Below are 57671 nucleotides of genomic sequence, written 5' to 3' on the forward strand. Positions count from 1 at the left end.
ACGGAAGTTAAGCTCTCCAGCGCCGATGGTACTTGGGCACGAGCCCTGGGAGAGTAGGTCGTTGCTAGGCGTAGAGCGCTTTGGCTTCTTGGCTAAAGCGCTTTTTAATCCTCATTTTTGTTTTGTTTTGTTCGAGAACTTCAGTTGAAGCTTGTTCTCGATTTTGTTAAGATAAAACTTGTTCAATTGTGAACGAAAACGCAGGTTAAAGTGAGTAATCGCGCTGGTGATACACCGGTGAGGAAAGTCCACACTCGCCCGGGCTGTGATGCCCGGAGTTCGGATGCCTGACCAATTCATAAGTCAGGGCAGTCTGGTTTCGACTGGACTGACGGCGGTGAAAGGAGCTACGTCCTTCGGGATATGCTCCGAATAGCCTGAAAGTGCCACAGTGACGAAGTCTCCTTGGAAACGAGGAGAGTGGAACGAGGTAAACCCCATCTGCGAGAAACCCAAATTATGGTAGGGGAACTGCCCGGAAGGAATCCGAACGGAAGGGCGGATCGCGAACCGCGATAGATAGATGATTACACTCAAGTGCGAGGTTGGCGGCCGTTTGCAGCACAAGAGAACAGAATGTGGCTTATAGCTTTACCTGCATGCCAAACTATGTTAAAACTCGCGTCTAGTCGATGACTAGACGTTTTTTCATTTACACTTGTCAGATTCTATTCGCTTTGTTACTATTATTAAAATCCTGAATAGAAAGAAAACACGGTGTAGCACAGATTATCGAACTTGGGAGAGGGCGAAACTATGAGAAGTGATATGATCAAAAAAGGATTTGATAAGGCACCGCATCGAAGCCTTTTAAAAGCAACCGGATTGAAAGACGAGGACTTTGACAAGCCATTTATTGCGATATGCAATTCCTTTGTGGAAATCATTCCGGGACACGTGCATTTAAATGAATTTGGCAGACTCGTAAAAGAAGCTGTTCGTGCGGCTGGAATGGTTCCGTTTGAATTTAATACAATCGGCGTGGATGATGGCATTGCGATGGGGCACATTGGCATGCGGTATTCACTTCCGAGCCGTGAATTAATCGCGGATTCGGTGGAAACGGTTGTGAATGCCCACTGGTTTGACGGTATGATCTGCATTCCAAACTGCGACAAAATTACACCAGGTATGATGATGGCTGCTATGCGGATCAACATTCCGACCGTGTTTATCTCTGGTGGACCTATGGCTGCCGGGAAAACCAGCAAAGGCCAAGTGGTGGACCTCAGCTCGGTCTTTGAAGGTGTAGGAGCGTATCAGGCAGGCAAAATTACCGCAGAGGATCTGAAGGATATTGAGGATAACGGATGTCCTTCTTGCGGTTCTTGTTCCGGCATGTTTACCGCCAACTCTATGAATTGCCTGTGTGAAGTGCTGGGAATCGCACTTCCCGGAAACGGCTCCATTCTGGCGACGGATCCGGCTCGTAAAGAGCTGATTGCTCGTGCGGCTGAAAGTCTTAAACTTTTGATTGAAAAGGATATCAAACCGCGTGATATTGTCACTCTCGAAGCAATCGACGATGCGTTTGCCCTGGACATGGCAATGGGCGGTTCCACAAATACCGTTCTGCACACCTTGGCAATTGCCCGGGAAGCCGGAATTGAATATCCGATGTCCCGAATTGATGAAGTTTCTCGCCGTGTTCCTCATATTTGTAAAGTTAGTCCCGCATCAAACTGGCACATGGAAGATATTCACCGGGCTGGCGGAATCAGTGCGATCTTGAAGGAACTGAGCAAAAAAGAGGGAGCACTCCATCTGGACCGCATCACGGTTACTGGTACAACTCTCGGTGACAATATTGCCGATGCGGATATTCAAGACCCTGAAGTCATCATGACGGTGGAAAATCCGCACAGTCATCAGGGCGGCCTGCGTGTGCTGACGGGTAATCTAGCGCCGGACGGAGCTATTATAAAAAGCGGTGCGACTGAAGTAAAGCGTCATGAAGGGCCTTGTATCATTTTCAATTCGCAGGAAGAAGCATTGGAAGGGATTATGTCCGGCCAGGTAAAAGAAGGTTCCGTGGTTGTGATTCGCTACGAAGGACCGAAAGGCGGACCGGGCATGCCAGAAATGCTGGCGCCCACTTCCGCGATTGCAGGTATGGGACTTGGTTCCAGTGTGGCACTGCTCACGGATGGCCGTTTCTCAGGTGCCAGCCGTGGAATCAGCGTGGGTCATATCTCGCCGGAAGCGGCGGCAGGCGGACCTATAGCGCTGCTGCGAGACGGAGACGTTGTAGTGATTGATGTAGATGAACGGATTATCGAAGTCAAACTCAGTGACGAAGAGCTTGCGAAAAGACGTGCTGAGTGGGTGGAACCGGAACCGAAAGTGAAAACCGGATGGTTGGCGCGCTATTCCAAGCTGGTCACATCGGCCAATACAGGTGCGGTTCTCAAGGTCTAGTCTGGGCGAACACACATTTTTCCCGGAAAGCAGGCAAAAGCCTCCATCCGCACATACCGTGTATAGTGAAGCAACTACCCAAAGTTCAAGCCCACACAGAATCATGTTCTATCAAACATGGACTCCCCCAATAAAGTTTTGGTGGGGGAGTGCCTTGCTTACCTTCACTTTCCTGGGGTATCGAAGGAGGTATACGCTTGTTTCCTGTTTATCGTCAGGTGCAGCCGCAAACTTTTGGCCAATACCCTTATCCCTATCCGTTTCCGCCTTTCCCGCCGTTTCCACCTTTTCCGGGAGGCAGATTGGAACAACGGGTGGATCGTTTGGAGCGTCAAGTAGCCAGGTTGGAGGCGGAAGTGGATCAAAAGAATCGGGAAATTCAAGAACTGGAACGTCGCGTACGCCGTTTGGAACAACGGCCTTATTAGAACTTGTATGTTCAACTGGACCAGGAAAAAACGTACTCGGTTACGTGCGGATCTCGCATATTCTGAGTACGTTTTTTTAGATTTCATGCCGGCTCATTTGCTCTTTCAGATACTCAGCCGTTCTGGCTGCGAGAGCCATCACCGTATTGGTTGGGTTTCCCCCGCCGGAGGTCACAAACAGACTTGCACTGCAGATAAACAGATTGGGAATGTCGTGCGTCTGACCGAAGGAATTGGTAACCGAAGAAGAAGGATCGTTCCCCATCCTGCACCCACCCATTAAATGTGCTGTGTCGTCCGTAATGAATTCAGGCTTTCCGCCGGCTGCCACCAGAATTTCCTGCATTTTTCCCACGGCGTGAGCAATCAGCTTTTTGTCGTTTTCCCCGTAGGAAAAAGATATTTCAGGAATGGGGATTCCGTATTCATCTTTCTCATCCGAAAGTGTAACGCGGTTGTCCGGGTTGGGGAGCACTTCTCCAACTAATGTAACCCGACCGTAGAAATTGTAATCCAACATGACTTTACGGAGTTTCTCTCCCCACAAATTTGTGCTTTTCGCAATTCCTTTCGCCATTTCCATCGGCCGGGAGCCGTGGGCATGGAGAGTATATCCTCTAGCAAATCCACGTTCCCGGTCCGTCTCGTAAAATTCCTGCGTTGTGGCGAGGACCGGAGTTCCTTTGTATAACCGGATTTCCTGTTCGAATTTCGCGTACACATCGTGGCTGCTATGGGGCATGATGGCTTTACCGACCCAACCGCTGCTGTTCGCGAGCCCATCCGGAAATTGTGCGTTGGCAGAGTGTAACAACAGACGCGGTGTTTCGACGACAAAGTTTGCGAGCATCACAACACGAGCGTTTTGTTCATACGTTTTCCCTTCATGAACAAACGTGACTCCCGTTACCCGACCGTGTGAATCAGTTAGGATTTGTGTGACCATGCAGTCCGTAAGCACTTCTGCACCGTTTTGAATGGCTTTGGGAATGTGGTGAATCAATGTGCTGAATTTTGCGTTAGGCATACATCCCTGGTTGCAGAACCCACGGTTAATACAAGGCGGGCGACCGTCAAATGGAGCCGAGTTGATTGCAAGCGGAGCCACCACGCTGCGGATCCCCAATTTTTCACAGCCGATTCTGAACATCTCGGCATTTGCACTGATTGGTTCTCGCTCCGGAAATGGGTACGGTCCTTGAAATGGTCCCCACGGAAAATGCTTAGGGCCTGACACGGCGATTTCTTTTTCAATTTTGTCATAATAAGGAGCCAGATCTTCGTAAGTGATCGGCCAGTCTTCTCCCACACCGTCTGCCGTCTTCGTCCGAAAATCACTTTCGTGAAACCTTAAAAACACACCTGTAAAATGAGTGGTGCCGCCTCCAACGCCCTTGCCCGAATTGTTGTGTCCCATCTGCAGCGGATCGTTTCCCGTAACAATTCGCGTGTCCTGCCAGCCAAGTTGCAGCATGGATAGTTCATCGCTGGCAAAATCGGTTTGCGGATTCCAGAAAGGCCCGGCTTCTATGACCACAACTTTCAGACCCGCCTTGCTCAATTCGTGAGCTAAGACGCCGCCTGCGGCACCGGCGCCCACAATACAGACATCCGCATTGTCCTTATACTTCCTATGGTTCAGATCACTGAAACGATGTCCCTGCATATGGTCTGCATTGTGATGGATCGGATCGTGACTATGCATCCCTTCTCTTCGCCTCCCAAGGGTCTGTAAGACCCATTTCAGACCGCACATACCCTCGCGGATATGCAGGACCCGCATATCCGATTTCAGACCATATGGACGGGTGTGAGTAATATGCAGAGACAGACTCGGTTAAGAGTTTTGAAAATAAGTCCTGGGCAGGAATCTGAACTCCGTCCGCATTAAGTTGGAGAGTTCCCCGCATGAGCTGGTCAACAATCATGTGCTGGATGTGATCCTCCAAGCCGGAAAACAGGGCTCCGTAATCGGAAGTGCAGTACTGATCAAGAGCACGAAGTCCTTCCCGGATGAGCACTGAGTGCTTTGGAATCCCTTTTTTACGCTGCGACTCCCCTATGTCGGAAGACAGTTTGTTATCGAAATGGTGCACAACATAATACAAAATGGTATCTCTCGTGTCATGCAGCAGAACCGAACACAATTGATAAAGGGTTTCGGCCTCTTGCTGGCTTAAGGTTTTATAATTGCCAAGCTCCAGTCGCTTTTCGACGATTTCCCGCGTGTGCGGATCCCAATGTTCTTTTTGATCCATTACGTCAAAGTCAGGATAATGTGTGTGAAAAGGATTCATTCCGTCACCCCCAAAGCAAAGCGATCAGTCCCAGAATGCTGATTGCGCTTACCATAGCAGGCATCACCAGCGGAGGGCCAATCATAAAATTTCGCAGCTCATATCCGCCTACCCGCTCACCGACACCCCGCACATGCATATAAGACCCAAACATTCCTGCTGCCACTCCGACGATCAACAAAACAACCAACAGATACCGGAGCCAGGCAACGTTATACATACTGAGATAAAGCAGCAGCACCCCGAACGCCGGAGTGGCCAGAACGGGAATCCACATCGACCAATGGCGAAAATTCTGCCGGTAATGAAAGAGTGTCACTTGGACAAAAATCATCAAAAAAGCGGCCCCGACAAACATAATCAAAATGCGTTCAATCGGCCATCCGATCCAATTCACTAAATCACGCCTCCTGATTTTTCTTCATAGTGTACCCTTCCGGTTGCCAGAAATTCTCTTTTTAGTCAGGGGGGTTTCCGGTCATACTAGCTTTTGATTCCACCAAGAAGGAGAGATGACACATGACGGTCGTATCGTTGAAACCGGAGCTCCGCACCAACGGGGGCGAGACAGTCAGCATTTATTGCGACGGCGACTGGGCGGGCGATGTGTATTTGGTGTATCGGGAAGGAGATCTATTGACAGGAACGGTACAAATTGACACCGGAAAAGTCAGCGAACGAAATTTCGACTACGTGATGGACGAAGTGCGAACCTATATCAGTCATCTCTCAGCGGCCTTGAATATCACCACTTCTTCTGTGGTGATGATGCACGGAGACATTGAGCAAATTCTCGAGATGGATCCGTTGGATACACCGGTGGAGAATGATGAGTGGTTGGACGGAACTTATGAAAACGACTTCTACACAGATGGCGATAATGATGAGATGGAGATGGAGGAAGAGGCTGATCCGGAGGATTATCATCTGAGCGTCATGTCGGACGAAGGTGATCATGTAAAATATCGCCTACACGATGATTTTGATAATGTGATCGGCATGGTTTCAGTTGACGAAATTGGGGATTCGGTCTCCGGCCGGGTCGACTTCTGGGTCGAGCCTGACAAAGATGAGCCGGCAGAGGTAGCTGAAATGCTGTTTGAGACTTTTAAAGACGAAGACGTGAATCAAATCTCGTTTACGATGAACTATGAAGATCAGCATATTGCGGATATGTATCTGGAACGCCATGATTTCGAATAAATAGGCTGGATTTTTCCACCCCCCTGTTGAATTCCGGGGGGATCTTTGCGTTAATAGAGGTAAGACAACTTGGGGAGGAATCCAAATATGAAAATCGGGTTTATCGGGGCAGGCACCATGGGTGTCCCTATGATTCGCAACTTGCAGAAGGCCGATTTTGACGTGGCTGTGTATGTGCGGCGCGCTGGGGTTCGTGAGCAAATGTTAAATGCAGGATGCCAAGTGGCTGATACATACAGGGAATTAGCTTCCACTTGTGACGCTGTGCTGCTTTGCGTACCGAATGATGCTATTGTCGAGGAGGTTGTGGCGGGTGAAAACGGGCTTTTGTCTTCTGCAAAAAAAGGTCTGGTCATCATCGATCACAGCACCGTATCTCCGTATACAAGCCGTAAAATGTACGATCTGGCAAAAACGATGGATGTGGGATACCTCGATGCACCACTCTCCGGAGGGCCAATGGGGGCTGAAGCCGCCACGTTAACGATTATGGTCGGAGGAGACAATGATACATATGAGGCGATGCTGCCAGTATTGCGGGCAATGGGTGAGAATATCCGTCTTATGGGGGCATCGGGAGCAGGCAATATTGCGAAATTAATTAATCAGCTCATAATCGGGGTCACCCAATCCGCGATTTCGGAAGGGTTTGTATTGGGCAGCAAAATGGGCGTCAACCCACGGGCTCTTTATGACATAATTTCTACATCTACGGGAAACAGTTACGCGCTGCATCGAACGGTTCCGGAATGCATTTTGAAAAGGGATTTTTCCCCGAAGTTTACGATCGATTTGCTGCATAAAGATCTGATGCTTGCAAACGATATGGGGCGGCAGGAAGGAGTCCGGTTATTGGCTGCGAACCTGGCGGAACAGATTTTTCAAGAGGCCCGAAATGCCGGTCATGGCCCGAAGGACATCTCTGCATTGCTTCTTCCGTTGGAAGATTTGGCGAAGGCAGAAGTAAAAGATTAACGACAAAAGTTGACGAAAAATAACAGCTTGTCTATAATGAACCCAAAGACAACCTAATAATGACGCACACGACCAAGGTTTCTTAAAACTAGGTGAGTAAGAAACCTGGTCGCTACCGGCTTCCGGTTGTGCGAACAAAAGTCTTCCCGTTTAAACGGATGTGTTGTTCTCCCATTCCCGTTCCCTGGAGAATCAGCGCACCTGTTTTCTCGGTGAAGGCTTTTTGTTTTGCGAATTCTTAAAGCGTAACTGGATCTCTGGGTCAGCAAATTTTGGCGGCTTGAATAAATTTTCTATTGCCAAGGATCGGAACCTGTTATATACTGTCTCCTAATTAAAGACTTATGTCTTTCGTAGAGAGACAACATATGGGGAGTTGGAGACATGAAGCAACAGGTTAAAATTGGGATGCTTGGCTTAGGTACGGTGGGTTCCGGTGTAGTCCAGGTGTTTCGGGAAAATGGAGAAGAATTGGAGAAACGGACAGGGCTCCCGATCCATATCAAGTCGATCGTGGTGCGGGACCTTGAAAAGGAACGACTGGTGGACGTTCCCACTGAACTGTTAACGACCGATGCTCAGGCAGTGGTGAACGATCCTGACATTGATATTATCGTAGAAGTAATGGGTGGAATCGAAGGAACAAAGGATCTTTTGCTGACTGCGTTCCGAAACCGAAAGAGTGTAGTAACCGCAAACAAAGATTTGATAGCGGAACACGGCGATGAGTTAACGTTTGCCGCAACTGAAAACGGATGTGATTTCCTGTATGAGGCAAGCGTAGGCGGCGGGATTCCGATTATTCGTCCTCTTCGCAAGGATTTGGCAGGGAACAGGATCAATGAAGTGATGGGAATTGTAAATGGTACGACCAATTTTATTCTTACCCGGATGAGCCAACTGGGAGTTTCATTCGAAGATGCGTTGAAAGAAGCCCAGGAGCTTGGATATGCGGAAGCGAATCCGGCCTCCGATGTGGAGGGGTGGGACGCAGGACGAAAGATTGCGATTGTCGCCTCACTGGCTTTTAACTCAAGGGTGAATTTTCCGGATGTCGATGTGGAAGGCATCACTTCCATTACCTCGACAGATATTGAACACGCAAAGCAATTGGGGTACGCAATCAAATTAATTGGTTCTGCCCAAGAAAAAGACACGGGTAAAATTTCCGCACAGGTTTTTCCGGCACTTGTTCCTCTGGCGCACCCTCTTGCTTCTGTGAACGGTGCGTATAATGCGATTTTTGTTCGCGGAAATGCGATTGGAGAGGCCATGTTCCTTGGACTTGGAGCGGGACAGCTGCCGACCGCCAGCGCCGTAGTTGGTGACATTGTGGAAGCAGTGCGGAATTTCCATGCAGGCACACGCGGCAAATTTCTGGTAGACTGTTATGCTAAAAAAGAGGTACAGTCTGCATTAGAGAATCATCATCAGTTTTACCTGCGTTTAGAGGTCGCCGACAAAGCGGGTGTTCTAGCCGCAATTGCCGGAACCATGGGCGAACACGGAGTAAGCATTGAAACCATGTTCCAAAAATGGGCTTACAATCAAACGGCAGAAATTGTCGTAATTACCCACAAAGTAAGGGAGGGCGACATGCGGGATGCCTTGAATGAGTTGGGCGACATGGAACAGGTGAAAGCAATTCGACAAACGCTTCGTGTCGTGAACTGACGCGGAAAATAAAGCAATTGAAAAAATTAGCAGACAGGGAATGATCTGGGTGAAAGTCGGTTATTTAGGACCGCGGGGGACCTTCTCGGAGGAAGCGTCCCTCCGGTATTTTGCGGGCAAAGATGTGGAGTGGAAAATGTATCCTTCCATTGTGGATGTATTGGATGCGGTACAGGAACAAGAAATTGACTGCGGAGTTGTGCCGATCGAAAATTCGATCGAGGGATCTGTCAACACGACTATGGATGGACTCGCACAAGATCCTGATCTGTTTATCGAAGCCGAATTGGTCCTTCCGATTGAACAGAATCTGTTGGTGAATGAGGGAACGGTACTGTCCGATATCAAAGAAATCTGGTCTCATCCCCAGGCGCTGGCACAATGCCGGAATTTCATCCGCAGCCTCGGGGTAAGAGTCAAAACTTGGGACAGCACAGCCACTGCGGCACTCGAATTGGCCGAATGCAAAAGACAGGATATTGGAGCGATCGGGAACGCTTGGGCGGCAAAAAATTTTGGACTTCATATTTTACAATCCAATCTCCAGGATATGTCCGAAAACCATACCAGGTTCGTTGTGGTGCGAAGAGGAGAGACAGCGCTTTCACGAGCGGATAAATCGATGCTGCTGATCACGTTAAACGAAGAGCGGGCGGGGGCTCTCGTTCATGTGTTAAATATTTTTGCGGCATTGGAACTTAATTTGACAAGGATTGAGTCGCGACCCACCCGTAAAAAACTCGGAACCTATCAATTTTTTATTGATGTGGAGGCTGGGGTGCAGGAGGAAGACTTGCAAAAAGCGGTTTCCATAATTGGCACCTTTGGACATCAGGTCCGCGTTCTCGGAAGTTACATGAAAGATAAAAAAATTTAAAAATCGGCATTGACAGATAATCGACTACCTCACTATAATCAGTTTAACGATTTAATAAAGTTTTCTGACATGATTCGTCCAAGAGGGCGTCTAGGGTTCCGCTGGAATTTCCGGGCCTGGACCGAGCGATGCCGGCATCAAGCGGGATGTTTGATGTACACCGTAGGGATAAAAGCCCTCCGGCAGGTCTTGGCAGTGATCGGAAGGGATACTTCATACCAATTCGATGAGTCGACGAATTGGACGGGGGTGCTCTTTGCTGCCGGAATCTGCTCCGGGGCTTCTGTTTTTCACCATAATGCAATACAGCGATGACAAGGACAAGTAAAATCAGAGCTCTGATGCCAGAGATCCGTCCATATGGTGCGAGGACGGTCGTCATCTTTGATTTGAAGCTCACCTTCGAGCTTTGTTTCTGAAACGAATGGGTTCGGATTAGGAAACAGCGGTTTGTCTCCGTTACAGGACAAAAGTCAGATGCGACTTACAGAGTCTGTAGTTCGTGAGAATTACAGAGAAACTGGGTGGTACCGCGATATCTCTCGCCCCAGCAGTCGAACGGGTTCCGATTTATTCAACCAATCGTTCGAATGTAGAGGCGAGTGATTTTTTTATTAATCGATTTAGACAGACAATTCTGAAAAAAGGAGAGGGTTATCATGAATGAGCCATTCATTTACCTTGATGGAGAATATGTACCCAAAAGCAAAGCAGTTGTATCGGTCTTCGATCATGGGTTTCTTTACGGAGATGGAATTTTTGAAGGTATTCGCTGCTACTCTGGCAACGTGTTCCGGCTAAAAGAACACATCAAGCGGTTGTATGAATCAGCCAAGTCGATTCTGCTCGACATTCCGATGACGCAGGAAGAAATGTCGGATGCGGTGGTTGAAACTTTACGAAGAAATGGGTATGCGGATGCATATATTCGTCTTGTAGTGTCAAGGGGCGTCGGCGACCTGGGGCTTGACCCGCGTAACTGCGTGAAACCAAGCATTATCATCATTGCCGAACAGTTAAAGCTGTTCCCGCAGGAATTCTACGAACAAGGGCTGAAGATTGTAACAGTCCCAACCCGCCGAAATGTACCGGATGCGCTGAATCCGAAAATCAAATCTCTCAACTATCTCAACAACGTGTTAGTAAAAATTGAAGCGGCAAGAGCAGGCGTGTTGGAAGCGTTAATGCTGAACCATGAAGGATATGTCTGTGAAGGATCAGGTGACAATGTATTTATCATCAAAGACGGAAAAGTGACCACACCGCCCACATACCTGGGTGCTTTAGAGGGAATCACGCGGAATGCGATTATAGAGATCTGTGAGAACCTTGGAATTCCCTGCGAGGAGAAACCATTTACCCGTCACGATGTATATGTCGCGGATGAAGTCTTTCTGACCGGCACCGCTGCGGAAGTGATTCCGGTAGTTGACGTTGACGGTCGTGTGATTGGGGACGGGACGCCGGGTTCGATGACCGAAATGCTGATTCGGGAGTTCCGCAAAACTACAACCGTAGACGGAATTAAAATTCCGGAATTGGTTTCAAAAGCCGTTTAAGCACGAGTTAAACATTCGAGAAAGAGGTGGGGAGAAATGACGGTTCAAGCGATGGGTACAGCTCCGGCCCAACAAGCGGAGCCGGTCGAAATGACAGGTGCCCAAATGGTTGTCGAAAGTCTGAAAAGATTGGGAGTCTATACGATATTCGGGTATCCGGGTGGTGCAATTCTTCCCATTTACGATGCGCTCTATGAATCCGGTATCGATCATGTGCTCGTTCGGCATGAGCAGGCAGCCATCCATGCGGCAGAAGGATATGCAAGAGCTACAGGTAAAGTCGGAACGGTTATGGCAACCTCCGGGCCGGGAGCTACGAATTTGATTACCGGAATTACAGATGCGTATATGGACTCTACTCCTGTGGTAATTATCACCGGTCAGGTTCCGACCTATGCGATCGGGGGGGACGCGTTCCAAGAAGCGGATATAATTGGGATTACAATGCCGATCACCAAGCATAACTACCAAGTTCGGAACGCAGCGGAATTACCAAGAGTACTTGTGGAAGCGTATCATATTGCCGGAACGGGACGTCCTGGACCTGTCCTGGTTGATATTCCAAAGGATGTGTCCAATCAGGTTGCACCGTTTGTCTTTCCGGAAGCGGTCCATATTCGGGGGTACAATCCAACTGTGGAGCCTAGCCCCGTACAGATCGAAAAAGTGTGCGACGCGATTTCGAAAGCAAAGCGTCCTGTGCTTTACATTGGGGGCGGCATCATCAGCGCAAATGCTTCCGAGGAAATTCGGACATTCGCCAGACAGGCCGGGATTCCGGTGGTTTCCACATTGATGGGGCTGGGTGCGTTTCCGCCTGATGACCCGCTTTTCATAGGAATGCTTGGAATGCACGGAACCTATGCAGCCAATATGGCAGTTTATCACTGCGACTTGCTCATCGCATGTGGTGTTCGCTTTGACGACCGGGTAACCGGAAAACTTGAAAGATTCTCTCCAAATTCGAAGAAGGTTCACATTGATATCGATCCGGCTGAGATCGGAAAGAATGTGAAGGTGGAGTATCCGATCGTAGCGGATGTAAAGAATGCATTAAAAGCGCTTTTGGAAAAATCGCCTCATGCAAATTGCGATGATTGGATTTATGATGTGCAGGCTTGGAGCCGCGAATATCCTTTGTCGTACAAAGACGATTCAAATGTTTTGAAGCCGCAGTATGTCATTGATCTCACGGATCGAATGACGAACAGCGAGGCGATTGTCACAACAGAAGTTGGACAGCACCAAATGTGGGCGGCTCATTTTTACCGGGCGAAGGAGCCCAGAACATTCATTACGTCGGGTGGACTGGGCACAATGGGATACGGGTTCCCGGCTGCCATGGGGGCTCAGCTTGCGAAGCCTGATTCGACCGTTATCTGTATTGCCGGTGACGCTTCGTTCCAGATGAATATTCAAGAACTGCAAACGATCTCGGAACGCAATATTCCGGTAAAAGTATTTGTTATCAACAATCGATTCTTAGGCATGGTTCGTCAGTGGCAGGAGATGTTCTATGAGAACCGTCTGTCCGAATCGAAAATTGGAGCACCTGATTTTGTTCGGGTGGCCGAGGCGTATAATGTCAAGGGAATTCGCGCTCAGACCCCGGAAGAAGCTGAAAAGGCGATAGCAGAAGCATTGGCTCATCCCGGACCTGTCGTGGTGGATTTCATTGTAGAAGAGGGAGAAAACGTGTTTCCGATGGTGCCGGCAGGCAAAGGAAACGATGAAATGATTGTCAAGGGGTGGGATGAATGAGGCACACCTTGTCGGTTCTTGTGAATGACCAGCCGGGGGTTCTTGCCCGGATTGCAGGATTGTTTTCCCGCCGTGGCTTTAACATTGACAGTCTGACGGTAGGTCCGGCTGAAGAAGCCGGATTGTCCCGAATGACGATCACAACGATCGGCGACGAAGATACAATCGAGCAGGTCATGAAACAATTGCACAAGCTGATTGATGTGATCAAAGTCCAAAATATTACCAATGATCCGATGGTGGAGCGGGAGCTTCTGTTAATTAAAATCGCTGCGAATCCCGCTGCCCGTACCGAAATTACCGGCATTGTCGAGCCGTTCCGTGCATCTGTTGTGGATGTGGGGCGGAACTCGATGATTATTCAAGCAACCGGGAATCGGGAGAAGAACGATGCTTTGATTGAACTCCTCCGTCCGTATGGAGTCAAAGAAATTGCCAGAACCGGTGCGACTGCGCTTGTTCGCTCGCAAGTCGTCCGGGTGAAACAATAAATCCACTAAATCTACTAGTTTGGGAGAGGGATCAGATTATGAAAATGTACTATGAAAATGATGCCGATTTAAAATTCCTTGAAGGGAAAACAGTTGCGATCGTAGGATACGGTTCACAGGGCCATGCACAGGCTCAGAACCTTCGCGATTCAGGTGTTAAAGTGATTGTAGCCGGTCGTCCCGGGAAATCATGGACACAAGCGCAACAAGATGGATTCGAAGTCATGTCGGTTGCTGATGCAACAAAGGTGGCCGATGTGATCCAAATTCTTATGCCGGATGAGCGTCAAGCGCAAGTGTACCGTGATGAAGTTGCACCGAACCTGCGCGCAGGACAAATGCTTCTTTTCTCACATGGTTTTAACATTCATTTTGGTCAAATCACTCCTCCGGCAGATGTCGATGTTGCCATGGTTGCTCCAAAGAGCCCTGGACATCTGGTACGCCGGGTATACACACAAGGCGGCGGCGTTCCGGGATTAATCGCGATCCATCAGGATGCAACCGGAAAAGCAAAGGATATTGCGCTTGCTTATGCAAAGGGTGTTGGCTGTACACGTGCAGGTGTGTTTGAAACAACCTTCCGTGAGGAAACCGAAACAGACCTGTTCGGTGAACAGGCTGTACTCTGCGGGGGCGCTACTGCACTGGTGAAAGCCGGTTTTGAAACCCTGGTGGAAGCGGGATATCGTCCGGAAATTGCATACTTTGAGTGTTTGCACGAACTGAAACTGATTGTAGATCTTATGTATGAGGGCGGCATGGCAAGAATGCGCTACTCGATTTCCGATACGGCGGAGTTTGGTGATTATGTCACTGGTCCCCGGATCGTAACCGAAGAAACAAAGAAAGAGATGCGTAAAGTCCTGGAAGAAATCCAACGCGGTGAATTTGCAAAGAAATGGATTCTTGAAAATCAGGCAGGTCGTCCTTTCTACACCGCCGTTAAGAACAAGGAAGCTGAGCACCCGATTGAACAAGTGGGCAAACAGCTCCGTGAAATGATGAGTTGGATCAACAAGCCATCTAACTAAAAGGAACCCCCATCAAAAGTGGTGCCAAGTGCAGCGCTTTGATGGGGACTTATAAAAAATGGGAATCGAAAGACAAAAAATTAAGGAGGGAGATTTATGCGCAAGATTGAGATATTTGACACCACTCTTCGCGATGGGGAACAATCCCCTGGTGTGAGTCTGACACAAGAAGAAAAACTGGAGATTGCCCGTCAGCTGGCTCGACTTGGTGTCAATATCATTGAGGCTGGTTTCGCGGCTTCCTCCAAAGGAGATTTTGAATCGGTACAACGAATTGCAAATGAAGTTCGAGGGGTCAGCATCTGCTCCTTGGCACGTTCCACAGAGAAGGATATCGATCAGGCGTATCAAGCGCTAAAAGGAGCGGAGCATCCACGAATTCATGTGTTTCTGGCAACTTCTCCGATTCATATGCAGCACAAATTGCGGATGACACCGGAGCAAGTGTTGGAGCAAGCGGAATTCGCTGTTAAGTTGGCACGCAAATATGTACCCGATGTTGAGTTTTCTGCTGAAGATGCGGGACGTTCCGATCTCGATTTTCTTGTAAAAGTGGCTGAAGTTGCTGCGAAATGGGGAGCATCGGTGTTCAACATTCCGGATACGGTCGGGTATTTGACACCGGATGAATATGGACAGATATTCAAGTACATCCGTGACCACGCATCAGGTGCGGATAAATTGAAATTGTCGGCTCATTGTCATGATGATCTTGGAATGGCGGTTGCCAATTCGTTGGCTGCCATTTTGGCAGGGGCTGATCAGATCGAAGGCGCGATTAACGGAATCGGTGAACGGGCGGGTAATGCGGCGATCGAGGAAGTAGTGTTGGCTCTTGCTACTCGACCAACTATTTACCAGGCCACAACCAGCCTGGATCTTTCCCAGATTGCCCGTACCAGCCGATTGGTATCGAAACTGACCGGTATGGTCGTGCAGCCAAATAAAGCGATTGTCGGTGCCAATGCGTTTGCTCATGAGTCCGGTATTCACCAGGACGGAATGTTGAAAGAGAAATCCACTTATGAAATCATTCGTCCGGAAACCGTGGGAATGGCAGATACGAAGCTTGTTCTGGGTAAGCATTCGGGCCGCCATGCATTCAAAGACCATATCGCGTCCCTCGGGTACGATCTTGATGGTGAGGCTTTGAACACAGTATTCCGCAAGTTTAAAGATCTTTGTGACAAGAAGAAGTATGTAACGGACGAGGACATTCTGTCCCTGCTCCTGGAATACGAAGTTGATACTTCCAAGCTTTCGTATCGTTTAGAATTCATGCAGGTATCCTGCGGTACACACGGCGTTCCGACAGCAACCGTTGGGTTAATCGATGACGAACAAGGTCTGCTGCAGGAAGCGGCTGTTGGAAACGGGGCGTTCGATGCGATCTCCCGTGCAATTGATCGGATTACCGGGGAACAGGTGGAACTGCTCCATTACCAGATCGACTCGGTAACTGGGGGACAGGACGCTCTCGCGGAAGTGAGAATTCAAATTCGGCAAGGTGAGATTGTCAGCAATGGGCGAGCCACTTCTACGGACACGCTGGAAGCGGGTGCCCGGGCCTATCTGGATGCTGTTAACCGATTAATTATGAAACGCATGGATACTTTCGGCAAAGATTATCGACGGATGAAAGAGAAGGCTGATCTCCACGCCTAAGAAGATTTTTGCTACCAAAGTCCTATCTGCATCCCAAGCGCTTTCCCCTTCTGCGGAAAGTGCTTGTTTGTTTTTTAAAGGGACCCCTTGTCCAATCAAAGAAATTAAAAATAGGACTGAAGTACCTAGAGTCGTCGAACCTCTCTGTTATAAATTATTAACACCATTTACAGGTGCAATTGAAGAATTTGGTATTGGGGTTTCGGGGGAATACGGGGAGGACACGAGTATGCAGCAGAGGGAATTTTATCGTCTGAATATCACCGCTTTTTGTTCGCTTCGTTTGCGTAAATTGGGGGCGAAGCAGCTGCCTTTCGGGGATGAGTTCGAGGTGGAAATTCAAAATATTTCGGGTGGCGGGCTTTGCTTCCTGACGGATCGCGATTTGCCCATCAGCGAAGTTTTGGTATGGCAATTTCAGATTGATATTCCGAATCATGAAATCAACGTTTACGGTCAACTAGTTTGGAAACAAGCAGAAACGGAAGAGATGTTTCTGTATGGAGTAAAATTCCTTTTCTTCAAAGAAGATGAGCAAAGGAATCTGATCTCAAAAATTAATACTCTCCAAATACGTCGTAAGCAAGCGGAAAAGTACGCAGCATGGTAATCGAAATATTTTCCTGAAAAATCCTGCAAATTAATTTTTAATAATTGCGGGATTTTTGATTTTTTTGTTTCATTTTTTTGTATTGACTTTATCTTTCTGGGTACGATATACTCGTTCTTGTATTTTTAAAATGATAAATTGAATACAAATGATTTGGAAATTCTTCTTATCAAGAGAGGCGGAGGGACAGGCCCAATGAAGCCCGGCAACCGGCTCATCCTAATGATGGGTGTCGCGGTGCCAATTCCTACAAGATCGTTTGATCTTGACAGATGAGGAGGGGCGCTGGATACAACAACCCTTTTTCATTCTGTGAAAAGGGTTTTTTTATTGAACGGAGGTGAAACGGATGATTCTGCTGCAAAATCTTTATAAAGATTATCAGGTGAATGGGAAACTGGTTCCTGCTTTGCGCGGAATCGATCTTTCGATAGAAAAGGGAGAAATTTTCGGTGTGATCGGCCATTCCGGGGCGGGAAAGAGTACACTGATTCGCTGTATCAATCTGTTGGAGCGTCCGACTTCCGGGAGCGTAGTCGTGGATGGTGTGGATCTGACGGCTTTGGAAGATCGGAAGCTGCAGGAACAGCGCCGACAAATCGGCATGATTTTTCAACATTTTAACCTGCTTTCATCTGCCACTGTCGCGGAGAATGTGGCGTTCCCGTTGAAACTTGCCAAACGGCCCAAGGCGGAGATCGAGCGCAAGGTATCGGAGCTGCTGTCTCTGGTCGGTTTGGAAGGACATCGGAACAAATATCCGGCTCAATTGTCCGGAGGGCAAAAACAGCGTGTCGGAATTGCGAGAGCATTGGCAAACGATCCTAAGGTGCTGCTGTGTGATGAAGCGACATCTGCGCTTGATCCGCAAATAACCAACTCGATTCTTGCCTTGCTGCGAGATATTAACAGGAAACTCGGCATCACTATTGTATTGATCACACACGAAATGCATGTGATCCGTTCGATTTGTGACGGGGTCGGAGTGATTGACGGAGGGAGAATTGTTGAGTCAGGAAAGGTCGTCGATGTATTTTTGAAACCTCAGCACCCGACAACGCGGGAATTTGTCGAGCAAGTGGCTGACTCGGTGGAACTGAGAGAAACGGTGGCACACGAAAAATCTTCCGGTGACCGAATCATTGTCCGCATCACTTTCCTGGGCGAGCAGACTTACCGGCCGATTTTATTCCAAACCATGATGGAAACCGGTACTTCGTTCAATATCCTGCAAGGTACGATTTCCCGGATGAAAGATACACCCTACGGTCAACTGGTCGTGGAATTGGATGGCGACGCCCAACAAGTCAATTCGACCATTGAAGCATTGCGCCTGCGTGGGCTTGATGTGGAGGTGATCTAGTTGGAATTGACATTCGAAAATTTGGATTGGGCAGAGATTGGACAGGCAACCATCGATACGTTGATTATGCTGGGGCTCTCGGGATTCTTTACCGTTTTGATCGGGTTGCCGCTGGGAGTGTTCTTATTTTTAACTTCACGAGGACAGCTGCTTGAAAATCGGGTATTCTATTCAGTTACATCTTTTGTTGTAAATATCCTGCGATCGGTGCCGTTTATTATCCTGATGATCCTGCTAATCCCGTTCACCAAGCTGGTTGTAGGGACTTCAATCGGCGTGGAGGGTTCCATTCCGCCGCTTGTGATTGGCGCGGCCCCGTTTTTTGCCCGGTTGGTGGAAACTTCCCTGCGTGAAGTGGATCGCGGAGTCATTGAAGCGGCCCAATCAATGGGAGCCTCAAACTGGCACATTATTTGGAAAGTGCTGCTGCCTGAATCCCGCCCGGGCCTTATCGCGGGAATCACGATCACTACGGTGGCACTTGTCTCCTACACAGCCATGTCAGGGGTAATTGGTGGCGGAGGACTGGGAGATTTGGCCATTCGTTACGGATATCAACGCTTCCAGACAGATGTCATGATTGTCACGGTTCTGATCCTGCTTGTGTTGGTTCAGATCCTCCAAACATTCGGAGACAGATTGGTTCTTCGCTTCAGCAGAAAATAATCGCAGGCAAGGTCGCAAAACGATCTTTCCATAGAGAAAAAATGAATCGCAAAAATTGAAAGGGGAAACTGGAAATGAAAAAATGGCTTGTTCCTGTAGTATCACTTACGCTTGCATTCTCGTTGGCAGCGTGCGGCAAGAAAGAAACTGCACCGGCTCCTTCCGCCGGCGGCGAAAACAAAGAAGTTACTTTGAAGGTAGGAGCTACCGCAGTTCCTCATGCGGAAATTCTGAAGTTTGTCCAACCGAAACTGAAAGAACAAGGTGTGAACCTGGAAATTAAAGAATTCAACGATTATGTACAACCGAATGTACAAGTATTCGAAAAACAATTGGATGCAAACTTCTTCCAGCACGTTCCTTACCTCGAACAGGAAAACAAAGACCGCAAAATGAACCTTGTAAAAGTCACAGGGGTTCATATTGAGCCGTTCGGCGCATACTCAAAGAAAATCAAGAAAATCGATGATTTGAAAGAGGGCGCAACAGTAGCGATTCCAAACGATGCCACTAACGGGGGCCGTGCGCTTGCGTTGCTTGAGAAGAGCGGTGTAATCAAGCTGAAAGACGGAGTTGGCATTGCAGGAACTGTGAAAGACATCGTAGAAAACAAGAAAAACGTAAAGATTAAAGAACTGGAAGCTGCTATGCTGCCGAGGGTGCTCGGGGAAGTGGATCTTGCGTTGATTAACACCAACTACGCTCTTCAGGCACAACTCGTTCCGACCAAAGATGCGCTCGTGATTGAAGATAAGCAGTCGCCGTATGTGAACATTTTGGTTGCCCGTCCTGACAACAAAGATTCGGCCGCAATGAAAAAGCTTGCAGCCGCTTTAAACACTTCGGAAGTGAAGAAATTCATTGAAGACAAGTATCAGGGTGCGGTCGTACCGGCGTTTTAATTAAATAGTGCGTTTAAACGATTGGGACTGTTTTTCGCAGTCCCTTTTTTGATGGACTTGAATCAGTTCGTCGAACTCAGGATTCAAGGGATTTGTCACTGAAATCACCGCCTCCCCCTTCTGCCAGTTTTGTTACCTTTACTTTTAATTCCAGCTTGGCTCTGTGAATTCGTGATTTTACTGCCCACGGGGAAGTCTCCAGGGCTTCTGCAATTTCTTCATCCTTTAGGCCAAGATGATACTTTAGCATAAGTACCTGCTTGTATTCGGGCCTCAATTCAGAGATGCACTGCCTGAGCATATCGGTCACGAATCTTGCTTCCACAATCTCCTCCACAGGAGAACCAAAATCAGGGATTGAATTCTCATTCTCTATAAAGGCGTCATCAATTGCCAAATCGTTTCGTTTTTTTGCCTTTCGGAGGAAGTCCAAAGCGGTTTTGGATGCAATCGCCCCCAACCAGGCACCCATTTTTTCTCCGTCTTTCAGAGTATGCATCTGTTTGAAAGCCTTAATAAACGTTTCCTGCACAATATCTTGGGCGAGATGAGGGTCTCGTGTCATGAAGTGGGCGGTTGTGTAGACGCGGGGGTAAAACATTTCAAATAACACTCGTTCAGACTCTCTATCTTGTTTCATTAGCTTGCTTAACAACCATTGTGCCATGTTCCATTCCCCCTCCCTTGTTGCCCCTGTCTATCAGAGGTATAAGGGATCTTCCGTAATTTGGATAATATCTAATGGTATTCGATGGGGGGACGGAAAATCCTTTACCGATTTCCATAATGGTTAAAAACTGGGATCCGCTTCATATATAAAGGCCCAGCCAGCATGCAACAAAGCCGGTCGCCACCGATGCAAGCACGTAAGATAGACCGCGTTCCCATTCTTTTGCCTGTAACATTTGAACCGTCTCATAGCCGAAAGTGGAAAAAGTGGTGAAAGCCCCAAGGAATCCGGTCCCCAGGAGTGACCACACGGAGGGGGCAGTCTGAAGATTTGCAAGAACCCCCATTAGGAAGGAGCCCGATGCGTTAACAAAAAAAGTGCCGATAGGCCAACGTATGGGCAGCTGTTTCATCAGCCAGATTCCGGCTTGCCATCTTACAATCGCTCCGAATGCTCCTCCGATTGCCACTAAGCTCCACATTTTCAGAACCTCCCGATTAAGAATACATCGAATCTTCATTAGCTTGGGGACCGGTTGCCTTTATCCGCCTCCTCGTTTGGCATTCGCCCGGACAGTTTGCGGGCAAGTACGGTCGCGGAATAGCATGCGGCAAGTCCTGCAGCCAAACTTGTTAGAACATACAAAAACCCGACAAGAACATGCCCGCCGTTCAGAAGAGTGAGAACCTCCAAAGAAAATGTGGAGAAAGTGGTAAAGCCGCCCAGCAACCCGGTGGCCAATCCCAGGCGAAGGGCGGCAGGGATTGTTCTATGTTCCGCCATTTGGTAGAAAAAACCGATGATGAAACAACCGGTTAGATTTGCTGCAAAAGTCGGCCACGGGAAGAGTGAGTCCGGCGGAGCCGGAAGAAACAGGGAGAGTGCATGGCGGCCCAAGGCCCCAATTGCGCCTCCGACAGCCACCGATAACAGATTCATTTTGCGTAACTCCTTTATAAAGCGGTTCTATTTGTAATTTATTATACCGGGATTCCCGACAGATGCCCAATTTTTTCATTTTCATGGCAAATGCCCGCCGGGCGCATATACTGCAAGTGATATTTGACTAAAAGGGGAGGACGCCGGGTTGAAAGTTCACGTGGTCCAAAAGGGAGATACATTATGGAAGATTGCCAAAATGCACGGGGTACCCTTAGCCTCTGTTATTGCAGCGAACCCTCAAATTGCCGATCCGGATAAAATTAATGTCGGAATGAAAGTAAATGTTCCAACGGAGGGGGAAAACGTTGCAAGTCCAACTCCGGAAGTTACACCTGGTCTAGGTCACGCGGGGACACTGCCGGGTGCCGAGATGCCATTCGAACCAATTCCAATGCCGGAGGGGATGAACATGACCAAATATGTGGTCCAAAGCGGAGATACGCTGTGGAAGATCGCAAAGAAAACAGGCCATTCTCTTGCCAGTATTATTGCGGCCAACCCGCAAATCCCGAATCCCGATATGATCATGCCGGGACAAGTAATTAATATTCCGACCCATCATCATGGCGATATGACTGGAATGCCGGTGGGACCCGGGCTGAGTCCAAAAGAAATGATGACGATGCCAAAGGCAAAGATGACAGAAATAAAACCTATCAAAGCCGCACCAGTGCCGCCTGTACCTATGCCGCCTGCACCTATGATCCCGCCCGCCCCGATTCATCATGAAATCGATGTGACGATGCTTCACTATCATCCGCAATACCATGTAGAATTGAAGCCATATGCCAAAAAACATCACGTCACCAAGCCGATTCCTATGCCGGCACCTAAGCCCGCCCCGGTTCCAACGACCGCACCTGTATTTTTTCCGCCACCTGTGTACGGTCCGTGCCCGCCGGGAACCTATCCGGCGATAATGGATGAGTGGGGAAATCTATATCCTTATCCGGTGTTTCCCCACATAATGCCTTATATGATGCCCCCCTATATGTTCCCCCCGATGCCAGTACCGGCTCCCGGGATGGGTATGGCGCCGAGCGGACTGCCAAGCGGACTGGGGCCAAGTGGTTTTTCCCCACAATCTGCACAAGATTGGCAGAAAATGTTCCCCTCCACACCGAAGATGACCCGTGGAGAAGAGGGAGCCGAAGAACCATCGGAAGAGTGAAAATACAAAGAAAGCACCCCAACACCGAAAGACAAGAATGTTCTTTCGGTGTATTTTTATTCAATTCTTGTTTTTCCGGAGAGGAGAGGTATACTGAAAAGGAAAAGAATTTCTGTCATGTCAGGATTGATTACATACGTGTAAGGAGATGCTGCAAGCATGGAGACGAGAAAAGTGGTGAACGTAATCAGCGGGGTCAACAGCCCCAGCTATGGACTTGTACAGAGTGAGGAAAACGGCACATTGGTGTGCACATTGTCGGGTGCCCATTTTTCCAAAGGGAGTGTTAGGGTTCCACTGGAAAATGTGCGATGGATGGAAGACGTTCGGGAGGGTGTCGCGCAGTATACGATCGACAATTTGGTTTGGTGGATTCGTGAGCGAATTCATGAAGCGAATGCAAAAGGTGTTATCGTAGGAGTGTCGGGTGGAATTGACAGCGCGGTTGTATCGGCCCTCTGCAAAAAGGCGTTTCCAGAGCAGTCGTTAGGATTAATCATGCCTTGTAACAGCATTCCGGAGGACCGTCAGTTCGCAGAAATGGTGTGTACTGCAATTGGACTGGATTTTAAAGTGATGGACTTGTCGGAAACTTACAATGTAATGATCAAAACCGCTCAGTCCAGTGGTTTGGTGGGAACCGAATCCCATCCTCTCGTAGGTGGGAATTTGAAAGCCCGTCTGCGTATGTCCACTTTATATTTGGCTGCGCAGGAGCGTGGGTATTTGGTGGTTGGAACCGATAACGCACCTGAGAGTGTAACCGGGTATTTTACCAAGTACGGTGACGGAGGGGTGGATATTCTGCCGATCAGTTCTCTCTTGAAGAGGCAGGTTCGGGAGATGGCACGCTATCTCCATATTCCGGAGCCGGTGATTAAGAAGCCCCCCTCGGCCGGTCTTTATGAGGGGCAAACGGATGAGTCGGAAATGGGACTCCGCTACGATGATATTGATGATTATATAGCCGGGTTGGAAATACCGGAGGATGTGAAGCAAAAGATTCAACTGATGGAAGCGAGAAGCCAGCACAAGCGCGAACTTCCGCCGTCCGCTCCAAAAGAAATGAATGCCTTGTTTGTGAAATAAGCAAAAAGGATGCCCTGGGTCAAGGGCATCCTTTTTTATTAAATTTATAGGCAATGCACATACTACAAAAAAGCAATAGTTTTCCAAACAAAGGATGATTTGGCTTGAACATCCGCAAAAAAATCAATCGAAAAAAAGAGCAGGTGCTCGCCGAGCGATTGGAACAAACGACCACGGCTTATGAAGGACAGCCATTGTCAGGTTCTTTGGATCAGGATCTGGAAAAGGTCCGAAACGTACTCGGCGAAAGCGACGATGTGATCATCAGGGAATTTGAAATCTCGCGTCCGCGGAAACAACGTGCCGCCATTGTGTATATTGACGGGCTTGTGGATACGAAGTTGGTTAATGAATTTCTCCTGAAACCATTGGTAAGTGATGCGGGTGCGGGTTCCGGTTCTGACGAAAACGAAGAATCGGATTTGCTCAAACGCATTCCAATGAGTGAAGCCAGATTGATAAAAGATTTTCGGCAGTTAATCAAAGCGGTTCTCTCCGGGGATACAGTCTTGCTTCGAGAGGGCGGGGATCCCCCGTTGTCAGTGTCGTCGAAAGGGTGGAAAAAACGGGGGGTGGAAGAGCCGCTGAGCGAATCGGTGGTAAGAGGACCCCGCGATGCTTTTACAGAAACGCTTCGCATCAATACTGCGCAAATCAGGCGCCGGTTGAAAGATCCGAATCTGCGGTTGCAAGGCATCAAGGTTGGCAAACGGACCGATACCGATGTTGTTGTTGTTTATATTGAAGGAGTAGCAAATCCCGATGTTCTGAAAGAAGTCCAGGAACGCATCAAAAGAATCGAAATCGATGGAGCATTGGAAAGCGGATATATAGAACAGTTTATCGAAGACCACCATTGGTCGCCCTTTCCGCAGATCCAGAATACCGAACGGCCGGACAGGGCGGCTGCCGCTCTCTTGGAGGGGAAGATCGTCATTTTGGTTGACGGAACACCTTTTATCATGATAGCTCCCGCAACGTTTACTCAGTTTTATAACAGCCCGGAAGATTATTACGAACGGTTTTTGATTGCTTCGATGATTCGTTCCATCCGGCTGATCAGCATGTTCATGGCGCTGCTGCTGCCGTCGCTTTATATCGCTTTTTCCTCTTTTCATCCGGAAATGATACCATCCAAGCTTGTGATTGCCATGGCGGCCGGACGAGCGACTGTGCCGTTTTCCTCGATTATTGAAGCCTTTTTGATGGAGATCACGATGGAGATTTTGCGGGAAGCCAGTGTTCGTTTGCCCGGTCCCGTCGGACCGACCATTGGCATTGTGGGGGCGTTGGTGGTGGGTGAATCGGCCGTCCGGGCCGGGATTGTCAGTCCGGTCATGGTTATCATTGTGGCTCTGACAACGATCGGTTCGTTTGCCTCTCCCAGCTACAGCGCTTCCATCGCCCTTCGTATGCTGCGGTTTCCACTGATGTTGTTCGCCGGAACACTGGGGCTGTATGGCATCATGCTGTTCCTGATCGCGATTACCATTCATTTGTGCAATCTCGAATCATTCGGCATACCCTATTTGTCTCCTATGGCGCCGCGACGCGTTACCGGATGGAAGGATACCTTCTACCGCACGCCTCTGTACCAGATGGTAACACGGCCGCCTTCGACGATGTCTGTAGATCCAAAACGTGTGATTCCTTCGACCGCAGAAGGAGTCAAGAAAGGAGAGTCCGATGAACAAGCCGACACTCCCGATCAAAACTGATCGGCTCACCCAGAGCCAATCTATGTCGATAATTACAAGTACGGTGATTGGCGTTAGCGTATTGATGTTGCCCCGCACGGCTACACAGTTTGCGTTTCATCAAGGATGGATTCCGATCGTGATCGGTTTTTTGGTGTCTCTTGCAGGAGTTTGGATCATGACCCTACTTTGTATTCGGATGCAAGGCAGAACATTCGCGGTTTTTGTATCCCATGTATTAGGGCTCCCTCGACATACGTGGATTGGGAAAGTGCTCGGCTTCCCGATCATAGTGATTTATGCGGGGTACTGGCTGATGTTTACAGCAATGGCGGCCCGTACATTTGGTGAGGTGGTTGTAACTGCGGTCTTAGTCGATACTCCGCTTGAAGTCACGGTCGCCAGCATGCTGTTGGTTTCTTTGTACCTCTGCTTAACAAAAGACAAGGTTGTCTTTCGGGTAAACGAATTTTTATTTCCACTGATGGTGGTGCCGCTTTTGATCCTGGGGCTTTTAGCTTTGCAAAAAGCGAACTTCATCCGTTTATTGCCTTTGTATCCGCTGGAAACCAAAGGCATTCTCAATTCGCTCCATGGCGCCGTAATAACCTACTTAGGGTATGAAATCATTTTGCAGTTTGCTCACCGCCTGTCCCCTGAAACAAAGTACATGCGAGCCAATCTGTTAGGCGTGGGGTTTGTGGGATTGGTGTATCTCTTGATTGTTGTGGCAGGGATCGTAACATTTGGCCATGAAGAACTGCAGCGGCTTACATGGCCAGCCTTGGAATTGGTCAAAACGGTCAATGTCCCCGGACTGATCCTGGAACGGGCCGAAGCGGTGTTTATCGGGGTTTGGGTGGCTGCCGTCTTCACGACGGCAGGCAATTATTTGTATGCGGGCAGCCGTTTAATTTGTGATGCACTGGGAATTCGCAAGACTGCCTACCTCTCGATTGGATTGATTCCTGTCCTCTATGTGGTTGCCATGTACCCGCGCAATCTGTTCGATCTGTTTGCCGCCCTTAATCGCCTTTCATGGCCTGGAATCCTTATAGGGATCATTATCCCGCTGATCCTGTTAGGATTCACAATGATTCGATCCAGAGGGGCAGAATCGCGATGAGCCGGCTAGTTAAAATTCTCATTACGGTTCTCATGATCGTTTTCAGTGTTACAGGCTGTTGGGATCGCCGAGAATTGGAACAACGGACATCGGTGGTTGCATTTGCTGTCGACGTAAACGAAGACAATCCGGAACTGATTGACGTCACCATCCAGATTCCCATACCCATCAAGATCGTTGGTGCCGGAGGCGGAGGAGGCGGCCAGGGAGGCAAGGAAGCGGTTCGGGTGATATCCGGTTCAGGCCGTACGGTCCTGGATGCGATGCAAAATATTGAAAAACGTCTCAATCAACAGCTGTTCTACGGACATACCCGAATCGTCGTTCTCAGCGATAAAATAGCCAAAACGGACATTGCCGATTTTATGGATATACTGCGACGCTCCCCGCAAGTACGCAGGTTGTTGTGGCCGATTATCGTTCCGGGAAGGGCTTCCAAAATACTGGATGTGGATCCCAAGCTGGAGCAGATCCCGATGATGTTTATCAAAGAAATGCTGGAAACGGGTGCAAGAGACAAGGTGATGCCGGACATCTCGCTCGGTGAATTCTTTATTTCTCTTTCCGATACGTCCGTTCAGCCAATGATGAATCTTGTTTCGATTACCAACAACGGCATGAGGTGGTCTGGAACGGCAGTGTTTAAAGAATCAAAAATGGTGGGGCAGTTAACAGAACCTCATGTATGGGCCTATATGAACTTGCGTGATAAAAAACCGGGCGGCGAAGTGGTGGTTCCCTGTTTCGATCAGTCGAACCGTTTCATGGCGTTTCATCCCCGGGACGTAGCTACAAAAGTCAGGATAGAACACAGAGGCGGACAAATTCACGCGACTTACGATGTTCGAATGGAGGGAGACATTGTCGAGTCGGAGTGCAAAATTGATTTCAACAATGAAGCGGTCATCAATAAGGTTCAGGAAGCAACCGCCAAAGTATTGGAGAATCGTGCAAACGAGATGATTCGGCACGTTCAAAAAGATCTCCAAACGGATGTCTTGGGTCTTGGATTTCTCGTACGGGCCAGGCACCCGGAGCTTTGGCGGACGATACAATGGGATCAGGAATTTCCCAACGTGAAAATTGATGTAATTTACAAAGTGAATATGCGCCGATTCGGCATGAGCATGGGGAAGGAATAGGTGCTTTCGGGAAGATGCTGTCGGCCAATTGTTACAGAATTTTGAACAACCGGCCGATCGACACAATTTGACGGTTTTCTGTGTCGATACGCCCCGGTTTGTCGAGAGATATGAATAGAAAAATTGTTGTTTCTGATGTATACTGTCAACGGAATCGAATGAGAAGTTTAAGCAAAAAACCAAACCTTTGACCATTTTTCTCGCCCTATGCTAGACTGGGAATGGAACATTCTCAGTGAGGTGCAATACAAATGGCAGGACATTCGAAATGGAAGAACATTCAACATAGAAAAGGCAAGCAGGATGCGATGCGCGGCAAACTGTTTACAAAGATTTCGCGGGAAATCTTCAGCGCCGCACGATCGGGGGGCGGAAATCCGGATACCAATTTCCGTTTGCGCATGGCGATTGATAAAGCACGGGAAGCAAATATGCCCTCCGATAACATCCAACGGACAATTGATAAAGCACTCGGGAACATTCCAGGCGTCACATATGAAGAATTGGTGTACGAAGGTTATGGTCCCGGCGGCGTCGCCGTGATGATTGAGCTTTTGTCCGATAACCGCAATCGGACAGCGGCTGAGATCCGGCATATATTTACGAAGCGCGATGGCAACCTGGGAGAGACAGGTTGTGTGGGCTGGATGTTTGATCGGAAGGGCGTATTAACGGTTGAAAAAGAAGGATGCCCGTTCTCCGAAGACGATCTCCTGATGATGGCACTTGATGCTGGTGCACAAGATTTTCAATCGGAAGACGATTATTTTGAGATTACGACCTCGCCGGATGACTTTGCTTCCGTACAAGAGGCACTCGTTGGCCAGGGGATAAAATTTGATGAAGCTACCGTAACCTTTGTTCCGCAGAATACGGTTGAACTTCACGGAGAAGACGCTAAGAAAATGCTCCAATTATATGAAGCATTGGAAGAACATGATGATGTTCAGGCTGTGTATGCAAACTTTGAAATCTCGGAAGAAGAGATGGAGAAGATCGGATAAAACAATAAAGGGTAACCGAACCTCCGGTTACCCTTCTTTTTCTGTTTGGTCATTTTTTGAGGAAGAATGATCCTGGTCTGTTCCTTCTGACATGCTTTCTTGTATCGCGATTATGGTTAATCCGACGCCGACAGTAGATGCCAGCAGGAATAGTGCCATAATGTTCGGATCCAAACCAATCACCTTCCTCTCAGGCACCAAACCGGGAGTTAGCAGAAGTCTCTCGCTTGGGTGCCGCTTGTGGGATTCACTCTATAAGACGTTGCAAGCACACAAAAAGTTTCAAGTTTATCCAACTTTTTTTGGCGCATGCTATACTGAATTTTAGACGAATTGTACTTCGGGGGGCGAAACGGATGGAGCAAATCGATCAAAGAATTCCGGCGACGATACTGACAGGGGCGTTAGGCAGCGGCAAGACGACGTTGCTGAATTATATTTTGCAGGAGAACCACGGTCTCAAGGTTGCAGTGATCGTCAATGAATTTGGAGAAATCTCGATTGATCATCACCTAGTGGTTGGGACCGACGAAGAGGTTGTGGAACTCGCGAACGGTTGTATTTGCTGCACAGTACGGGAGGACTTGCAGCAGGCCGTTGAAAAAATTCTCGAACGTGAGGACCGTCCGGAATATTTACTGGTTGAGACCACCGGTTTGGCTGATCCCCGTCCGGTGGCACAGACATTTTTGATTGACGAGCTCAATGAGCAGGTTCGCTTGGATGCGATTGTGACCGTCATCGATGCAAGCCGATTTTCTGAAAATCTGGAACTGAGCGGTACGACAACAGACCAGATTCTGGCGGGGGATATCCTGATCCTGAACAAAATCGATCTCGTTTCGTCCGAAACGGTAGGAAAGATCAAAGAAGAACTCTATGATCTCAATCCGGCAGCCCGCGTCTTGGATACGGTGAATGCACGCGTCGATCTTCGACTGCTTCTGGATGTCGGGATGTTTCAATTGGAAAGGCTGTTTGGCGGGGGCTCGGAAGGAGAGCTGCTGATGCTTGAGGATTGCCCGGATTGTGCATTCGGGGTGGAGCACAATCATTTTCACAGCCATTTGCAAGACGATGAAATCAGCTCGGTATCTTTTGCTTCTGACCGGCCTCTCGATTATGACCGGTTCGGGGAATTTATGGGAAATTTGCCGGGAGGGATCTTCCGCGGCAAAGGGATCCTCTGGATCGAAGGGTATGACGAAAAGTTGATTTTCCATCTCGTGGGTGACCGAAGTCAGGCTGTTGCCAACGGAGAATGGGGACGTGAACCTCGCTATACTAAACTGGTTTTGATCGGAAAGCGCCTGAATCGGGATGACATTCTATGCAAATTGGAAAGTTGTCTGGTAAACGTGTAGACAATTTTCCTGTAAGGCAACAGAGTTGCCAAGTGGTGCTTTAAATGGGTCCCCTACAGGAAATGTATGTTCGCATAGCGAATAGTTAGGGAGAAGGGGGCGGACCTGCATGCGGATATTGGGAATCGACCCGGGGTATGGCCGGACAGGCTACGGGGTCGTGGAAACAACAGGAAATCGGATTCGCCCGCTTGAATTTGGTTTGATTGAGACAAGCAGCAAGCTTTCCATGGAAAAGAGGCTTTTGCAAATTTACGATGCATTATGCGAAATTATCGATCGTCGAAAACCGGATTCTCTTGCAATCGAGGAGCTTTTTTTCAGCAAAAATGTGACCACCGGAATCGGGGTCAGCCAAGCACGAGGGATCGTGTTGTTGGTGGCTGCGCAAATGGGATTGACCGTAGCGGAATATAAACCGATACAGATCAAGCAATCCATTACAGGGTACGGGAAAGCGGAGAAACAGCAGATTCAGGAGATGGTTCGTATGTTCTTGGGGCTGCAGGATGTTCCGAAACCGGATGATGTAGCTGACGCGTTAGCGGTAGCGGTTGCACATGCTCATACTGCGCCCTTTTACTCGAAAATAAAAAGTAACCCGTGATGTCATTCGCCAATCGAAGTTAATGAATAGGGGTAAGTGATATGAAACAATATCTGGATTTCCTGAAAACTGTTCTTGAAGAAGGTGTACTTACAGAAGACCGGACGGGGACCGGAACCATTTCTACCTTTGGGCAGAAAATGGTTTTTGATTTGAAAGAGGGGCTTCCGGTAGTTACAACAAAAAAAATCCACCTGCACAGCGTAATTCATGAATTGTTATGGATGTTCGTTTTAGGCAGCAACGATGTTTCCTATTTGCAAGAAAACGGTGTTCGCATCTGGAACGAATGGACTGACGAAAAAAATACGATTGGCAAAGGGTACGGATATCAGTTCAGAGGATGGGAAGGTTCGAATGGAGAAAGAATTGACCAAGTCGAAAGGCTGATTCACGACTTGAGAAATAATCCCTACTCGCGCCGACATATAATCACCGCCTGGAATGTTGCACAATTGGACGATATGCGTCTTCCACCCTGCCACATGATGACACAATGGTACGTGCGGAATGGTGAATTATCCTGTCAGCTCTATCAACGGAGCGGAGATTTGTTTTTAGGCGTTCCGTTTAATATTACTTTTTACGCCATATTGACTCATATGTTGGCACATGTGACGGGATTGGGAGTTGGAAAACTTCATCATGTAATCGGGGATGCTCACATTTACGTCAACCATCTGGAACAGGTTCAGCTGCAGCTGACCAGAGAACCCCATCCTTTGCCGAAACTGTGGTTAAATCCGGAAGTACAACACTTCGATGATTTCACGTATGACGACATCAGAGTTTTGGACTATCAACATCACCCACCAATCAAAGGCAAGGTAAGCGTGTAATGACTATTTCAATGATTGTTGCAATGGACAGCAAGAGAGGCATCGGCAAAAACAATCAATTGCTATGGCATATTCCGGAAGACTTGAGATACTTTAAGAAAGTGACAACAGGGAAAACCGTCGTGATGGGACGCAAAACCTATGAATCCATTGGACAACCGCTGCCCAATAGAATCAATATAGTACTTACTAAAGATATGAACTTTAAGCCGGATGGTTGTCTGGTATTTCACTCGATAGAAGACCTTCTGTCTTCCAAATATGCAGAAGAAGAATTATTTATTGTTGGCGGGGCTGAAATTTACAAACTGTTGCTGCCGATGGCAAACAAACTTTATATCACCAGAGTGGAAGGAAACTTTGATGCAGATACCTATTTCCCCGAATTTGACAGTCATGGTTGGGAGCTTGTATCGACAACAGACCAAGCAGTGGATTCCAACAATCCCTACGAGTATCGCTTTGAAGTGTACGAACGAAAGGGACTATAAAGAGCAGATCGAGGTGTTGAATCTGTGATAGCTTTTGTGGAAGGAATTGTGGAGGACGCGGCGATCGACCACATCGTGCTAAATGTCAACGGACTTGGCTATAGGGTGTTTGTCTCAGGTACAACTTCCTATTCGATTCAGCCCGGTTCCCGTCAACGACTGTTTACGCATCAGCATGTCCGTGAAGATGCGATTGTCCTGTTTGGTTTTAAGACCAAACAGGAGCGGGATCTGTTCGTTCGGCTGCAAAATGTTTCGGGGATTGGTCCGAAAGCGGCCCTAACAATTGTCGGAGCTGCACCGATTGGGGATGTAATCGAGGCCATTCAAGGGGAACATGTCGATTTTTTAAAAAAGCTGCCCGGAATTGGTCAAAAAACGGCCCAGCGGCTGATTATCGAATTAAAGGACAAGCTGGAAGACTTGGGTATGCCTGGAGGGGCAGGAATCCCGGTGTATACGGGAGCTGTTTCCCCGAGAGGAGATGGCGAGCTGTTTGAAGCGCTCTTGGCCCTCGGCTATAATGATAAAGAAGCGCGCGGAGTCGTCAGAGTGCTTGCGAAAGAGATTGAGGAAGGTGCTGCGTTAGAAACGCTTATCAAGAAAGCGCTCCAGCATCTCACGAGGTAGATCGAATCTCACCAACAGCCATCTGTTAATGGGTTCCGGGTCCCCATCCTCAAGCATTCGGCATCATGTGTATATTACGGGCTCCCGCCAAAGTACTCGGAATATGCAGCACAGAATTTCGTCACTTTGGTGGGGGGGTGCATTGCTTCACGTCACTTTGATGGGAGTTAGGTTATGGAAGAGCGGATTATATCAGCACACTATATGGGAGAGGACGGAGCGCTTGATTCACTCCGCCCTCGTTATTTAAACGAATACATTGGGCAGAACCAGGTGAAGGAGAATCTGGGAGTATTTATTCAAGCTGCGAAGATGCGCAACGAGGCACTGGATCATGTACTGCTCTATGGCCCGCCCGGACTTGGAAAAACTACCCTGTCAAACATCATTGCCAACGAATTGGGTGTGAATATTCGGATCACCTCCGGACCTGCGATTGAACGACCCGGTGACTTGGCCGCTTTGTTGACCAATCTTCAACAGGGAGATGTGCTGTTTATCGATGAGATCCATCGGTTAAACCGTACAGTGGAAGAAGTTCTGTATCCGGCAATGGAAGATTATGCGCTTGATATAATAATCGGAAAAGGGCCGAGTGCCCGTTCCGTACGTTTGGATCTTCCGCCTTTCACGTTAGTGGGAGCGACCACCCGGGCCGGTCTTTTATCGTCGCCTTTGCGGGATCGGTTTGGAGTGGTGAGTCACCTGGATTATTACACGGTCGAGGATCTCTGCCGAATCGTGATGCGGGCCTCCGATATTCTGCAGGTAAAGATCCTGCCTGATGCGGCCGAGGAGATTGCAGGCCGATCACGTGGAACCCCGCGTGTGGCGAATCGCCTGCTTAAAAGGGTGCGCGATTTTGCACAAGTCCGGGGGGACGGAATTATTTCGAAAGAAATGGCGGTATCTGCTCTCAAGCTCATTCAAGTGGATGCGTTGGGATTGGATCAGGTGGATCATCAACTGCTTCTGGCGATTATTGACAAGTTTCAAGGCGGCCCGGTCGGGTTGGATACGCTTGCGGCTACTATCGGAGAGGAACCGGATACGATTGAAGATGTGTATGAGCCGTACCTGCTGCAGATCGGGTTTCTGCAGCGGACTCCGCGGGGGCGGATTGTAACCAATCGTGCCTATGTGCACTTTGGGAGGACTCCGAATGAATCTGGTAGCTAAGACTTTGCTTCTGATAGGAATCGCTTTTATCGTTCTGGCATTGCTGTGGCAGGTGGGAGGCCGCTGGCTGGGTCAGCTCGGCAAACTCCCCGGCGATATTGTAATAAAAAAAGATAATTTTTCATTTTATTTCCCGATCGTGACGAGTATCCTGATCAGCGTTGTGTTAACTTTGATTTCTCTTTTGTGGAACTCTTTTCGCAAATAAGCAAAGAATACCCCACAAAACATCCGCTGGTCTCGAAATCTATAACAAGCGAGGTGGAATGGGTGTCGATTTTACCGTTCCGTCGCAAGAAAACGGATGAGTACTCAGACTTGAATCAACTGATCGAACTTGCCCAAAAAGGGGATCCGTACGTACGTAACAAATTGCTGGAAGACTATATACCATTTATTGCTAAAAGTGCTTCGCAGGCTACCGGCCGCTATATCGAACCGGGAGTGGACGATGAATTCAGCATCGCACTTTCCGCTTTTAACGAAGCAATTAATCGGTACGACCTTGAAAAAGGGGCCAGCTTCCTCGGATTTGCAGATACCGTGATCAAGCGGCGCTTAATTGATTACTATCGCTCCCAGTCCGCTCGGAAAAAAGATGTTCCATTCAGCGATTTTGATATGGACGACGGCGAAGATAATATAGTCAACTATGTGGAAATCCAGAAATCGATGGAAGTTCATTCGCAAGAATTGGATACAATCAATCGTCAAGAGGAGATCCTTCGTTTTGGCCAGTTATTATCCGAATTTGACATAAGCCTGGAGGAGCTTGTCGAACTGTCTCCGAAACACGCAGACGCCAGACAAAACGCCATGGATGTAGCCCGAATCATTGCGGAAGATCAGGAAATGCGCGACTACTTGCTGGAGAAAAAATCACTTCCCTTAAAATTGTTGAGTTCCCGAATCAGTGTGAGCCGCAAAACGGTAGAGCGACAGCGGAAATATATCATCGCGATCACTCTGATATTGATTGGCGAGTTTGAGATGCTTCAGGATTACATTCAGTAGAGTCAGGGGGTGGGCAGACATGCGAGAACAAAAAGGTGTCATCATGAAACTATCCGGTTCTCATGTGATCGTGATGACCGCAGATCGACAGTTCCTCAGGATCCCCATGGAAGAGGGAATGAGAATCGGTCAGGAAGTCAAGTTTTCCGAGGTCGTGACAAAGCAGTCTTTTGGATGGAAAAAAATCGGACGGATCGCTGCGTCTCTTGCTTTGGCACTCGGAATTTGGCAAATGATGCCGCTTTTTCAACCGGATTCGGTATCCGCCTATGTAGCCATTGACATCAATCCAAGTTTGGAGCTTGCCGTAGACAAGGACAGGGAAGTTTTGGAAGCGACTGCTTTAAACAAAGACGGAGAGACTCTACTTGTCAATTTGAAACTGAAAGGGAAACCGATACAACAAGCAGTCAACGAATTGGCTGCGGAAGCTGCGAAAAAAGGATACGTGAAATCGGATGGAGAGATTCTTGTCACCGCAGCGAATGCAGGCAATTATCAAATGGACATCAAAGTATTAGAAAATGATGTCATGATGTCTGTTCAAGAAACGTTGAAACAAAACGGTCTCTTGACAAATGTCGGAGGGGTTGTCGTTTCGGAATCTGTCCGCGAAGAAGCATTGAAATTAGGACTCTCTCCCGGTAAATATGCTTTGTATCTGCAGGCGAAGGTGAGCGGGATTGAAGTTACCGTGGATGACCTCAAGCAAAGCTCGGTGTCAGCCGTGGCGAAACAGCACGGACAGGATATGAAAGAAATCGTGCAAAGCATGAACGGCGACAAAAAACTTGATGAACTTTTGGCAGAACTGCAAGAAAAGAAAGTCGGCATCTTCCCGCAAGAGGATGATAAAAAGAACAACTCAGACAACAAGAATCACAACAATCAAAAGCCGCCTGGCTTAATGGATAAAGACAAGGAAAAAGCGAAAGAGAAAGAAGAAAAAGCTAAACCCAAACAAGATGACAAGACGAAAAATAAGAATGATCACAACGATCATAGTTCCATGCAGCCGGTTTTGCCGGCTATTATTAAAGAAGTGGATAAGCAAATCTTTAAAGAGGGAAACGGCAATTGATCGTTTCCCTCTTTGTTTTACTGTTCCTTACGTAGAAATGGCAATTTTGGCAGGAGATTGCCTGTATTTGTCGAACTGAGAAATGTATAACTACCTTGCAAGGAGAGAACCATGCAAACCCAAAAAAGAGCTATGTGGCGGAAATTGTCAATCGGTGTCTGTAGTCTGTTGTTTGCCGGAACCTTAATGCCGGGAGAACTCCTTCCGCATGCAGGTGCCGTCAGCGGGTCGGATCCGATTCGGGTGGCGGTCAGTATCAATTCGGACAAATACAATAATACTTTTGATACTGTGAGTCTGACTGGGAGATTAGGTGAACTTTTCGTAGGATTCAACACGAATTCAGGGTTTCGATCAGTCTATCAGGTACCCAAGGACAAAAGCATTCGCGGTAGTTTGGATAACTTTTATGTAATTGCGGGTGAAGTGAACAGTTGGCCGGAAGCAGCGGCGATTCGGGACAAACTGACCGCAGCCGGTTTAACAAGCACCATTTTTGTTGAAACACGGGCGGGCCGAAAATTCTATCAAGTAGTGAACGGTTTCTATGAAACTTTAACGGAAGCTCAAAGTGCAGCGAACTCCACCGGTCGGACAGGACTTGGGACCAAAATTGCCGGTTGGTACCGTTTACAAGCGGGAAGCCATTCAACCTACGATGCCGCAAAACAAGGGGCTGACTCCATTCGGGCACAAGGATATGACGCTTATGTGAGTGCCCGCCAAACGGCTGCCGGGGTTAACTCCTATGAAGTGTGGGTCGGCAATGGGGCAAGCTCGGCAGAACGGGATGCTCTTAAAAATGAACTTGCCGGGAAAGGGATTGCATCCGCACCGGTTGATTATACCAGCAATTATGTTCTTTTCAAGCAGGATGCGGTTGGAGCCGAGACAAACGTAAGCGATCATCTGTTTATTGAATCAACCAAGCAGGAAGCTGTCTTTCAAGCGAACGGAAGCCCTGGTGCAGTACGATTTGAAGAAAAAGGGATTACGTACCGGGGACAATTGATTCTTCGGGGATACAGACAGCGCCTTGCGGTAGTGAATAAACTTCCGTTGGATGACTACTTAAAAGGAGTCGTTCCGCGGGAGATGAGTACCGGGTGGCCTTTGGAAGCGTTAAAAGCCCAAGCGGTCGCCGCCCGTTCCTATGCGGTCGGGCAGTCCCCAACCAAATGGGGAATTGCCCAGGTGGATGACACGGTTTGGGAGCAGGCATACGGCGGTTATACATGGGAAAAGACCGATACAACCCAGGCAGTGGATACAACCCGCGGCCAAGTCCTAATGTATAATAATGGAACTCCGAATGATTCCAGTGACGATTCAGTGGTGAACACCTTTTTTTCCGCTACGCATGGTGGCCGTTCAGCTGACGGAACCGAAGTTTGGGGAAATGCAGTGCCTTATTTGCGGCCTGTCGACAGCCATTGGGATATGATTTCGATTGAGATTAACAGAGAACCGGATTGGCACCGGGTAATGCTTCCAAGCGGAATGGTCGGATACGTCCGTCACGATTTTGTGTCCAAAACGGGAAACAAAAACAGTGTCGGACTTGAAGAAGGACTTATTTTGGCTGAAACGAATGTTCGTCCTCTCCCTGACATATCGCGAATTACCGGCAGAGTGATCGGAACGGCCCAGCAAGGAGAGCGGGTTCTGATCCTGGAAACTCGCAAAGAGTATGATGATTCAGCGTGGATGAGGGGATTCTCGGCAGCAGAGCTTCAGAATAAACTGGGATTGTCGAGTCCTGTCACTTTGTTAACGATTGCCGAGCAGGGCCCATCCGGACGAGTCCGCTCCGTTTCGGCAAACGGTCAAATAATCCGCCCGAGGACAGGGGACGAAATTCGTTCGGTGTTTGGGGTTACGAGCACATTGTTTTCGATTGAGCAAACAGGGGAATACACCGTATTGGGGGCCAATGGACGAACAAGTTCCTACCCGGCTGCGAAAATGCAGGGACAAATCCTGCACGCAGTCTCAGGAAACGGAACGGTATCACAAGCCAATGGAAGCGGCGATTCTTTTATCATGATCAACAACACGGGCAAAACCCGGGTGGCGACAAAAGATCCAGCCTATATTCTTTGGGGCGGAGGCAATGGACACGGACTCGGAATGTCGCAGTGGGGCGCATATGGAATGGCAAGGGAAGGTTATAAGTACGACCAAATTTTGAAACACTATTATTACAATACCTATCTGACACCGGTTCAATAATGTTTACGCAGGGCGTGTGAGACATACGCCCTAGATGTTTCGTAGGCTGGTAAGGAGAGCTGTGAATGCTTGTTGAGGAATTTGATTTTGATCTGCCGGAGGAGTTGATTGCCCAACATCCCCTGCAGGAAAGAACTGCTTCGAGGCTGCTGGTTCTGCATCGTCAGACCGGATATTTTGAACACCGGATGTTCACTGATTTGCTTGATTATTTGAACCCGGATGATTGTCTGATCCTGAATGATACCCGTGTCATTCCCGCGCGATTGTACGGGCGCAAACCGGATACGGGTGCGCAGGTGGAGTTCCTGTTATTGAAGGAAAAAGGGCCCGCTACGTGGGAGGTCCTGGTTAGACCTGGCAAGCGGCTTAAGCCTGGTGCCAGAGTGGAGTTTGGGGATGGCCTTCTAAGAGCGGAGATTTTGGATATTACTGAAGAAGGCGGCCGAATCGTACGGTTTCAATACGAAGGTCTCTTTTACGAAGTGTTGGACCGTTTGGGAGAAATGCCGCTTCCGCCCTATATTTCGGAACGATTGGAAGACGCTGAACGGTACCAAACCGTGTTTTCGCGGAAAAAAGGTTCTGCCGCCGCCCCTACGGCGGGATTGCATTTCACGGAGGACTTTCTTCGACAGATCCGGGAGAAAGGTATTGAAACAGGGTTTGTAACCCTGCATGTCGGACTTGGAACGTTCCGGCCAGTAGCGGCCGAGAGTGTTGAAGAACACAAGATGCATGCGGAATATTACGAATTCCCGGAAGCTGCCGCGGAACTGATCCGGAAAACGAGGGAACGGGGCGGCCGGGTAATTGCTGTGGGAACCACCGCATGCCGGACTTTGGAAACGGTGGGGAGCCGGGCTGCACAAGAGCGGGGATCCGCCTGTAATGACAAGGAAGAAATTGCTGCCCGCTTGCGGGAATCCAACGGGTGGACAGATATCTTCATATACCCCGGCTATCCATTCAAAGTGGTGGATGGGCTGCTGACCAATTTTCATCTGCCCAAATCCTCGTTAATTATGCTGGTATCGGCTCTTGCCGGGCGGGATCAGGTCATGCGCGCCTATCAGGAAGCTATTCGGGAACGCTACCGATTCTTTTCTTTCGGGGATGCGATGTTGATTATTTGACCGTTTGGGAGGAAGCCAATGGCTGTTCGATATGAGTTACTGACAACAGATAAACACACAGGGGCGCGCAGGGGCAGATTGCATACGCCGCACGGAACGGTTGAGACGCCAGTGTTCATGCCGGTCGGAACGCAGGCCACAGTCAAGACCATGAGTCCCGAAGAGTTGAAGGAAATCGGGGCGGAGATCATCCTTTCCAATACATACCATTTGTTTTTGCGACCCGGTCATGATTTGGTACAAGAAGCTGGTGGCCTTCATTCGTTCATGAATTGGGACCGGGCCATTTTGACCGATTCGGGCGGATTTCAAGTCTTTTCATTGTCGGATCTCCGAAAGATCACGGAGGAAGGGGTGGAATTCCGATCCCATTTGTCGGGAGAGAAGCTGTTTCTATCTCCCGAGAAAGCAATCGAGGTGGAAAATGCGCTCGGTGCGGATATCATTATGGCGTTTGACGAGTGTCCGCCTCATCCGGCCAGCCGGGACTATTTAAAAGACTCGTTGGAACGCACCACACGTTGGGCAAAGCGGTGCAAGAAAGCACATCGGCGCCCTCATGACCAGGCCCTTTTTGGCATTGTACAGGGCGGGATGGAACGGGACTTAAGGGAGCAGAGTGCAGCAGAATTGATGGAGCTTGATTTTCCCGGCTATGCGGTCGGGGGCTTGTCGGTTGGAGAACCGAAGCCAATAATGTATGAAGTGTTGGAGTTTACAACTCCTCTGCTGCCAAAAGACAAACCGCGCTATCTCATGGGGGTGGGATCGCCGGATGACTTGTTTGAAGGGGTGATTCGCGGGATTGACATGTTCGATTGCGTACTGCCTACACGCATTGCCCGGAATGGAACCTGCATGACATCCGTCGGGAAAGTGGTCATTCGGAATGCAAATTACTCACGAGACTGGGAGAAGCTTGACCCGAACTGCGACTGCTACACCTGCAGGAACTACTCACGTGCCTATATTCGTCACCTGATTAAAGCAGATGAGATATTTGGCTTGCGGTTGACGAGTTATCACAACCTTTATTTTCTTGTCGATTTAATGCGAAAGATTCGGCTTGCCATAGAAGAGAATCGTCTGCTAGAATTCAAGAAGGAATTTTATTCCCAATACGGGTATGATTCTTAACCAAGGAAGACAAGCCCAAAGGAGGATACATAAGTGAATACAGCAGGTTTGTTTAACAGTATTTTGCCTTTTCTTTTGATGTTTGCGATCTTCTATTTCTTGCTCATCCGTCCGCAGCAGAAACGTACGAGAGAGCGGAACGCCATGCTGGCTGCTCTGAAAAGAGGGGATCATGTGGTGACCATTGGCGGGATGCACGGTACAATTACCGAGATCGATGATGATACTGTCACATTGAAGGTGTCTGAGAATACGAGGATCAAGTTTGAACGTTCGGCGATCAGCAGCGCAAAACCTGTTGCCCAGCCTGCGGCAGCAACTGAAAAATAACAGCAGGGACCTGTGAGGATACAACCCCGCAGGTCTTTTATAGTGATTGTACATTCCCGTCTGAAAGACCACGGTTTTCATCGTGGAAGGAAAGGCAGAGTGTCAACGTGACTTCGTATTGACCCCGATGATGCCACCTAACCCCCCGATGGACGACAAAAGGGCGATCTGCACGAGATTGTGCAGCGTAAAGGAAGCGGATACAAGCATGAATCCGAGAATGGTGATGGCTACGGAGTAAAAGAGACCGGTCAATCCCCCGTAGTACCATCCCTTCTCTCCGGTTCGTCTTGCGGCAACGAATGATCCCGTCAACACCGAAGCCAAGTTAATGATGTACACAATAACCGGCAGTTTGGCTTCCGGTATTGAACTCCAGGTAAGGAGCATTGTCGCCAGCAATATCGCGCCAAATGCCACCGCAAACGCATAAATTAACCCGTGGAGCACTGGAGCCCCCCCCAGACGCGGTGCCATCTCACTAAGTGATTTCCCTTTCATCCACCATTCCCCCTCTGAATCGTTAGTTCATTTTATTCAACACAAACCGGCGTTATGAACACTCGTCCGTTGAGCATACTAAGTTGGTGTAATCGGGCCCTTACGGAGGAGGAAGTTTTTTACAATGGGGTAGAACATGCGCTGAAATTGATTCTGAAAACAATTTTGGTTTATATATTTGTTCTCGTCTCTTTGCGTGTGATGGGGAAACGGGAAATCGGCAAGCTGTCGATTTTTGATATGGTGGTTTCGATCATGATTGCGGAAGTGGCAGCAGTTTCGTTGGATCTTGAGGAGCCGATGATGAAAGGGCTGATTATTGTATCGGTCTTGGTGTCAATGCAAATTGCGGTGTCCTACATTTCTCTCAAAAGCCACAAGTTTCGGGAATTGATAGAAGGGCGCCCAGTTATGCTCATTAGAAAAGGGAAAATTGATGATGCGGAGATGAGAAGAACTCGCTACTCGATGAGTGACCTGCTTACCCAGTTGCGTGAGAAAGACATCGCGCATGTCGGGGACGTGGAATATGCGATTCTTGAATCAACGGGGAAACTGTCTGTGTTTCCAAAAGAGGAAAGATTGCCTGTCACCCGTGAGGATCTTGGTCTTGAGCCCGCCAGGTTCAGAATGCCATTCGTGTTGATAGTCGACGGCAAACCGTTGGATACGAACCTTGAGAAAATGCAAAAGGATCGGGCGTGGCTGGAACAGGAGATTCGACAATACGGGTATGAAAAGGTGGAGGACATTTTCTTTTGCAGTGTCGATTACAGAGGACGCATGTACTTCGACCGAAAAGGAGATTGAGGGACATGGGCAGCAATTAACCCTGTCCCTTTTTCGTTATTTCACAAAAGGGATCCATTGCAGAGCCTTGGCCATTACCGGTCCGACATAGGGAATTCGTCTTACCGTGTGAAGCGTAAGTGCACGGAATAAAAACAGGAGCATCAGGTACACCATCATCCCGATGGATACGCTAAAGATCACGGTGTAACTGGGATCCATGCCTGCTGTGACCGCTTTTGCCCGGATGATGATTAAGGACATCACCAGTGTGGACAGCAGGATTTTCATTGTATCGGCCAAATCCACATAGAACCCGATCAAACGGGAGACCGCCAGGAAGTAAGCGGAGCATACCACAACATTCGAAACCACAACCGCCCAAGCTACTCCCATGATCCCAATTCCGGGTTTGGAAGCCACCCAATAAATCATGGCGAGCTTAACCGCTGACCCGATCACCGAGTACGCCATAGCAAGTCCGGCTTTGTTCATTCCCTGCAGGATTCCTGACAGGGGAGATTTTAAATAAATGAAAAATCCGACAGGTGCCATTACCGCTAAAATGGGTCCTGCGGCGGGGGTATTGTAGATAGCGGTCGAGAGTTCGGTTGCCAGCAAGCTGAAAATCACGGAAGAAGGCAAGCCGATTATGGCAGTAAAGCGGAAAGCCTGGTAAAGCCGGCGTTGAACCAGTGTGGATTGATTGAGAGCAATCGCTTCCGAGATGGAAGGGACCAGAGTAGTGGCTAGCGCATATGTGAAAACCGTCGGCAGGACAAGCAAAGACACAGCATAACCGGAGTACAGCCCGAAAAGCGACGTCGCTTCTTCTTTTAAATGGCCTGCTGCCATCAATGCCCGTGGGATCATCAATGTCTCCAGCCAATAAACAAATGATCCGATCACCCCGGCAAACAACACAGGTATCGCAACCTCAAACAATGAAAAGATTGTTTTCCCGAAGGATTCCGGTTTTGCATTAGGGGCCATTGGCGGAATGGGGATCCTGTCAAGTCGATGCTTGCGCCAATAGCTGATTGCGATATAGGCCAAATGGGTCAATTCTCCCGCTAACAGTCCGATCATTGCGCCTGCGGACGCTTTTACCAAATCGGGCATGCATTTGTACACGATCACAAGGGTGAGAGCACTGCGGACTATCGTTTCCAGAATCCAGGCCATGGAAGGGGGAGTCTGATTCTGAATTCCCCGAAAATATCCACGCAAAATCGAGGACCAAGCAATGATCAAAATGGTTGGTGCCATTGCCAGGACGGTATAATACGTCCGGGAATCGGTCAGCAAATGCTGGGTAAGCCACGGGGCCGTCGCAAATACTCCACTGGTAAATAAAGTGGAAAGTACCGTTACAACAATCATACTGAAGACCATAACCCGTTTTACTTTCCGCCGATCCCCGACTGCTATTGCTTCGGCAACCACTTTTGACACTGCAGTATCCAGTCCGATGGTGGACAGAGTCAGAATCATCATGAGCATCGGGAACACCATCCGGAATAAGCCGATTCCTTCCGGTCCTACGATCCGATTGAGAACGATCTGCATCCCCATTCCAATAATTTTCGTTATTACACTGGCAAGTACCAGAACCATAGCGCCGTGGAGGAATGATTGTTTGCTCATAGTGCCGTCTCCCTTTGTCCAGATTCTCTCTACAAAACCTATGCTGTCGGATGGAGGGTTAGTCCAAGTGGCGGCAGGATTTTTTGCGGTGCAATCGAATTAGTTTAGAAGAGGAAGAGTAGGGGTCATGGAGGGGGTATACCCTTTGGATGAGAAAGAGTTATCAGCAATGATCGAAGGATTGTGTTTTTCGAAGTCCAAGGAATTTCAGACACTTGGGTACGAGGTTGAGGGAGCCGATATCTGGAAGTGTGTGTCCAGCAGGTACACCAAGGAAATGCCGCCTCTCTACCAGATTGTGAATGACATTTTGTCATTGAAAGTTACGAAATACATGAACTGGGCGATGCTGGAAGCTTACAAGGAATAACGGAAGCGGGCTCCGCTGGAGGGGCCCGTTTTTTTACGGATGACAGGCCGGGTTTTGCCGGATTTTGCAAAATTGACACTGCTTGCGGACAAGCCGTATACTGAATCTGTTGACTGTGGAGTCGTTAAGGAGGCACTTATGAAGTGGAGTAAATTGATTACGCTCCTGGTTGTTCTGGCTGTGTTTGCCGGACTTGCAGGAACGACCACCAAGAAACTATGGGATGGCATCCCGCTCGGTCTTGATTTGCAAGGCGGATTTGACGTTTTGTATGAAGTGCAGCCGACCGAGACAGAACAAGTAACACGGGACGGGGTTCTGGCTACCCAACGTGCTTTGGAAAACCGTGTGAATGCGCTCGGTGTCCGGGAGCCGAATATTCAAATTGAAGGAACGAACCGGATTCGTGTCCAATTGGCGGGAGTAGAGAATCAGGAAGAAGCAAAGCGGATACTGGGAGAGCCTGCAAAATTGGAATTCCGCGCTCCGGATGATAAAGAGGTGCTGTTGACGGGGGCCGATTTGAAACCGAATGCCCGCTTCCAGCAGGACCAACAAACGGGGCAAATTCTGGTGGCTGTTGAGTTTAAAGACCCGAAGAAACTGCAGGACGTAACGACGAAGTATCTTGGACAACCTATGGGAATCTATCTGAATGGCGAACAGCTTTCCAAACCGGTAATTCAAAGTATCATTTCCAACGGCCAGGCAACCATCAGCGGTATGGCAAATCCGAAAGAAGCCACCCGGTTGGCTACACTCCTGAATGCAGGTGCATTGCCGTTCCCGATTAAGGAACTGTCTTCCATGTCCGTTGGGGCAACGCTGGGACAAGCTGCTCTGCAGAAGACATTGTACGCTGCGGGTATCGCGTTTATCCTGATCTTTGTATTTATGATCGTGTTCTATCGTCTGCCCGGTTTGATTGCAAACATCGCCCTGCTTATGTACATGTATCTGTTGATAGCGGTGTTCCGGGGAATGGATGTCGTTCTTACCCTGCCGGGTCTTGCTGCTTTGGTACTTGGTGTAGGGATGGCGGTAGACGTGAATATCATTGCCTATGAAAGAATGAAGGATGAATTCCGTGCGGGCAAGACTCTGCTGTCCGCTGTTATCATGGGACAAAAGCGGTCCTTGCCGACCATCATTGACGCGAATACCACCTCTTTGATTGCAGGTGCGATTATGTTATGGTTTGGCTCCGGTCAGGTTCGGGGCTTCGCGATTGCACATATTATCTCTGTGTTGGCGACATTTTTGACTGCGGTGCTCCTGTCCCGCTGGATGCTGATGCTTCTTGTGCGGTCGAATCTGGTGCAGAATCCGTGGTGGTTTGGGGCGAGCAAGGAGGGGGAGTCGAAATGAAGAAGTTTGATATCGTAAGAAAGCGCAAATGGTTCTTCCTTGTCTCCCTCATCCTGGCAGTTGCAGGGGTAATTGCAATGCTGACGATGGGCCTCAATCTCGGAACTGATTTTAAAGCGGGAACTCGAGTGCAGGCTCAGGTTGGTTCCGGTTTTTCACACGCTGAAGTTGCAAAGGTGTTTGATGATCTCGGGCTGAAGGAAGCAAACATAACGTCGGCTGGAAATCAAGGTGAGGTAGCTGTTGTGCGGCTGGCTCAGAAGATTACTCCCGATCAGGAAGCAAAACTGAAAAAGGCCCTGAAAGATAAGTATCCAAATGCTCTTGACCCGGAAATTGTCTCCGTCGATCCGGAGGTAGCCAGGGAAATGTCGACCAAGGCACTCTGGGCTCTGATCGCCGCTTCTGTAGGAATCATTGTGTACATGGCGATCCGGTTTGAGTATCGATTTGCACTATCAGGTGTAATATCCCTCCTGCAAGTGGTGCTGCTGGTTGTTTCGATCTTTGCACTGTTCCAGATCGAAATTGATCTGCCGTTTATCGCCGCGATCCTGACAATCGTCGGTTACAGCATTCACGACACGATCGTAATCTTTGACCGGATTCGGGAGAAGATGAAATTTGCCAAATTGAAGACCAAAAGTGAACTGGAAGATTTGGTGAACGAATCCCTGTGGGAGACGATGAACCGTTCCATTAACACGATTGTGACTGTTGTGTTTGCGGCTGGTGCCCTCTGGCTGCTGGGCGGGCAAGCGATTCGCAACTTCTCCCTTGCACTTCTGATCGGATTGGTCATCGGCGGAATGTCCTCCATCCTCATCGCTTCCCAGCTCTGGGTGACCTGGCGGGCGAAGAGCTTGAAAGAGGCAAAGTAAAGCAAAAGATCATACGGCCAGCAAAGTGGAAATTGCTTTGTTGGCTTTTTCATACCATCGTAACTACCAGTCTTCTGTTAGAAAGAGTGAAAGAGGTCAAAAATTCATGAAACAAGAAAAACGTTGGCTCCTGATGGAAACAGACGAGCAGATAGCAAGCAGGTTATCTGCAGAACTCCGGGTCTCCCCCATAATCGGCAAATTGTTGGTCAGGCGCGGGTTGACAGATGCGGAATCGGCAAGACAATTTCTCCATCCTGACCGCTCCCGTTTCTATGATCCGTTCCTGATGAAGGACATGGAAAAAGCGGTTGCACGCATTCGGAAGGCAATCGCCGATCAAGAACGCATCATGGTCTACGGTGATTATGACGCGGACGGTGCAACCTCCACCAGCCTGATGTATCTTGCACTTCAGAAACTCGGAGCCCAAGTTGAATATTACATACCTGACCGTTTCGCTGAAGGATACGGGCTGAACGGTCCTGCACTGGTACAAGCGAAGGAACGGGGATTTGATCTTGTTATTACCGTAGATAATGGAATTGCGGCGGTCGATGAGGTTCGCATCGCGAACGAGTTGGGACTTGATCTGATTGTCACCGACCACCATACCCCGCCCGAAGTATTGCCCGACGCATACGCAATCCTCAATCCCAAGCAGCCGGGCTGCCAATATCCGGACAAGATGTTGGCAGGTGTCGGTGTTGCCTTTAAGGTCGCACAGGCGCTTTTCGGCGAGGTGCCGGAGGAGTTTCTGGATCTTGCGGTACTTGGAACGGTGGCCGACCTGGCACCTCTGGTGGATGAAAATCGGCTTTTGGCCGTATACGGACTGGAGAGGATCAATCGGAACCCCCGCCCGGGTATGAAAGCCTTGCTCGAGGTCAGCGGGCTTGAGGGCAAAGAAATTACCGCCGGACATATCGGATTTGCCTTCGGCCCGCGTATCAACGCGGCGGGACGTTTGGACTCCGCCACTTACGCAGTCGAGCTGCTCACAACGGAAGACGAGGCACGGGCGCGGGAATTGGCCGATTTTCTGAACGAACGGAATCAGGAACGGCAGGAAATCAGCGCGGAGATGTTTGAAGAAGCGGTGCAAGAGGTGGAGGCCCATCCGGAATGGCTGGACGGCCGAGTGCTGGTGGTCGCAAAAGAAGGATGGAATGCAGGAGTGATCGGAATCGTGGCCTCTCGCCTGGTTGAGCGGTACTATCGCCCCACCTTGATGATTTCGATCAGTGAAGGAATGGGCAAGGGTTCTGCTCGCAGTATCCATGGTTTTCATTTGTACGATTCGATGAGCAGCTGCCGCGACCTGTTTGAACATTTTGGCGGGCACAAAATGGCGGCCGGATTTTCGATTGAAGTGGAGAAGATTGGGGAGCTTCGGGATCGCTTGAACCGCATCGCCGAAGAGGTGTTAACACCGGAGGATTTAATCCCAAAGATTGATATAGATGCTGAATTGAACCTGTTGGACATTGACATCGAGTTTGTGCAAACGGTGGAGCGATTGGCGCCTTTCGGTTTCGGGAATCCGAGTCCGCGTTTTCAGCTCAGTGGGTTGGATTTGGAACGCTGCCGTCCGGTAGGCCAAGACGGGGCTCATTTGCAATTCCAGGTAGCAAAAAGGGCTGCCAAGCTTGCCGGAATTGCTTTTCGCCGGGGGGCTGAGGCGGATCTTGTGAACGAATGGCCACGCGTGGATCTGGTTGGCGAGCTCGCGATCAATGAATGGAACGGGCGAAGAAGCATTCAAATCATCATGGATGACTGGCGTCCCAATGCGATTCAGGTATTTGATTGCCGGCATGTGGCGGACAAGACCCGCTGGCTGGAAGAACAAGCGGGGAAGAAAGATCTCTCGGTCGTATGCTTTCATTCGGAATCACTGGCTGAAGTGTCCCGCGCTTTACAGCCGTACCCTTGGCAGGAATCACATGTTCATCGGGTTTATACGGCAGATGCAGATGGAAGTCTTGGGGATCCGCAGAGTATCGGAGACGGGCACTCGAACACTGAAGTACATGCTGATTTTCTCAGCGGAGACGTGGTGATTTTCGATCTGCCGTTGTCACTCTATCAGTATGAGGCGGTTTTGCAAAAATTAACGGGAACCTATCGTTTGTACCTGCTGCACGGACCGAGCGACCGGCAATGGGTGGAACAGCAAAAGCGTTATTTGCTCCCGGAGCGAAAATTTTTTGCGGGAATCTACAAAATGCTGCAGGAAAAAGGTTCTGCGACTTGTTCCGACCTTCAAAAAAGGCTGCAGCCGGCTTACCATGATGCGGTAGATTTGGTATTGTCCGTCTTTGTGGAACTGGGGTTTGCAGTTCGGAACGGGAACACGTATCATGTTAATAAGGGAACAAACAAAAGAGCGTTAGAAGAGTCAGAACTTTACCGGCAGCGGCAAGCTCGCATTGAATCTTATACAAGTGTCATTTCAAAGTTGATGGATGCATCAAGCGAACAGGCGGTGGCGGATGTTCTGCGGTTACTAACCGCTAAGTCGGAAGGGGCTCAAGGGGCATGAATCTAAAAGAAAAGATTCGGGTGATTCCCGATTTTCCGGAACCGGGAATTCGATTTAAAGATATCACAACGCTTCTCAAAGACGGAGAAGCTTTCAAATATGCGATTGACCGGATGGCCAATTTTGCGAACGAACGCAATGCGGATTTGATTGCAGGGCCGGAAGCTCGCGGTTTTGTTCTGGCCGCTCCGCTTGCTTATTCGATGGGATTGGGCTTTGTTCCGATTCGAAAATCGGGCAAATTGCCTGGCGAAACTGTATCCGTATCGTACGAACTTGAATATGGTAAAGACAAGTTAGAGATTCACCGGGATGCGATTCAACCGGGGCAGCGGGTTATCATTGCCGATGACCTTCTGGCTACCGGCGGCACGATTGCTTCCACCATTAAGCTCGTCGAGGAGCTTGGCGGAGTGGTGGCCGGTCTCGCATTCATGATTGAACTCACTTATTTACCAGGCAGGGAGAAATTGAAAGACTATGACGTCCTCTCACTCGTCCAATACTAATCAGGAGAAGGTGGTACCTGTGGGCATTGAGCGCCTTTGTGAAAAAGTCGCTCGCTATGGCACACCAGAAGATGTGGCATTAGTTCGCCGTGCCTACGAGTTTGCCGACAACGCTCATGCAGGACAACAACGCCGCTCAGGTGAAGACTATATCATCCACCCTATTGCCGTCGCAGAGATCCTGGCAGATTTGGGGCTGGATGCGGTCACGATTGCAGCTGCGCTTCTTCATGATGTCGTCGAGGACACTTCCGTTACGGAAGCACAGTTGGTTGCCGAATTCGGTGTTGAGATCCGGGATCTTGTAGACGGTGTCACCAAGCTTGGACGTCTGAAGTACCTGTCGAAAGAAGAACAGCAAGCGGAAAACTTGCGCAAAATGTTCCTCGCGATGGCAAAGGACATCCGGGTGATCCTCATTAAATTGGCGGACAGGCTTCACAATATGCGTACCTTGAGACATCTTCCGCCCGAGAAGCAGCAGCGAATTGCGGCGGAAACGCTTGAGATATTTGCGCCGCTAGCTCACCGTCTCGGGATTTCAAAAATCAAGTTCGAATTGGAAGATACAGCGCTTCGCTACATGAACCCGCAGCAGTACTACCGGATCGTCAATTTGATGGCCAAGAAGCGGGCGGAGCGGGAAGAGTATGTGCAAGAGGTTATCAACACTTTGAAAAACAAACTGCAGGAAATCGAAATTACGGCCGATGTGAATGGTCGCGCCAAGCACATTTACAGCATCTACCGGAAGATGACCACCCAGAACAAACAGTTTAATGAAATCTATGATTTGCTGGCCGTTCGGGTAATTGTAGATTCGATTAAGGATTGCTATGCGATTCTGGGGATTGTTCACACGTTATGGAAGCCCATGCCCGGCCGTTTTAAAGACTATATCGCGATGCCCAAACCGAATATGTACCAAAGTCTTCATACAACTGTAATCGGACCCCGTGGAGAACCGCTTGAAATTCAGATCCGAACGTGGGAAATGCACCGCACGGCCGAGTACGGGATTGCTGCCCACTGGTTGTATAAAGAGGGCCAGGATGCGACCAAGGATATGTCATTTGCGCAAAAGATGGGCTGGTTCCGTGAGATTCTGGAGTGGCAGCAGGATTTGAAGGATGCCCAGGAATTCATGGAAACTCTGAAAATAGACCTGTTTGCCGATGAGGTCTTTGTGTTCACGCCAAAAGGCGCCGTTATTTCACTTCCGAGAGGTTCGGTTCCGATCGATTTTGCTTACCGGATTCACACGGATATCGGAAACCGTACAATCGGGGCAAAGGTAAACGGCAAGATCGTACCGCTTGACTATAAGTTGCAGACAGGTGACATTGTAGAGATTTTGACGTCCAAAGCGTCGTTTGGCCCGAGCCGCGACTGGCTGAAGATCGTGAAATCCCCCCAAGCCAAAAGCAAAATTCGGGCTTGGTTCAAGAAAGAAAAACGGGAAGAGAACATTCTTAAGGGGCGCGAACTCCTTGAGAAAGAAATTAAAAAGCATGGCTTGGAAGCATCAGACGTTCTCACCGAGAAAAATCTCGGCGAAGTGATGGCCAAGTTCAATTTCACCAAAGAGGACGATTTGCTGGCGGCGCTTGGTTATGGAGCTGTTTCTACACACCAAGTGATGACGCGTCTTCTGGAGAAAATCAAGAAAGACAATCCGGAAGAGAATGCGGTGATCACCGAGATTCGGGAAGGACAGAGACAACAGCGCAAGGGCGGTCTTGGGGTGCGGGTTCGCGGAATCGATAACCTTTTGATCCGTTTCTCACGCTGCTGCAGTCCCGTTCCAGGCGATGAAATTGTCGGATTTGTCACACGCGGACGAGGGGTGTCGGTGCATCGAACAGATTGCCCCAACATCACCAATGAGCAGGAGGAAGAGAAACGATTCCTTGAAGTCGAATGGGAAAGCTCCCCGGCAATTGCTTACAATGTCGATATTGAAGTGACGGCGCTTGATCGTCGGGGATTGACGATCGAAGTCATGAACGCAATTGCCGAAACCAAGACCGATATTACAGCGGTCCAAGCACGCGCGGACAAACGAAAAATTGCAACGATCAATCTGCAGATCAACATTCGGAACGTCGATCACCTTCATTCGGTGGTGGAGCGAATCAAGCGGATTAAGGATGTATACACAGTAAGACGTCTCATGCAGTAATTCTGGGTTACGGGTTTCTAGCGAAAGCAATTAATTGGTTAGGCATTTTCGGGTCCCCATCAAAGTACTCGGAATTAGCTGCAAAGGATCACGTCACTTTGATGGGAGCGTTTATATGAGAATCGTAGTACAACGAGCGTCGAGAGGACGCGTCCTCGTAAACGGAGAAGTAACGGGTGAGATCGGGCGAGGATTGGTTCTTCTCGTCGGTATCACTCACGACGATACGGAGCAGGATGCTGATTATTTGGCGGAAAAAGTTGTAGGGCTTCGAATCTTTGAGGATGCGGAAGAAAAGATGAACTTGTCTTTGCTTGAGGTGGCGGGGGCGATTCTGTCCGTCTCTCAATTCACCTTGTACGGAGATTGTCGCAAAGGGCGCCGGCCCAATTTTATGGAAGCGGCCAAACCGGAACAGGCCAACCGCCTTTACGAGTATTTCAACGACAAACTTCGCTCGTTGGGAGTACGAGTGGAAACGGGTATTTTTGGAGCGATGATGGATGTCGAATTGGTAAATGACGGGCCGGTTACCCTTTTGCTCGACAGTAAGAAGAGTTTTTGATTACATCTTGTGCCACTTGCGAAATCCAAGTGGTCTTTTTTATCGGATTCCTCATTCTTTGGACATTCTTCCATATATATGTTTATAGAAAATATAGGGGAGACGGGGGAGTAGGGATGACAAGATCGCTGGTGGATCGCTGTCATGAGGTTATCAATTTTCTGAATGAAAAAAAAGCGGAACGCCTCTTTCATGCGCAAGCGTTGGTGGAGGCGCGGGGGAAGGATCAGCTTCTTCACGCCATCCCGTTTCTCCAAACCGAGCTTTTCATGCACCAAGAAGTCCGTACCTTATGGCCGTATATTCTTGTAATTCCTGACAGCGAAGAGGCGAAACACTTTTGCAAGATGTACGACTGTAAACTGGACGATCTCGGAAAAGTGCTGCAGAATCGCATCAATGAAATGACAAGATTTCTTGACGTGATTGAAAATAAGCTCCACAAAACCTATCCGCCAGGGTCGTTCTGGGTGTCCATACGAGAAGAATTGCTAGCCAAGATTTGCAGGGAAGCACGAAAGGTGTTGGAGGGATAGAGTTGTTGTAAAAAGGATCGATGCGGCAAAACAGTTGTCGATCCTTTTTGGCCTATGCCTCATTTCCATCCGCCATTGCTGAGTTCCGCTGCGAGTTCCCTGGTTTCAGCAGGAGTCGAAGTATCGGCAGATGGCCAATACCGCGATACTGTTACCGCGTCGGCGGTATGTTTGCTAATAATAAAGCATGTTGTGATATAATCATTGTCGGGTGAATGTGATGAGCGAAAAATCAATTAGAGAGCGAATAATTGAAACTTCCTTGCGTCTCTTTGAACAATATGGCTATCATAGGGTTACTGTGGATCAGATTGTTAAGGAAAGTGGAACGTCAAAGGGAGGTTTCTACCATAATTTTAAGTCAAAGGATGAACTGCTTTATGTGATTCATGATCAATTTATTTCCTATGTCTTAGAAAAAGCAGAGGAAGCCTATAAAAAATGGACTACTCCCACTGAACGCCTTCATGCGATCATTAAGTCTTTTGTTATGATGATTAAATTTTACAAATCTCAAGTTACCGTTTTCTACCAAGAGAGCACTTTTTTGGCTCCGGAATACTTTTCTGCGATTGAGGTTAAGAGAGATCGATATAAACAAATGATTTTTAAAGTGATCGAGGATGGGATTCAATCTGGTGAATTTCGAGAGGAGCTTCCCGTTCCTATTGTTTCAATGGCTATTTTTGGAATGGTGAATTGGACCTATAAGTGGTACCAAAAGACCGGTGTTTATACCATTGAACAAATCGCGGATATCTATGCCGATATCATGCTGCGGGCTGTCCTTACGCCAGAAACAATGAAAAAGCCCGAATACGCCGGATTCTTTCTGAAACCTCAAGGAATTACTTTCAAGCCATTTTAGATAATTTTGATCATTCAAACGGTCTGTATCTATCAAAAACAAAAACCAACTAGTCGGTCTGTACAAAATTTCCTTGCTTTGTTATAATTAAGAAAACTTAAAGGAGGTAAAAGTTTAATTTCTCCTCGTCACAGACCAACTAGTCGGTCTGTGAAAAATGTATTTAAAAGCTTATTTTTATCTTCCTTCAGACCAACTAGTCGGTCTGAAGGTCGGTTTGTGAGAATTGCAGTAGGAGGGATCATTTTGCTTAGAATTCATGAAATTAGAGAAATCATCAAGCTGTTGAATCAAACAGATGTTGAAGTGTTAGAGGTGAAGGATGAACAGTCTCGTCTAACCGTCAAGAGAAGAAATCATGGAGGCACTTCAACAGCGATTCTAAATCCGATTGAACGCGTTGTCGCCACTCCGGCCCTACCAGCAGCTCCGGCTCCAAAGATTAGTAAGGAGGTTGTCTCTGAGGAAAAGCCTGGCAAGCCAATCGCTGTTCCTAAGCAAGCACAGGTTGCTGCATTGGAGCAGACCGATCTTACAGACAAGGTGCATCAAATCGTATCTCCGATGATAGGTACCTTTTATAAAGCACCTGCTGAAGATGCCGAACCGTTTGTTAAGATAGGGGATCGGGTAGAAAAGTCAACCGTAGTATGCATTGTTGAAGCGATGAAGCTTTTTAACGAGATTGAAGCAGAAGTCAATGGAGAGATTGTCCAAGTACTCGTTGAGAACGGCCAATTAGTCGAACAGGGTCAGCCTTTGTTTCTTGTCAAGGTTGATTAAGCGAACGAAATGAGAGTGAAAGGAGGGTGTGAAAGCATTATGCAAATGCTTTCCTTACCAGATGAAACAAGATGCACTTGTAAACCATCTCCAAAACGATGATAATGAACTCCGTTTATTTAGCGAATTTCCCATCCCATCGTACGAACAATGGCGGGAGGTGACGGAGAAGTCTTTAAAAGGAGCATCCTTCGAAACAAAGCTGATGACGAACACCTACGAGGAATTCACTCTTCAGCCGATTTATCGGAAGGAAGATATTGAAAGACTCCTTCACGTTTCGAACTTTCCAGGATTTGCACCTTATGTTCGAGGAACAAAAGCCTTGGGTTATGTTATACGGCCGTGGGAGGTTTGTCAGGAGATTTCACCAGGTACACCGGAAGAATTTAATCGAGCCGCCCAAAATGATTTACAACGAGGTCAAACGATGCTCAATTTGGTGCTGGATCGAGCCGCCCTTTCCGGTTTGAATCCGGATGAAGCAAAGCCTGAGGATGTAGGTAACAAGGGTGTTTCAATATTTCGTCGCGAGGATTTGGATACCGCACTAGATGACATAAATCTGGAGAAGGTTCCTCTCTATATTCAGACAGGAGCATTAGGTTTGCCCATTCTAGCACTACTCTTGTCCCATCTGGAAGCACAGGGTAAAGATCCCCAAAAACTGAGTGGGTGTATCGGAATGAATCCGTTAGGTGCTTTAGTCCAGGAAGGAACCATCCCTTGCCCTCTTGAAACCGCTTACGATGCGATGGAACAAATCACTAACTGGGCAATCCGGAATGCACCGCAGCTTCAGACGATTTTAGTCGAAGGTCATCCCTACCATAACGCCGGGGGAAGCGCAGTACAAGAACTGGCCTTTTCCTTGGCAACGGCCGTAGAGTATATCAGGGCCTTGCTGAATCGAGGATCTTCGATCGAGGAGATAGCTTCCAAAATTCGTTTTTCTTTCTCAATCGGTTCGAACTTTTTTATGGAGATCGCCAAGGTGAGAGCAGCCAGAATGCTATGGGCCAACATTGTTCGTGCCTTTGGTGGTTCGGATGAAGTTCAGAAGATGACGATTCACGCGAGAACCTCAGCCTGGACCAAAACCATTCATGACCCTTACGTAAATATGCTTCGCAGTACAACAGAAGCTTTCGCTGCAATAGTTGGCGGGGTCGACAGTCTTCATGTATCTCCATTTGATGAAGCAATTCGAACAGCCGATGAATTCTCGCGCCGTATCGCGAGAAATACACAATTCATTTTGGAGCAGGAGGCAAACCTATCTAGAGTTGTCGATCCTGCCGGCGGTTCTTGGTATGTGGAATCGTTAACAGATTCTATAGCGCAAAAGGCATGGGAATTGTTTCAACAGGTGGAAGACAAGGGCGGAATGTTGAAAGCTTTGCAATCGGGATATCCGCAAGATCAGATCGAACAGGTTGCAGCGAAGAGAAGGGAAAACATTGCTCGCAGGAAGGACCGATTGGTCGGTACTAATATGTATCCGAATTTGCAGGAACCATCTCTACATGTTGAAAAAAGGGGGTCAACGTACAAAGAGAGAGCCGCTGCGGTTGAGTCTCACCAGAAATCCTATAATCGGGGCCCGATCGAAGAAGCCTTGCAAGAGCTTAAAGCGTCATCCGATCAGCTTGTCGAAAAAGCTCTGAAAGCGGCACTCGCAGGGGCGTCACTGGGGGAATTGACCAAAGTGATTGTTCATTCAAATAAGGAGCGCATCGAAGTAAAGCCTGTTCACATTCACCGTGGGGCGGAGCCATTCGAATTTTTGCGGACACAAGCAGAGTTATATAAAAACAGAACAGGTTCCAGACCGAAGGTGTTTCTGGTGAGTATGGGGCCAATTTCAAAGCATAAGCCGCGAGCAGACTTTTGTACCGGATTTTTCGAGGTAGGAGGCTTTGAAGTTCTGCAAAATCATGGATTCCCAACGATTGATGAAGCAGCACAGGCAGCGCTTGCGTCAGGTGCTTCGATTGTGGTCATTTGTTCCGATGATGAAAGCTATCCGGAAATCGTGCCCTCCTTATCCCGATCGATTCAGCGCGGAAATCCGGAGATCACCGTTCTCCTGGCAGGAAATCCTGCTGACAATGATGCAGACAAATATAAACAGGCGGGTGTCGACGATTTTATCCATGTTCGGACCAATTGCTACGAAATGCTACTTAACCTCCAACGAAAGAAAGGAATTGTGTCATGAAGAACATTCCTGATTTTACCCAAATACCTTATAATTCAGGATTTTCCGCTCCTGACTTGACAACTTGGAGTAAGGCGGCAGAACAGGAAGCCCAAAAGACTCTTGATAAGCTCATGTGGAATACCATGGAGCAAATTCAGGTCAAGCCGCTGTACACCCAAGAGGATATTAAGGGAATGAATCACTTGGGATACATGCCCGGCATTCCTCCTTTTTTTAGAGGACCGTATCCCGCGATGTATGTAACACAGCCTTGGACGGTCCGACAATATGCCGGCTTTTCGACAGCGGAGGAAAGCAATGCTTTTTATCGGCGGAATCTCGCTGCCGGACAGAAAGGCCTTTCGATTGCCTTTGATCTTGCTACCCACCGCGGCTATGATTCAGATCATCCGCGAGTTGTTGGCGATGTCGGAAAAGCAGGCGTGGCAGTGGACTCCATTTTGGATATGAAAATTTTGTTTGATGGCATCCCGTTAGACAAAATGTCTGTTTCCATGACCATGAACGGGGCTGTTCTTCCGATTATGGCTTTCTATATCGTGGCTGCAGAGGAGCAGGGAGTACCTCAGTCCCAGCTAACGGGTACGATTCAGAACGATATTCTTAAAGAGTATATGGTTCGTAACACATATATTTATCCACCGGAAGCCTCGATGAGAATTATAGCCGACATTTTTGCTTATACGTCTAAGCATATGCCCAAATTCAACAGTATCAGTATTTCCGGTTACCATATGCAGGAAGCGGGGGCAACAGCAGACATTGAGTTAGCCTACACGCTGGCAGATGGCCTTGAATATGTTCGTACCGGTCTGAGAGCAGGCATTGACATTGATTCATTCGCTCCGCGATTGTCGTTCTTTTGGGCGATCGGGATGAATTACTTTATGGAAGTTGCAAAGATGAGAGCTGCACGTTTGATTTGGGCAAAGTTAATCAAACAATTTCATCCAAAAAATGAAAAGTCAATGGCACTGCGAACCCATTGTCAAACCTCTGGCTGGAGCTTGACGGAACAGGATCCGTTTAACAATGTGACAAGAACATGTATCGAGGCGATGGCAGCAGCCTTAGGTCATACGCAATCCCTTCATACGAA

Annotated in this window: 56 protein-coding genes, 1 rRNA gene, 1 other RNA gene, 1 riboswitch and 1 other annotated feature (1 of these 60 running past the window's edge); of the genes, 49 read left to right on the top strand and 9 right to left on the bottom strand. The window is 48.5% G+C overall.

Going from position 1 to position 57671, the window contains the following annotated elements; all coding sequences use genetic code 11:
* The 4 genes from rrf to ACFO8Q_RS20130 all read left to right on the top strand — a co-directional run.
* Positions 1-70 (top strand): 5S ribosomal RNA (rrf, locus tag ACFO8Q_RS23960); the annotation flags it as partial.
* 136 nt (positions 71-206) lie between these two features.
* An RNA gene (gene rnpB / locus ACFO8Q_RS20120) (RNase P RNA component class B) lies at positions 207-591 on the top strand.
* 165 nt (positions 592-756) lie between these two features.
* On the top strand, positions 757-2418 hold the full coding sequence (gene ilvD / locus ACFO8Q_RS20125) for a dihydroxy-acid dehydratase (protein ID WP_380028404.1): 1662 nt from the start codon (positions 757-759) through the stop codon (positions 2416-2418).
* Positions 2419-2615: 197 nt separating this feature from the next.
* Positions 2616-2846, top strand: coding sequence for a hypothetical protein (locus tag ACFO8Q_RS20130; protein WP_380028406.1), 231 nt, complete (start codon positions 2616-2618; stop codon positions 2844-2846).
* A 76-nt stretch (positions 2847-2922) separates the two neighbouring features.
* On the opposite strand, the gene ACFO8Q_RS20135 is transcribed toward ACFO8Q_RS20130, so the two are convergent.
* Genes ACFO8Q_RS20135 through ACFO8Q_RS20145 form a run of 3 tightly spaced genes read right to left on the bottom strand, consistent with a single transcriptional unit; the run spans position 2923 to position 5540 of the window.
* Positions 2923-4551 (bottom strand): GMC family oxidoreductase, encoded by a 1629-nt coding sequence (locus ACFO8Q_RS20135; RefSeq protein ID WP_380028408.1) that lies wholly within the window; start codon positions 4549-4551, stop codon positions 2923-2925.
* Complete coding sequence (locus ACFO8Q_RS20140) at positions 4544-5143, bottom strand: gluconate 2-dehydrogenase subunit 3 family protein (protein WP_380028410.1); 600 nt, start codon at positions 5141-5143, stop codon at positions 4544-4546. Before ACFO8Q_RS20140 ends, ACFO8Q_RS20135 begins: the two co-directional genes overlap by 8 nt.
* A 4-nt stretch (positions 5144-5147) precedes the next feature.
* A complete protein-coding gene (locus tag ACFO8Q_RS20145; RefSeq protein WP_380028412.1) occupies positions 5148-5540 on the bottom strand; it encodes a hypothetical protein in 393 nt (130 codons plus the stop codon).
* Positions 5541-5662: 122 nt separating this feature from the next.
* Between ACFO8Q_RS20145 and ACFO8Q_RS20150 the strand changes: the two genes are divergently transcribed.
* From ACFO8Q_RS20150 to ACFO8Q_RS20210, 13 genes are all read left to right on the top strand, one after another.
* Complete coding sequence (locus ACFO8Q_RS20150; RefSeq protein WP_380028414.1) at positions 5663-6346, top strand: hypothetical protein; 684 nt, start codon at positions 5663-5665, stop codon at positions 6344-6346.
* Between the two features lie 87 nt (positions 6347-6433).
* Complete coding sequence (locus tag ACFO8Q_RS20155; RefSeq protein WP_380028416.1) at positions 6434-7321, top strand: NAD(P)-dependent oxidoreductase; 888 nt, start codon at positions 6434-6436, stop codon at positions 7319-7321.
* Between the two features lie 384 nt (positions 7322-7705).
* A complete protein-coding gene (locus ACFO8Q_RS20160) occupies positions 7706-8995 on the top strand; it encodes a homoserine dehydrogenase (RefSeq protein ID WP_380028418.1) in 1290 nt (429 codons plus the stop codon).
* Between the two features lie 40 nt (positions 8996-9035).
* A complete protein-coding gene (gene pheA, locus ACFO8Q_RS20165; protein WP_380028420.1) occupies positions 9036-9872 on the top strand; it encodes a prephenate dehydratase in 837 nt (278 codons plus the stop codon).
* Between the two features lie 302 nt (positions 9873-10174).
* Positions 10175-10425: a binding site (T-box leader), on the top strand.
* Between the two features lie 106 nt (positions 10426-10531).
* On the top strand, positions 10532-11431 hold the full coding sequence (gene ilvE / locus ACFO8Q_RS20170) for a branched-chain-amino-acid transaminase (RefSeq protein ID WP_380028422.1): 900 nt from the start codon (positions 10532-10534) through the stop codon (positions 11429-11431).
* A gap of 51 nt (positions 11432-11482) precedes the next feature.
* Positions 11483-13192 carry an acetolactate synthase large subunit gene (ilvB, locus tag ACFO8Q_RS20175; RefSeq protein ID WP_380028657.1) on the top strand — a complete coding sequence of 570 codons (1710 nt, stop codon included), beginning with the start codon at positions 11483-11485 and terminating at the stop codon, positions 13190-13192.
* The gene (gene ilvN, locus ACFO8Q_RS20180; RefSeq protein WP_380028424.1) at positions 13189-13683 is read left to right on the top strand and encodes an acetolactate synthase small subunit; all 495 of its coding nucleotides are present in this window, start codon (positions 13189-13191) and stop codon (positions 13681-13683) included. Before ilvB ends, ilvN begins: the two co-directional genes overlap by 4 nt.
* Positions 13684-13721: 38 nt before the next feature.
* Positions 13722-14717 (top strand): ketol-acid reductoisomerase, encoded by a 996-nt coding sequence (locus ACFO8Q_RS20185; RefSeq protein ID WP_380028426.1) that lies wholly within the window; start codon positions 13722-13724, stop codon positions 14715-14717.
* A gap of 96 nt (positions 14718-14813) precedes the next feature.
* The gene (locus ACFO8Q_RS20190; protein WP_380028428.1) at positions 14814-16382 is read left to right on the top strand and encodes a 2-isopropylmalate synthase; all 1569 of its coding nucleotides are present in this window, start codon (positions 14814-14816) and stop codon (positions 16380-16382) included.
* 229 nt (positions 16383-16611) lie between these two features.
* Positions 16612-16992 carry a PilZ domain-containing protein gene (locus ACFO8Q_RS20195; protein ID WP_380028430.1) on the top strand — a complete coding sequence of 127 codons (381 nt, stop codon included), beginning with the start codon at positions 16612-16614 and terminating at the stop codon, positions 16990-16992.
* Positions 16993-17155: 163 nt separating this feature from the next.
* A riboswitch (SAM riboswitch) is annotated at positions 17156-17271 on the top strand.
* Between the two features lie 70 nt (positions 17272-17341).
* Positions 17342-18355 carry a methionine ABC transporter ATP-binding protein gene (locus ACFO8Q_RS20200; protein WP_380028432.1) on the top strand — a complete coding sequence of 338 codons (1014 nt, stop codon included), beginning with the start codon at positions 17342-17344 and terminating at the stop codon, positions 18353-18355.
* A complete protein-coding gene (locus tag ACFO8Q_RS20205; RefSeq protein WP_380028434.1) occupies positions 18356-19021 on the top strand; it encodes a methionine ABC transporter permease in 666 nt (221 codons plus the stop codon). It begins immediately after the preceding gene.
* A gap of 74 nt (positions 19022-19095) precedes the next feature.
* Positions 19096-19923, top strand: coding sequence for a MetQ/NlpA family ABC transporter substrate-binding protein (locus tag ACFO8Q_RS20210; RefSeq protein ID WP_380028436.1), 828 nt, complete (start codon positions 19096-19098; stop codon positions 19921-19923).
* A 76-nt stretch (positions 19924-19999) separates the two neighbouring features.
* Here ACFO8Q_RS20210 and ACFO8Q_RS20215 read toward each other — a convergent pair whose 3' ends face one another.
* The 3 genes from ACFO8Q_RS20215 to crcB (ACFO8Q_RS20225) all read right to left on the bottom strand — a co-directional run bounded on the left by ACFO8Q_RS20215 (position 20000) and on the right by crcB (ACFO8Q_RS20225) (position 21532).
* Positions 20000-20590: an RNA polymerase sigma factor gene (locus ACFO8Q_RS20215; RefSeq protein WP_380028439.1), complete on the bottom strand. Its 591-nt coding sequence runs from the start codon at positions 20588-20590 to the stop codon at positions 20000-20002.
* A gap of 142 nt (positions 20591-20732) precedes the next feature.
* Positions 20733-21074 carry a fluoride efflux transporter CrcB gene (gene crcB, locus ACFO8Q_RS20220; RefSeq protein ID WP_380028441.1) on the bottom strand — a complete coding sequence of 114 codons (342 nt, stop codon included), beginning with the start codon at positions 21072-21074 and terminating at the stop codon, positions 20733-20735.
* Between the two features lie 38 nt (positions 21075-21112).
* A complete protein-coding gene (gene crcB, locus ACFO8Q_RS20225) occupies positions 21113-21532 on the bottom strand; it encodes a fluoride efflux transporter CrcB (protein WP_380028443.1) in 420 nt (139 codons plus the stop codon).
* Between the two features lie 148 nt (positions 21533-21680).
* Between crcB (ACFO8Q_RS20225) and safA the strand changes: the two genes are divergently transcribed.
* The 6 genes from safA to ACFO8Q_RS20255 all read left to right on the top strand — a co-directional run bounded on the left by safA (position 21681) and on the right by ACFO8Q_RS20255 (position 28764).
* Positions 21681-22706 (top strand): SafA/ExsA family spore coat assembly protein, encoded by a 1026-nt coding sequence (gene safA / locus ACFO8Q_RS20230; RefSeq protein WP_380028445.1) that lies wholly within the window; start codon positions 21681-21683, stop codon positions 22704-22706.
* Positions 22707-22865: 159 nt separating this feature from the next.
* Positions 22866-23795: an NAD(+) synthase gene (gene nadE, locus ACFO8Q_RS20235; protein ID WP_380028447.1), complete on the top strand. Its 930-nt coding sequence runs from the start codon at positions 22866-22868 to the stop codon at positions 23793-23795.
* 104 nt (positions 23796-23899) lie between these two features.
* A complete protein-coding gene (locus tag ACFO8Q_RS20240; RefSeq protein ID WP_380028449.1) occupies positions 23900-25513 on the top strand; it encodes a spore germination protein in 1614 nt (537 codons plus the stop codon).
* Positions 25482-26618: a GerAB/ArcD/ProY family transporter gene (locus ACFO8Q_RS20245; RefSeq protein WP_380028450.1), complete on the top strand. Its 1137-nt coding sequence runs from the start codon at positions 25482-25484 to the stop codon at positions 26616-26618. Before ACFO8Q_RS20240 ends, ACFO8Q_RS20245 begins: the two co-directional genes overlap by 32 nt.
* Complete coding sequence (locus tag ACFO8Q_RS20250) at positions 26615-27760, top strand: Ger(x)C family spore germination protein (RefSeq protein ID WP_380028452.1); 1146 nt, start codon at positions 26615-26617, stop codon at positions 27758-27760. Before ACFO8Q_RS20245 ends, ACFO8Q_RS20250 begins: the two co-directional genes overlap by 4 nt.
* A gap of 251 nt (positions 27761-28011) precedes the next feature.
* Positions 28012-28764: a YebC/PmpR family DNA-binding transcriptional regulator gene (locus ACFO8Q_RS20255; RefSeq protein WP_380028454.1), complete on the top strand. Its 753-nt coding sequence runs from the start codon at positions 28012-28014 to the stop codon at positions 28762-28764.
* Positions 28765-28791: 27 nt separating this feature from the next.
* Here the strand turns inward: ACFO8Q_RS20255 and ACFO8Q_RS20260 are convergent, their stop codons facing one another.
* The gene (locus tag ACFO8Q_RS20260) at positions 28792-28938 is read right to left on the bottom strand and encodes a hypothetical protein (protein WP_380028456.1); all 147 of its coding nucleotides are present in this window, start codon (positions 28936-28938) and stop codon (positions 28792-28794) included.
* Positions 28939-29120: 182 nt separating this feature from the next.
* On the opposite strand from ACFO8Q_RS20260, the gene ACFO8Q_RS20265 reads away from it, so the two are divergent.
* The 13 genes from ACFO8Q_RS20265 to yajC all read left to right on the top strand — a co-directional run bounded on the left by ACFO8Q_RS20265 (position 29121) and on the right by yajC (position 40804).
* A complete protein-coding gene (locus ACFO8Q_RS20265) occupies positions 29121-30128 on the top strand; it encodes a CobW family GTP-binding protein (protein ID WP_380028458.1) in 1008 nt (335 codons plus the stop codon).
* A gap of 109 nt (positions 30129-30237) precedes the next feature.
* A complete protein-coding gene (ruvC, locus tag ACFO8Q_RS20270; protein WP_380028460.1) occupies positions 30238-30735 on the top strand; it encodes a crossover junction endodeoxyribonuclease RuvC in 498 nt (165 codons plus the stop codon).
* Positions 30736-30776: 41 nt separating this feature from the next.
* Entirely contained in the window at positions 30777-31574 is a 798-nt protein-coding gene (locus tag ACFO8Q_RS20275; protein WP_380028462.1) for a thymidylate synthase, read from the top strand.
* Entirely contained in the window at positions 31574-32065 is a 492-nt protein-coding gene (locus tag ACFO8Q_RS20280) for a dihydrofolate reductase (RefSeq protein ID WP_380028464.1), read from the top strand. Before ACFO8Q_RS20275 ends, ACFO8Q_RS20280 begins: the two co-directional genes overlap by 1 nt.
* A gap of 24 nt (positions 32066-32089) precedes the next feature.
* Positions 32090-32695: a Holliday junction branch migration protein RuvA gene (gene ruvA / locus ACFO8Q_RS20285; RefSeq protein WP_380028466.1), complete on the top strand. Its 606-nt coding sequence runs from the start codon at positions 32090-32092 to the stop codon at positions 32693-32695.
* A 174-nt stretch (positions 32696-32869) separates the two neighbouring features.
* Positions 32870-33874 carry a Holliday junction branch migration DNA helicase RuvB gene (gene ruvB / locus ACFO8Q_RS20290; RefSeq protein ID WP_380028468.1) on the top strand — a complete coding sequence of 335 codons (1005 nt, stop codon included), beginning with the start codon at positions 32870-32872 and terminating at the stop codon, positions 33872-33874.
* A complete protein-coding gene (locus tag ACFO8Q_RS20295; RefSeq protein WP_380028470.1) occupies positions 33858-34082 on the top strand; it encodes a DUF2905 domain-containing protein in 225 nt (74 codons plus the stop codon). Before ruvB ends, ACFO8Q_RS20295 begins: the two co-directional genes overlap by 17 nt.
* 62 nt (positions 34083-34144) lie before the next feature.
* Complete coding sequence (sigI, locus tag ACFO8Q_RS20300; protein WP_380028472.1) at positions 34145-34888, top strand: RNA polymerase sigma factor SigI; 744 nt, start codon at positions 34145-34147, stop codon at positions 34886-34888.
* A gap of 19 nt (positions 34889-34907) precedes the next feature.
* On the top strand, positions 34908-35969 hold the full coding sequence (locus ACFO8Q_RS20305) for an anti-sigma factor domain-containing protein (protein WP_380028474.1): 1062 nt from the start codon (positions 34908-34910) through the stop codon (positions 35967-35969).
* A gap of 111 nt (positions 35970-36080) precedes the next feature.
* Positions 36081-38201 carry a SpoIID/LytB domain-containing protein gene (locus tag ACFO8Q_RS20310; protein WP_380028477.1) on the top strand — a complete coding sequence of 707 codons (2121 nt, stop codon included), beginning with the start codon at positions 36081-36083 and terminating at the stop codon, positions 38199-38201.
* A 65-nt stretch (positions 38202-38266) separates the two neighbouring features.
* A complete protein-coding gene (gene queA, locus ACFO8Q_RS20315) occupies positions 38267-39337 on the top strand; it encodes a tRNA preQ1(34) S-adenosylmethionine ribosyltransferase-isomerase QueA (protein WP_380028479.1) in 1071 nt (356 codons plus the stop codon).
* Positions 39338-39355: 18 nt separating this feature from the next.
* Positions 39356-40474 (top strand): tRNA guanosine(34) transglycosylase Tgt, encoded by a 1119-nt coding sequence (gene tgt / locus ACFO8Q_RS20320; RefSeq protein WP_380028481.1) that lies wholly within the window; start codon positions 39356-39358, stop codon positions 40472-40474.
* A gap of 33 nt (positions 40475-40507) precedes the next feature.
* A complete protein-coding gene (yajC, locus tag ACFO8Q_RS20325; protein ID WP_380028484.1) occupies positions 40508-40804 on the top strand; it encodes a preprotein translocase subunit YajC in 297 nt (98 codons plus the stop codon).
* Between the two features lie 102 nt (positions 40805-40906).
* On the opposite strand, the gene ACFO8Q_RS20330 is transcribed toward yajC, so the two are convergent.
* Positions 40907-41305 carry a TIGR04086 family membrane protein gene (locus ACFO8Q_RS20330; RefSeq protein WP_380028488.1) on the bottom strand — a complete coding sequence of 133 codons (399 nt, stop codon included), beginning with the start codon at positions 41303-41305 and terminating at the stop codon, positions 40907-40909.
* A gap of 147 nt (positions 41306-41452) precedes the next feature.
* Between ACFO8Q_RS20330 and ACFO8Q_RS20335 the strand changes: the two genes are divergently transcribed.
* Positions 41453-42115, top strand: coding sequence for a DUF421 domain-containing protein (locus ACFO8Q_RS20335; protein WP_380028491.1), 663 nt, complete (start codon positions 41453-41455; stop codon positions 42113-42115).
* 36 nt (positions 42116-42151) lie between these two features.
* Here ACFO8Q_RS20335 and spoVB read toward each other — a convergent pair whose 3' ends face one another.
* Positions 42152-43741: a stage V sporulation protein B gene (spoVB, locus tag ACFO8Q_RS20340; RefSeq protein WP_380028493.1), complete on the bottom strand. Its 1590-nt coding sequence runs from the start codon at positions 43739-43741 to the stop codon at positions 42152-42154.
* Between the two features lie 145 nt (positions 43742-43886).
* On the opposite strand from spoVB, the gene ACFO8Q_RS20345 reads away from it, so the two are divergent.
* The 12 genes from ACFO8Q_RS20345 to scpA all read left to right on the top strand — a co-directional run.
* Positions 43887-44111, top strand: coding sequence for a post-transcriptional regulator (locus ACFO8Q_RS20345; RefSeq protein ID WP_380028495.1), 225 nt, complete (start codon positions 43887-43889; stop codon positions 44109-44111).
* 39 nt (positions 44112-44150) lie between these two features.
* Complete coding sequence (gene secD, locus ACFO8Q_RS20350; protein WP_380028497.1) at positions 44151-45479, top strand: protein translocase subunit SecD; 1329 nt, start codon at positions 44151-44153, stop codon at positions 45477-45479.
* Positions 45476-46360, top strand: a complete 885-nt coding sequence (gene secF, locus ACFO8Q_RS20355; RefSeq protein ID WP_380028500.1) for a protein translocase subunit SecF — start codon at positions 45476-45478, stop codon at positions 46358-46360. Before secD ends, secF begins: the two co-directional genes overlap by 4 nt.
* Positions 46361-46466: 106 nt before the next feature.
* A complete protein-coding gene (recJ, locus tag ACFO8Q_RS20360) occupies positions 46467-48905 on the top strand; it encodes a single-stranded-DNA-specific exonuclease RecJ (RefSeq protein WP_380028502.1) in 2439 nt (812 codons plus the stop codon).
* On the top strand, positions 48902-49414 hold the full coding sequence (locus ACFO8Q_RS20365; protein WP_380028504.1) for an adenine phosphoribosyltransferase: 513 nt from the start codon (positions 48902-48904) through the stop codon (positions 49412-49414). The genes recJ and ACFO8Q_RS20365 overlap by 4 nt, the downstream gene beginning before the upstream one ends.
* On the top strand, positions 49386-51596 hold the full coding sequence (locus ACFO8Q_RS20370; protein ID WP_380028507.1) for a RelA/SpoT family protein: 2211 nt from the start codon (positions 49386-49388) through the stop codon (positions 51594-51596). The genes ACFO8Q_RS20365 and ACFO8Q_RS20370 overlap by 29 nt, the downstream gene beginning before the upstream one ends.
* A 115-nt stretch (positions 51597-51711) precedes the next feature.
* On the top strand, positions 51712-52161 hold the full coding sequence (gene dtd, locus ACFO8Q_RS20375; RefSeq protein WP_380028510.1) for a D-aminoacyl-tRNA deacylase: 450 nt from the start codon (positions 51712-51714) through the stop codon (positions 52159-52161).
* Between the two features lie 116 nt (positions 52162-52277).
* Positions 52278-52697 (top strand): hypothetical protein, encoded by a 420-nt coding sequence (locus tag ACFO8Q_RS20380; RefSeq protein ID WP_380028512.1) that lies wholly within the window; start codon positions 52278-52280, stop codon positions 52695-52697.
* Between the two features lie 220 nt (positions 52698-52917).
* Entirely contained in the window at positions 52918-53565 is a 648-nt protein-coding gene (locus tag ACFO8Q_RS20385; RefSeq protein WP_380028515.1) for a TetR/AcrR family transcriptional regulator, read from the top strand.
* 246 nt (positions 53566-53811) lie between these two features.
* Complete coding sequence (gene accB / locus ACFO8Q_RS20390; RefSeq protein ID WP_380028517.1) at positions 53812-54348, top strand: acetyl-CoA carboxylase biotin carboxyl carrier protein; 537 nt, start codon at positions 53812-53814, stop codon at positions 54346-54348.
* A gap of 28 nt (positions 54349-54376) precedes the next feature.
* The gene (locus tag ACFO8Q_RS20395) at positions 54377-56569 is read left to right on the top strand and encodes a methylmalonyl-CoA mutase family protein (protein WP_380028519.1); all 2193 of its coding nucleotides are present in this window, start codon (positions 54377-54379) and stop codon (positions 56567-56569) included.
* Positions 56566-57671: the 5' portion of a methylmalonyl-CoA mutase gene (gene scpA, locus ACFO8Q_RS20400; RefSeq protein ID WP_380028521.1), read on the top strand. The gene runs 1081 nt beyond the window's last position; only the first 1106 of its 2187 coding nucleotides appear in the window; its start codon is at positions 56566-56568; its stop codon lies off the right edge, out of view. The genes ACFO8Q_RS20395 and scpA overlap by 4 nt, the downstream gene beginning before the upstream one ends.

This window comes from Effusibacillus consociatus, from assembly GCF_042652925.1.
In the GTDB taxonomy this organism is placed as follows: domain Bacteria; phylum Bacillota; class Bacilli; order Tumebacillales; family Effusibacillaceae; genus Effusibacillus; species Effusibacillus consociatus.

Bases quoted from the DNA above. Each gene is read 5' to 3' on its own strand.
- nadE (WP_380028447.1), top strand. From the start codon at position 22,866: ATGGAGACGAGAAAAGTGGTGAACGTAATCAGCGGGGTCAACAGCCCC.
- pheA (WP_380028420.1), top strand. From the start codon at position 9,036: ATGATCTGGGTGAAAGTCGGTTATTTAGGACCGCGGGGGACCTTCTCG.
- ACFO8Q_RS20280 (WP_380028464.1), top strand. From the start codon at position 31,574: ATGACTATTTCAATGATTGTTGCAATGGACAGCAAGAGAGGCATCGGC.
- ACFO8Q_RS20190 (WP_380028428.1), top strand. From the start codon at position 14,814: ATGCGCAAGATTGAGATATTTGACACCACTCTTCGCGATGGGGAACAA.
- ACFO8Q_RS20330 (WP_380028488.1), bottom strand. From the start codon at position 41,305: ATGAAAGGGAAATCACTTAGTGAGATGGCACCGCGTCTGGGGGGGGCT.
- tgt (WP_380028481.1), top strand. From the start codon at position 39,356: ATGGCTGTTCGATATGAGTTACTGACAACAGATAAACACACAGGGGCG.
- ACFO8Q_RS20195 (WP_380028430.1), top strand. From the start codon at position 16,612: ATGCAGCAGAGGGAATTTTATCGTCTGAATATCACCGCTTTTTGTTCG.
- ACFO8Q_RS20215 (WP_380028439.1), bottom strand. From the start codon at position 20,590: ATGGCACAATGGTTGTTAAGCAAGCTAATGAAACAAGATAGAGAGTCT.
- ilvB (WP_380028657.1), top strand. From the start codon at position 11,483: ATGGGTACAGCTCCGGCCCAACAAGCGGAGCCGGTCGAAATGACAGGT.
- spoVB (WP_380028493.1), bottom strand. From the start codon at position 43,741: ATGAGCAAACAATCATTCCTCCACGGCGCTATGGTTCTGGTACTTGCC.
- ilvE (WP_380028422.1), top strand. From the start codon at position 10,532: ATGAATGAGCCATTCATTTACCTTGATGGAGAATATGTACCCAAAAGC.
- ilvD (WP_380028404.1), top strand. From the start codon at position 757: ATGAGAAGTGATATGATCAAAAAAGGATTTGATAAGGCACCGCATCGA.
- ACFO8Q_RS20155 (WP_380028416.1), top strand. From the start codon at position 6,434: ATGAAAATCGGGTTTATCGGGGCAGGCACCATGGGTGTCCCTATGATT.
- ACFO8Q_RS20135 (WP_380028408.1), bottom strand. From the start codon at position 4,551: ATGCATAGTCACGATCCGATCCATCACAATGCAGACCATATGCAGGGA.
- ACFO8Q_RS20150 (WP_380028414.1), top strand. From the start codon at position 5,663: ATGACGGTCGTATCGTTGAAACCGGAGCTCCGCACCAACGGGGGCGAG.
- ACFO8Q_RS20380 (WP_380028512.1), top strand. From the start codon at position 52,278: ATGACAAGATCGCTGGTGGATCGCTGTCATGAGGTTATCAATTTTCTG.
- ACFO8Q_RS20185 (WP_380028426.1), top strand. From the start codon at position 13,722: ATGAAAATGTACTATGAAAATGATGCCGATTTAAAATTCCTTGAAGGG.
- ACFO8Q_RS20160 (WP_380028418.1), top strand. From the start codon at position 7,706: ATGAAGCAACAGGTTAAAATTGGGATGCTTGGCTTAGGTACGGTGGGT.
- ACFO8Q_RS20365 (WP_380028504.1), top strand. From the start codon at position 48,902: ATGAATCTAAAAGAAAAGATTCGGGTGATTCCCGATTTTCCGGAACCG.
- ACFO8Q_RS20370 (WP_380028507.1), top strand. From the start codon at position 49,386: ATGACGTCCTCTCACTCGTCCAATACTAATCAGGAGAAGGTGGTACCT.
- queA (WP_380028479.1), top strand. From the start codon at position 38,267: ATGCTTGTTGAGGAATTTGATTTTGATCTGCCGGAGGAGTTGATTGCC.
- dtd (WP_380028510.1), top strand. From the start codon at position 51,712: ATGAGAATCGTAGTACAACGAGCGTCGAGAGGACGCGTCCTCGTAAAC.
- ACFO8Q_RS20385 (WP_380028515.1), top strand. From the start codon at position 52,918: ATGAGCGAAAAATCAATTAGAGAGCGAATAATTGAAACTTCCTTGCGT.
- ACFO8Q_RS20275 (WP_380028462.1), top strand. From the start codon at position 30,777: ATGAAACAATATCTGGATTTCCTGAAAACTGTTCTTGAAGAAGGTGTA.
- ruvC (WP_380028460.1), top strand. From the start codon at position 30,238: ATGCGGATATTGGGAATCGACCCGGGGTATGGCCGGACAGGCTACGGG.
- ACFO8Q_RS20265 (WP_380028458.1), top strand. From the start codon at position 29,121: ATGGAGCAAATCGATCAAAGAATTCCGGCGACGATACTGACAGGGGCG.
- ACFO8Q_RS20250 (WP_380028452.1), top strand. From the start codon at position 26,615: ATGAGCCGGCTAGTTAAAATTCTCATTACGGTTCTCATGATCGTTTTC.
- ilvN (WP_380028424.1), top strand. From the start codon at position 13,189: ATGAGGCACACCTTGTCGGTTCTTGTGAATGACCAGCCGGGGGTTCTT.
- ACFO8Q_RS20245 (WP_380028450.1), top strand. From the start codon at position 25,482: ATGAACAAGCCGACACTCCCGATCAAAACTGATCGGCTCACCCAGAGC.
- ACFO8Q_RS20210 (WP_380028436.1), top strand. From the start codon at position 19,096: ATGAAAAAATGGCTTGTTCCTGTAGTATCACTTACGCTTGCATTCTCG.
- recJ (WP_380028502.1), top strand. From the start codon at position 46,467: ATGAAACAAGAAAAACGTTGGCTCCTGATGGAAACAGACGAGCAGATA.
- ACFO8Q_RS20295 (WP_380028470.1), top strand. From the start codon at position 33,858: ATGAATCTGGTAGCTAAGACTTTGCTTCTGATAGGAATCGCTTTTATC.
- ruvB (WP_380028468.1), top strand. From the start codon at position 32,870: ATGGAAGAGCGGATTATATCAGCACACTATATGGGAGAGGACGGAGCG.
- ACFO8Q_RS20200 (WP_380028432.1), top strand. From the start codon at position 17,342: ATGATTCTGCTGCAAAATCTTTATAAAGATTATCAGGTGAATGGGAAA.
- crcB (WP_380028443.1), bottom strand. From the start codon at position 21,532: ATGAATCTGTTATCGGTGGCTGTCGGAGGCGCAATTGGGGCCTTGGGC.
- secD (WP_380028497.1), top strand. From the start codon at position 44,151: ATGACAGGCCGGGTTTTGCCGGATTTTGCAAAATTGACACTGCTTGCG.
- ACFO8Q_RS20140 (WP_380028410.1), bottom strand. From the start codon at position 5,143: ATGAATCCTTTTCACACACATTATCCTGACTTTGACGTAATGGATCAA.
- ACFO8Q_RS20310 (WP_380028477.1), top strand. From the start codon at position 36,081: ATGCAAACCCAAAAAAGAGCTATGTGGCGGAAATTGTCAATCGGTGTC.
- ACFO8Q_RS20305 (WP_380028474.1), top strand. From the start codon at position 34,908: ATGCGAGAACAAAAAGGTGTCATCATGAAACTATCCGGTTCTCATGTG.
- secF (WP_380028500.1), top strand. From the start codon at position 45,476: ATGAAGAAGTTTGATATCGTAAGAAAGCGCAAATGGTTCTTCCTTGTC.
- crcB (WP_380028441.1), bottom strand. From the start codon at position 21,074: ATGTGGAGCTTAGTGGCAATCGGAGGAGCATTCGGAGCGATTGTAAGA.
- ACFO8Q_RS20255 (WP_380028454.1), top strand. From the start codon at position 28,012: ATGGCAGGACATTCGAAATGGAAGAACATTCAACATAGAAAAGGCAAG.